The sequence below is a fragment of the Pseudomonas sp. PH1b genome (assembly GCF_000633395.1).
Taxonomy (GTDB): domain Bacteria; phylum Pseudomonadota; class Gammaproteobacteria; order Pseudomonadales; family Pseudomonadaceae; genus Aquipseudomonas.
Genome location: NZ_AYMU01000002.1, coordinates 114,547 through 169,393 on the forward strand (window position 1 = coordinate 114,547; position 54,847 = coordinate 169,393).

At 63.4% G+C, this 54,847-nt stretch carries 54 protein-coding genes and 2 pseudogenes; 39 read left to right on the top strand and 17 right to left on the bottom strand.

Features of this window, described 5'->3' with window-relative positions:
* Nucleotides 1–79 precede the first annotated feature (79 nt).
* The 7 genes from U873_RS0103110 (at nt 80) to U873_RS0103140 (ending at nt 8,256) form a co-directional block, all read left to right on the top strand.
* Nucleotides 80–1,339 carry an AGE family epimerase/isomerase gene (locus U873_RS0103110; RefSeq protein WP_025126845.1) on the top strand — a complete coding sequence of 420 codons (1,260 nt, stop codon included), beginning with the start codon at nt 80–82 and terminating at the stop codon, nt 1,337–1,339.
* Nucleotides 1,340–1,455: 116 nt separating this feature from the next.
* Nucleotides 1,456–2,748 (top strand): ABC transporter substrate-binding protein, encoded by a 1,293-nt coding sequence (locus U873_RS0103115; protein WP_025126846.1) that lies wholly within the window; start codon nt 1,456–1,458, stop codon nt 2,746–2,748.
* Between the two features lie 161 nt (nt 2,749–2,909).
* A complete protein-coding gene (locus U873_RS0103120; protein ID WP_025126847.1) occupies nt 2,910–3,818 on the top strand; it encodes a carbohydrate ABC transporter permease in 909 nt (302 codons plus the stop codon).
* Entirely contained in the window at nt 3,811–4,656 is an 846-nt protein-coding gene (locus tag U873_RS0103125; RefSeq protein WP_025126848.1) for a carbohydrate ABC transporter permease, read from the top strand. The genes U873_RS0103120 and U873_RS0103125 overlap by 8 nt, the downstream gene beginning before the upstream one ends.
* 3 nt (nt 4,657–4,659) lie before the next feature.
* Nucleotides 4,660–5,820, top strand: coding sequence for an ABC transporter ATP-binding protein (locus tag U873_RS0103130; protein WP_025126849.1), 1,161 nt, complete (start codon nt 4,660–4,662; stop codon nt 5,818–5,820).
* A gap of 88 nt (nt 5,821–5,908) precedes the next feature.
* Nucleotides 5,909–7,258 carry a carbohydrate porin gene (locus U873_RS0103135; RefSeq protein WP_025126850.1) on the top strand — a complete coding sequence of 450 codons (1,350 nt, stop codon included), beginning with the start codon at nt 5,909–5,911 and terminating at the stop codon, nt 7,256–7,258.
* Nucleotides 7,259–7,401: 143 nt separating this feature from the next.
* Complete coding sequence (locus tag U873_RS0103140; RefSeq protein WP_025126851.1) at nt 7,402–8,256, top strand: D-hexose-6-phosphate mutarotase; 855 nt, start codon at nt 7,402–7,404, stop codon at nt 8,254–8,256.
* 42 nt (nt 8,257–8,298) lie between these two features.
* On the opposite strand, the gene U873_RS0103145 is transcribed toward U873_RS0103140, so the two are convergent.
* Nucleotides 8,299–9,159, bottom strand: coding sequence for a MurR/RpiR family transcriptional regulator (locus U873_RS0103145; RefSeq protein ID WP_170001736.1), 861 nt, complete (start codon nt 9,157–9,159; stop codon nt 8,299–8,301).
* Between the two features lie 323 nt (nt 9,160–9,482).
* Here U873_RS0103145 and zwf point away from each other — a divergent pair, with 323 nt between their 5' ends.
* The 3 genes from zwf to U873_RS0103160 are packed head-to-tail and all read left to right on the top strand — an operon-like array spanning nt 9,483 to nt 12,335.
* Nucleotides 9,483–10,952: a glucose-6-phosphate dehydrogenase gene (gene zwf / locus U873_RS0103150; RefSeq protein WP_025126852.1), complete on the top strand. Its 1,470-nt coding sequence runs from the start codon at nt 9,483–9,485 to the stop codon at nt 10,950–10,952.
* The gene (gene pgl, locus U873_RS0103155; protein ID WP_025126853.1) at nt 10,939–11,652 is read left to right on the top strand and encodes a 6-phosphogluconolactonase; all 714 of its coding nucleotides are present in this window, start codon (nt 10,939–10,941) and stop codon (nt 11,650–11,652) included. The genes zwf and pgl overlap by 14 nt, the downstream gene beginning before the upstream one ends.
* Nucleotides 11,653–11,669: 17 nt before the next feature.
* Nucleotides 11,670–12,335, top strand: a complete 666-nt coding sequence (locus U873_RS0103160; RefSeq protein WP_025126854.1) for a bifunctional 4-hydroxy-2-oxoglutarate aldolase/2-dehydro-3-deoxy-phosphogluconate aldolase — start codon at nt 11,670–11,672, stop codon at nt 12,333–12,335.
* A gap of 156 nt (nt 12,336–12,491) precedes the next feature.
* Here the strand turns inward: U873_RS0103160 and U873_RS0103165 are convergent, their stop codons facing one another.
* Both U873_RS0103165 and U873_RS0103170 read right to left on the bottom strand, forming a co-directional pair.
* A complete protein-coding gene (locus U873_RS0103165; protein ID WP_025126855.1) occupies nt 12,492–13,682 on the bottom strand; it encodes an aminotransferase class V-fold PLP-dependent enzyme in 1,191 nt (396 codons plus the stop codon).
* Between the two features lie 14 nt (nt 13,683–13,696).
* Entirely contained in the window at nt 13,697–13,933 is a 237-nt protein-coding gene (locus tag U873_RS0103170; protein WP_025126856.1) for a DUF3820 family protein, read from the bottom strand.
* 206 nt (nt 13,934–14,139) lie between these two features.
* Here U873_RS0103170 and U873_RS0103175 point away from each other — a divergent pair, with 206 nt between their 5' ends.
* The 4 genes from U873_RS0103175 (at nt 14,140) to U873_RS0103190 (ending at nt 17,818) form a co-directional block, all read left to right on the top strand.
* A complete protein-coding gene (locus U873_RS0103175) occupies nt 14,140–14,607 on the top strand; it encodes a PA2169 family four-helix-bundle protein (RefSeq protein ID WP_011062859.1) in 468 nt (155 codons plus the stop codon).
* Between the two features lie 152 nt (nt 14,608–14,759).
* Nucleotides 14,760–16,748 carry an FUSC family protein gene (locus tag U873_RS0103180; RefSeq protein ID WP_025126857.1) on the top strand — a complete coding sequence of 663 codons (1,989 nt, stop codon included), beginning with the start codon at nt 14,760–14,762 and terminating at the stop codon, nt 16,746–16,748.
* Entirely contained in the window at nt 16,735–16,941 is a 207-nt protein-coding gene (locus tag U873_RS0103185; protein ID WP_025126858.1) for a DUF1656 domain-containing protein, read from the top strand. The genes U873_RS0103180 and U873_RS0103185 overlap by 14 nt, the downstream gene beginning before the upstream one ends.
* A gap of 10 nt (nt 16,942–16,951) precedes the next feature.
* Nucleotides 16,952–17,818, top strand: a complete 867-nt coding sequence (locus U873_RS0103190; RefSeq protein WP_025126859.1) for an HlyD family secretion protein — start codon at nt 16,952–16,954, stop codon at nt 17,816–17,818.
* A gap of 70 nt (nt 17,819–17,888) precedes the next feature.
* Here the strand turns inward: U873_RS0103190 and U873_RS0103195 are convergent, their stop codons facing one another.
* The gene (locus U873_RS0103195; protein ID WP_025126860.1) at nt 17,889–18,359 is read right to left on the bottom strand and encodes a MaoC family dehydratase; all 471 of its coding nucleotides are present in this window, start codon (nt 18,357–18,359) and stop codon (nt 17,889–17,891) included.
* A gap of 50 nt (nt 18,360–18,409) precedes the next feature.
* On the bottom strand, nt 18,410–19,354 hold the full coding sequence (locus U873_RS0103200) for an alpha/beta hydrolase (RefSeq protein ID WP_025126861.1): 945 nt from the start codon (nt 19,352–19,354) through the stop codon (nt 18,410–18,412).
* A 215-nt stretch (nt 19,355–19,569) separates the two neighbouring features.
* Between U873_RS0103200 and fadD2 the strand changes: the two genes are divergently transcribed.
* Both fadD2 and fadD1 read left to right on the top strand, forming a co-directional pair.
* On the top strand, nt 19,570–21,258 hold the full coding sequence (fadD2, locus tag U873_RS0103205) for a long-chain-fatty-acid--CoA ligase FadD2 (RefSeq protein ID WP_025126862.1): 1,689 nt from the start codon (nt 19,570–19,572) through the stop codon (nt 21,256–21,258).
* A 342-nt stretch (nt 21,259–21,600) separates the two neighbouring features.
* Nucleotides 21,601–23,292 carry a long-chain-fatty-acid--CoA ligase FadD1 gene (gene fadD1 / locus U873_RS0103210; protein ID WP_025126863.1) on the top strand — a complete coding sequence of 564 codons (1,692 nt, stop codon included), beginning with the start codon at nt 21,601–21,603 and terminating at the stop codon, nt 23,290–23,292.
* A gap of 90 nt (nt 23,293–23,382) precedes the next feature.
* Here fadD1 and U873_RS0103215 read toward each other — a convergent pair whose 3' ends face one another.
* Nucleotides 23,383–23,760, bottom strand: coding sequence for a hypothetical protein (locus U873_RS0103215; protein ID WP_025126864.1), 378 nt, complete (start codon nt 23,758–23,760; stop codon nt 23,383–23,385).
* A gap of 207 nt (nt 23,761–23,967) precedes the next feature.
* Here U873_RS0103215 and U873_RS0103220 point away from each other — a divergent pair, with 207 nt between their 5' ends.
* The 3 genes from U873_RS0103220 to def all read left to right on the top strand — a co-directional run bounded on the left by U873_RS0103220 (nt 23,968) and on the right by def (nt 25,835).
* A complete protein-coding gene (locus U873_RS0103220) occupies nt 23,968–24,159 on the top strand; it encodes a CsbD family protein (protein ID WP_011062850.1) in 192 nt (63 codons plus the stop codon).
* A 189-nt stretch (nt 24,160–24,348) separates the two neighbouring features.
* Nucleotides 24,349–25,293, top strand: coding sequence for a YihY/virulence factor BrkB family protein (locus tag U873_RS0103225; RefSeq protein WP_025126865.1), 945 nt, complete (start codon nt 24,349–24,351; stop codon nt 25,291–25,293).
* Nucleotides 25,294–25,295: 2 nt separating this feature from the next.
* The gene (gene def, locus U873_RS0103230) at nt 25,296–25,835 is read left to right on the top strand and encodes a peptide deformylase (RefSeq protein ID WP_025126866.1); all 540 of its coding nucleotides are present in this window, start codon (nt 25,296–25,298) and stop codon (nt 25,833–25,835) included.
* Nucleotides 25,836–25,859: 24 nt separating this feature from the next.
* Here def and U873_RS0103235 read toward each other — a convergent pair whose 3' ends face one another.
* Both U873_RS0103235 and gstA read right to left on the bottom strand, forming a co-directional pair.
* The gene (locus U873_RS0103235; RefSeq protein WP_025126867.1) at nt 25,860–26,285 is read right to left on the bottom strand and encodes a GNAT family N-acetyltransferase; all 426 of its coding nucleotides are present in this window, start codon (nt 26,283–26,285) and stop codon (nt 25,860–25,862) included.
* Nucleotides 26,286–26,615: 330 nt separating this feature from the next.
* On the bottom strand, nt 26,616–27,218 hold the full coding sequence (gene gstA, locus U873_RS0103245) for a glutathione transferase GstA (RefSeq protein WP_025126868.1): 603 nt from the start codon (nt 27,216–27,218) through the stop codon (nt 26,616–26,618).
* Nucleotides 27,219–27,316: 98 nt separating this feature from the next.
* Between gstA and U873_RS0103250 the strand changes: the two genes are divergently transcribed.
* The 3 genes and pseudogenes from U873_RS0103250 to U873_RS37480 all read left to right on the top strand — a co-directional run.
* The gene (locus U873_RS0103250) at nt 27,317–28,177 is read left to right on the top strand and encodes a LysR family transcriptional regulator (protein ID WP_025126869.1); all 861 of its coding nucleotides are present in this window, start codon (nt 27,317–27,319) and stop codon (nt 28,175–28,177) included.
* Nucleotides 28,178–28,811: 634 nt separating this feature from the next.
* A pseudogene (locus U873_RS37475) lies at nt 28,812–29,477 on the top strand (PAS domain-containing protein); the annotation flags it as partial.
* 132 nt (nt 29,478–29,609) lie between these two features.
* Nucleotides 29,610–30,026 (top strand): annotated as a pseudogene (locus U873_RS37480) (methyl-accepting chemotaxis protein); the annotation flags it as partial.
* 60 nt (nt 30,027–30,086) lie between these two features.
* Here U873_RS37480 and U873_RS0103260 read toward each other — a convergent pair.
* The 4 genes from U873_RS0103260 to U873_RS0103275 form a co-directional block, all read right to left on the bottom strand.
* A complete protein-coding gene (locus tag U873_RS0103260) occupies nt 30,087–30,581 on the bottom strand; it encodes a hypothetical protein (protein ID WP_025126871.1) in 495 nt (164 codons plus the stop codon).
* Between the two features lie 172 nt (nt 30,582–30,753).
* Nucleotides 30,754–31,497: an NAD(P)-dependent oxidoreductase gene (locus U873_RS0103265; RefSeq protein ID WP_025126872.1), complete on the bottom strand. Its 744-nt coding sequence runs from the start codon at nt 31,495–31,497 to the stop codon at nt 30,754–30,756.
* Nucleotides 31,498–31,524: 27 nt separating this feature from the next.
* Nucleotides 31,525–32,157, bottom strand: coding sequence for a glutathione S-transferase family protein (locus tag U873_RS0103270; RefSeq protein ID WP_025126873.1), 633 nt, complete (start codon nt 32,155–32,157; stop codon nt 31,525–31,527).
* Between the two features lie 99 nt (nt 32,158–32,256).
* Complete coding sequence (locus U873_RS0103275) at nt 32,257–32,688, bottom strand: PACE efflux transporter (RefSeq protein WP_025126874.1); 432 nt, start codon at nt 32,686–32,688, stop codon at nt 32,257–32,259.
* A 124-nt stretch (nt 32,689–32,812) separates the two neighbouring features.
* Here U873_RS0103275 and U873_RS0103280 point away from each other — a divergent pair, with 124 nt between their 5' ends.
* Nucleotides 32,813–33,727, top strand: a complete 915-nt coding sequence (locus U873_RS0103280) for a LysR family transcriptional regulator (RefSeq protein ID WP_025126875.1) — start codon at nt 32,813–32,815, stop codon at nt 33,725–33,727.
* 4 nt (nt 33,728–33,731) lie between these two features.
* Here U873_RS0103280 and U873_RS0103285 read toward each other — a convergent pair whose 3' ends face one another.
* Nucleotides 33,732–34,661, bottom strand: a complete 930-nt coding sequence (locus U873_RS0103285) for a LysR family transcriptional regulator (RefSeq protein WP_025126876.1) — start codon at nt 34,659–34,661, stop codon at nt 33,732–33,734.
* 66 nt (nt 34,662–34,727) lie between these two features.
* Between U873_RS0103285 and U873_RS0103290 the strand changes: the two genes are divergently transcribed.
* The gene (locus tag U873_RS0103290; RefSeq protein WP_025126877.1) at nt 34,728–35,348 is read left to right on the top strand and encodes a LysE family transporter; all 621 of its coding nucleotides are present in this window, start codon (nt 34,728–34,730) and stop codon (nt 35,346–35,348) included.
* A gap of 6 nt (nt 35,349–35,354) precedes the next feature.
* On the opposite strand, the gene U873_RS0103295 is transcribed toward U873_RS0103290, so the two are convergent.
* Complete coding sequence (locus U873_RS0103295; protein ID WP_025126878.1) at nt 35,355–36,386, bottom strand: LacI family DNA-binding transcriptional regulator; 1,032 nt, start codon at nt 36,384–36,386, stop codon at nt 35,355–35,357.
* A 215-nt stretch (nt 36,387–36,601) separates the two neighbouring features.
* On the opposite strand from U873_RS0103295, the gene U873_RS0103300 reads away from it, so the two are divergent.
* On the top strand, nt 36,602–37,135 hold the full coding sequence (locus U873_RS0103300; protein ID WP_025126879.1) for a gluconokinase: 534 nt from the start codon (nt 36,602–36,604) through the stop codon (nt 37,133–37,135).
* A gap of 85 nt (nt 37,136–37,220) precedes the next feature.
* Nucleotides 37,221–38,573 (top strand): GntP family permease, encoded by a 1,353-nt coding sequence (locus tag U873_RS0103305; protein ID WP_025126880.1) that lies wholly within the window; start codon nt 37,221–37,223, stop codon nt 38,571–38,573.
* A gap of 70 nt (nt 38,574–38,643) precedes the next feature.
* Here U873_RS0103305 and alaC read toward each other — a convergent pair whose 3' ends face one another.
* Nucleotides 38,644–39,858, bottom strand: a complete 1,215-nt coding sequence (gene alaC, locus U873_RS0103310) for an alanine transaminase (RefSeq protein WP_025126881.1) — start codon at nt 39,856–39,858, stop codon at nt 38,644–38,646.
* Between the two features lie 290 nt (nt 39,859–40,148).
* On the opposite strand from alaC, the gene U873_RS0103315 reads away from it, so the two are divergent.
* The 9 genes from U873_RS0103315 (at nt 40,149) to U873_RS0103365 (ending at nt 50,706) form a co-directional block, all read left to right on the top strand.
* Entirely contained in the window at nt 40,149–40,811 is a 663-nt protein-coding gene (locus U873_RS0103315; protein ID WP_025126882.1) for a LysE family translocator, read from the top strand.
* A gap of 68 nt (nt 40,812–40,879) precedes the next feature.
* Nucleotides 40,880–41,368 carry a GyrI-like domain-containing protein gene (locus tag U873_RS0103320; protein WP_025126883.1) on the top strand — a complete coding sequence of 163 codons (489 nt, stop codon included), beginning with the start codon at nt 40,880–40,882 and terminating at the stop codon, nt 41,366–41,368.
* A 282-nt stretch (nt 41,369–41,650) separates the two neighbouring features.
* Nucleotides 41,651–41,749: a potassium-transporting ATPase subunit F gene (locus tag U873_RS0103325; protein WP_025126884.1), complete on the top strand. Its 99-nt coding sequence runs from the start codon at nt 41,651–41,653 to the stop codon at nt 41,747–41,749.
* Between the two features lie 167 nt (nt 41,750–41,916).
* A complete protein-coding gene (gene kdpA / locus U873_RS0103335) occupies nt 41,917–43,623 on the top strand; it encodes a potassium-transporting ATPase subunit KdpA (protein ID WP_025126885.1) in 1,707 nt (568 codons plus the stop codon).
* A gap of 9 nt (nt 43,624–43,632) precedes the next feature.
* Entirely contained in the window at nt 43,633–44,316 is a 684-nt protein-coding gene (gene kdpC / locus U873_RS0103340; RefSeq protein WP_025126886.1) for a potassium-transporting ATPase subunit KdpC, read from the top strand.
* Nucleotides 44,317–44,328: 12 nt separating this feature from the next.
* Nucleotides 44,329–46,401, top strand: a complete 2,073-nt coding sequence (gene kdpB, locus U873_RS0103345; RefSeq protein ID WP_025126887.1) for a potassium-transporting ATPase subunit KdpB — start codon at nt 44,329–44,331, stop codon at nt 46,399–46,401.
* Between the two features lie 57 nt (nt 46,402–46,458).
* The gene (locus U873_RS0103350) at nt 46,459–49,152 is read left to right on the top strand and encodes a sensor histidine kinase KdpD (protein WP_025126888.1); all 2,694 of its coding nucleotides are present in this window, start codon (nt 46,459–46,461) and stop codon (nt 49,150–49,152) included.
* Complete coding sequence (locus U873_RS0103355; RefSeq protein ID WP_025126889.1) at nt 49,149–49,841, top strand: response regulator; 693 nt, start codon at nt 49,149–49,151, stop codon at nt 49,839–49,841. Before U873_RS0103350 ends, U873_RS0103355 begins: the two co-directional genes overlap by 4 nt.
* Nucleotides 49,842–50,199: 358 nt before the next feature.
* Nucleotides 50,200–50,706 carry a GNAT family N-acetyltransferase gene (locus tag U873_RS0103365; protein ID WP_025126890.1) on the top strand — a complete coding sequence of 169 codons (507 nt, stop codon included), beginning with the start codon at nt 50,200–50,202 and terminating at the stop codon, nt 50,704–50,706.
* A gap of 79 nt (nt 50,707–50,785) precedes the next feature.
* Here the strand turns inward: U873_RS0103365 and U873_RS0103370 are convergent, their stop codons facing one another.
* Nucleotides 50,786–51,271, bottom strand: a complete 486-nt coding sequence (locus tag U873_RS0103370) for an N-acetyltransferase (protein WP_025126891.1) — start codon at nt 51,269–51,271, stop codon at nt 50,786–50,788.
* A gap of 184 nt (nt 51,272–51,455) precedes the next feature.
* Between U873_RS0103370 and U873_RS0103375 the strand changes: the two genes are divergently transcribed.
* From U873_RS0103375 to U873_RS0103390, 4 genes are all read left to right on the top strand, one after another.
* Nucleotides 51,456–51,890, top strand: a complete 435-nt coding sequence (locus U873_RS0103375) for an SgcJ/EcaC family oxidoreductase (protein WP_025126892.1) — start codon at nt 51,456–51,458, stop codon at nt 51,888–51,890.
* A 68-nt stretch (nt 51,891–51,958) separates the two neighbouring features.
* A complete protein-coding gene (locus U873_RS0103380) occupies nt 51,959–52,303 on the top strand; it encodes a YciI family protein (protein ID WP_025126893.1) in 345 nt (114 codons plus the stop codon).
* 26 nt (nt 52,304–52,329) lie between these two features.
* Nucleotides 52,330–52,821, top strand: coding sequence for an SRPBCC family protein (locus tag U873_RS0103385; protein WP_025126894.1), 492 nt, complete (start codon nt 52,330–52,332; stop codon nt 52,819–52,821).
* Complete coding sequence (locus U873_RS0103390; protein WP_025126895.1) at nt 52,821–54,071, top strand: RNA polymerase sigma factor; 1,251 nt, start codon at nt 52,821–52,823, stop codon at nt 54,069–54,071. Before U873_RS0103385 ends, U873_RS0103390 begins: the two co-directional genes overlap by 1 nt.
* A 5-nt stretch (nt 54,072–54,076) precedes the next feature.
* On the opposite strand, the gene U873_RS0103395 is transcribed toward U873_RS0103390, so the two are convergent.
* On the bottom strand, nt 54,077–54,802 hold the full coding sequence (locus tag U873_RS0103395; protein ID WP_025126896.1) for an SDR family oxidoreductase: 726 nt from the start codon (nt 54,800–54,802) through the stop codon (nt 54,077–54,079).
* Nucleotides 54,803–54,847: the final 45 nt, after the last annotated feature.

Genomic DNA, 54,847 nt, shown 5'->3' on the forward strand with positions numbered 1-54,847 from the left:
GTGCTGGTCCTTCGTTACCTGCGGTTGCCGGCCGCTTGATTAGACTCAAACCTTCGATAAAAAAAACAACGGGTCGCCCATGAGCTCTTTTCCCCAGCCCTTCAGCAGTTGGCTGAACACTCCCGCCCATCATGCCTGGCTGGCCGCCGAAGGCCTGCGACTGCTGGATTTCGCCAAGGCTTCGCGGCTCGCCGAGGGTTTCGGCAACCTGGACGCTCAAGGGCGGCTGGCGGCCGATGCGCACGCTGAAACCATGAACACCGCCCGCATGACCCACAGCTTCGCCATGGCCCATATCCAGGGCCTGCCGGGTTATGCCGGGCTGGTGGATCATGGCATCGCGGCCCTGGCCGGCCCCCTGCGCGACGCCGAACACGGTGGCTGGTTCGCGGTGGCCGGGCAGGGCGATGGCAACGACGGCAAGGCCGCCTACCTGCATGCCTTTGTCGCCCTGGCCGCGAGCTCTGCCGTGGTCGCTCGACGTCCTGGCGCCGATGCCTTGCTGGCGGAGGCCATCCGTATCATCGATGCACATTTCTGGCGCGAAGAGGAGGGCGCCATGGCCGAGTCCTTCAACCGCGACTGGAGCGAGCAGGAGGCCTATCGCGGGGCCAACAGCAACATGCACGCCACCGAGGCCTTCCTGGCCCTGGCCGATGTCACCCAGGACCCGCGCTGGCTCAATCGCGCCCTGCGCATCGTCGAGCGGGTGATCCACATCCACGCCGCCGACAACGACTTCATGGTGGTCGAGCATTTCGACTTGGCCTGGCAACCCCTTCGCGAGTACAACCGGGCCTTTCCCGCCGACGGCTTTCGCCCCTTCGGCACCACCCCGGGACACGGTTTCGAGTGGGCGCGGCTGCTGTTGCACCTGGAAGCGTCCCGGGGCCAGGCCGGCATGCTGACTCCCGGCTGGCTGGCGCTGGATGCCCAGCGACTGTTCCAGAGCAACTGCCGCAACGGCTGGAATGTGGACGGCGCTCCGGGCATTGTCTACACCCTGGACTGGGACAACCGGCCAGTGGTCCGCCAGCGCCTGCACTGGACCCATGCCGAAGCCAGCGCCGCGGCCAGCGCCTTGCTCAAGCGTACTGGCGAAGCGCACTACGAAACCTGGTACCGGCGCTTCTGGGAGTTTTGCGAGGCGCATTTCATCGATCGCCAGCACGGCAGCTGGCACCACGAACTGGGACAGGACAATGCTCCCAGTGCCGAGATCTGGGGGGGCAAGCCGGACCTCTATCACGCCTGGCAAGCCGTGCTGATTCCGCGCCTGCCGCTGGCCCCGAGCATGGCTTCGGCCCTGGCCCAGGTGTCTGTTCCGGGGCTTGTGTAACCATGTGGTGACATTTCACCGTCGCTTCGTTACCTGAAGGTTCGACTAGGCTGTTTAGACTCGTTTGCAGCGCAAGCACCAGACTTGCATGCATAACAACAAGAAAGGTACTTCAAATGAATGCGATTTCTCGCCTCGCCACGGTCATTTCCCTTGCCTCTCTGTTTCCCCTGAGTGCCCTCGCCGCCGACTCCAAAGGTTCGGTGGAGGTTGTTCACTGGTGGACGTCGGGTGGCGAAAAGGCCGCGGTCGATGTGCTCAAGGCCCAGGTGGAAAAAGACGGTTTCACCTGGAAAGACGGCGCCGTGGCCGGCGGTGGCGGCTCCACCGCGATGACCGTGCTGAAAAGCCGCGCGGTGGCCGGCAACCCGCCTGGTGTCGCGCAGATCAAGGGACCGGACATCCAGGAATGGGGCAGCACCGGCCTGCTCAGCACCGACACCCTCAAGGACGTGGCCAAGGCCGAGAACTGGGACAGCCTGCTCTCGCCCAAGGTGGCCAACACAGTCAAATATGAAGGTGACTACGTGGCTGTGCCGGTGAACATCCACCGGGTCAACTGGCTGTGGATCAACCCCGCGGTGTTCAAGAAGGCCGGGATCGACAAGGCCCCGACCACCCTCGAAGAATTCTATGCCGCTGGCGACAAGCTCAAGGCCGCGGGCTTCATCGCCCTGGCCCACGGCGGCCAGCCGTGGCAGGACAGCACTGTGTTCGAAGACGTGGTGCTGTCGGTAATGGGCGCCGAAGGCTACAAGAAAGCCCTGGTGGACCTGGACCAGAAAACCCTTTCCGGCGCGCAAATGACCAAGGCCTTCACCGAGCTGAAGAAACTCACCGGCTACATGGACCCCAACCGTGCCGGGCGCGACTGGAACATTGCCGCTGCTGATGTGATCAATGGCAAGGCCGGCATGCAGATGATGGGCGACTGGGCCAAGAGCGAGTGGACCGCGGCGAAGAAAGTCGCCGGCAAGGACTACCAGTGCGTGCCGTTCCCGGGCACCGACAAGGCCTTCACCTACAACATCGACTCCCTGGCGGTGTTCAAGCTCAAGGCCGACCGCAAGGGTGACATCGCCGCGCAGCAGGACCTGGCCAAGGTCGCCCTGGGCAAGGACTTCCAGAAGGTCTTCAGCATCAACAAGGGTTCGATCCCGGTGCGTACCGACATGCTCAACGACATGAGCGCCGAAGGTTTCGACTCCTGTGCCCAGGCCGCCGCCAAGGACTTCCTGGCCGACGAGAAGACCGGTGGCCTGCAGCCGAGCATGGCGCACAACATGGCCACTTCCCTGGCGGTGCAGGGCGCGATCTTCGACGTGGTGACCAACTTCATGAACGACAAGGATGCGGACCCGGCCAAGGCCAGTGCGCAACTGGCTTCGGCGGTCAAGGCCGCGCAGTAAGGTCCGGCGCCGCAGGTTCGCCTGCGGCCCCTTGTCCACCTCTCCCTGTGTAGGAGCCGGCTCGCCGGCGCAGCGCTGTGCCCGGCACAACGTGTCGTGCCGTTCGCCGGCAAGCCGGCTCCTACAGGCAGAGGCTCCATTTCTTCAACTGGGTTATTCCGATGAGCTCTGTGGCGGTTTTCAGCAAAGCCTCGCCGTTAGATGCACTGCAGCGCTGGCTGCCCAAGCTGGTGCTGGCGCCAAGCATGGTGATCGTGCTGGTGGGGTTCTATGGCTACATCATCTGGACGTTCATTCTGTCCTTCACCAATTCCAGCTTCATGCCGAGCTACAAGTGGGTCGGCCTGCAGCAATACCTGCGCCTGATGGACAACGACCGCTGGTGGGTGGCGAGCAAGAACCTTGCGCTCTTCGGCGGCATGTTCATCGGCATCAGCCTGGTACTGGGGGTGTTCCTGGCGGTGCTGCTGGACCAGCGCATCCGCAAGGAAGGCTTCATCCGCACCGTGTACCTGTACCCCATGGCGCTGTCGATGATCGTCACCGGCACCGCCTGGAAATGGCTGCTCAACCCAGGGCTGGGCCTGGACAAGATGCTCCGTGACTGGGGCTGGGAAGGCTTTCGCCTGGACTGGCTGGTGGATCAGGACCGGGTGGTCTACTGCCTGGTGATTGCCGCCGTGTGGCAGGCCTCGGGTTTTGTCATGGCGATGTTCCTCGCCGGGTTGCGCGGTGTCGATCAGTCGATCATCCGCGCCGCCCAGGTGGACGGCGCGAGCCTGCCGACCATCTACCTGAAGATCGTCTTGCCGAGCCTGCGCCCGGTGTTCTTCAGCGCCTTCATGATCCTGGCGCACATCGCCATCAAGAGTTTCGACCTGGTGGCGGCGATGACCGCCGGGGGCCCCGGCTACTCCTCCGACCTGCCGGCGATGTTCATGTATTCCTTCACCTTCAGCCGTGGCCAGATGGGCATAGGTTCGGCCAGCGCCATGCTGATGCTGGGCGCCGTGCTGACCATCCTGGTGCCGTACCTGTATTCCGAGCTGCGAGGCAAACGTCATGACTGATTCGCTGCTCAAGCCGCGGCTGAATATCAGCCGGGTCGCGATCTACGCCACGCTGCTGCTGGCCGCGGCGGTGTACCTGATCCCTCTGGTGGTGATGCTGCTCACCAGCTTCAAGACCCCGGAGGACATCCGCACCGGCAACCTGCTGAGCTGGCCCCAGGTGGTGGACGGCATCGGCTGGATCAAGGCCTGGGACACCGTGGGCGGCTACTTCTGGAACTCGGTGAAGATCACCGTGCCGGCGGTGCTGATCTCCACCTTCATTGGCGCGATGAACGGCTACGTGCTGTCGATGTGGCGCTTTCGCGGCTCCCAGCTGTTCTTCGGCCTGCTGCTGTTCGGCTGCTTCCTGCCGTTCCAGACCGTGCTGCTGCCGGCGTCCTTCACCCTCGGCAAGTTCGGCCTGGCCAATACCACCACCGGCCTGGTGCTGGTGCACGTGGTCTACGGCCTGGCCTTCACCACGCTGTTTTTCCGCAACTACTACGTGAGTGTGCCGGATGCCCTGGTCAAGGCCGCGCGGCTGGACGGCGCCGGGTTTTTCACCATCTTCGGCAAGATCCTGCTGCCGATGTCGGTGCCGATCATCATGGTCTGCCTGATCTGGCAGTTCACCCAGATCTGGAACGATTTCCTCTTCGGCGTGGTGTTCGCCAGTGGCGACGCGCAACCGATTACCGTGGCCCTGAACAACCTGGTCAACACCAGCACCGGGGCCAAGGAATACAACGTTGATATGGCAGCGGCGATGATCGCCGGGCTGCCGACACTGCTGGTCTACATCTTCGCCGGCAAGTATTTCCTGCGCGGGCTGACGTCCGGCGCGGTCAAGGGGTAAAGCATGGCAACTCTCGAATTACGCAACGTCAACAAGACCTACGGTGCCGGCCTGCCGGACACCCTGAAGAACATCGAGCTGAAGATCGACGACGGTGAGTTCCTGATCCTCGTCGGCCCGTCCGGCTGCGGTAAGTCGACCCTGATGAACTGCATCGCCGGCCTTGAGAACATCAGTGGCGGGGCGATCCTGGTGGACGACGCCGACATCAGCGGCATGAGCCCCAAGGACCGCGACATCGCCATGGTGTTCCAGTCCTACGCGCTGTACCCGACCATGAGCGTGCGCGACAACATCGCCTTCGGCCTGAAGATCCGCAAGATGCCCACTGCCGACATCGATGCGGAAGTGGCGCGGGTGGCCAAGCTGCTGCAGATCGAGCACCTGCTGGGGCGCAAGCCGGGCCAGCTGTCCGGCGGCCAGCAGCAGCGGGTGGCCATGGGCCGGGCCCTGGCGCGGCGGCCGAAGATCTACCTGTTCGACGAGCCGCTGTCCAACCTCGACGCCAAGCTGCGGGTGGAGATGCGCACGGAAATGAAGCTGATGCACCAGCGCCTGAAAACCACCACGGTCTACGTCACCCACGACCAGATCGAAGCCATGACCCTGGGGGACAAGGTGGCGGTGATGAAGGACGGGATCATCCAGCAGTTCGGCACCCCGAAGCAGATCTACAACGACCCGGCCAACCTGTTCGTGGCGAGCTTCATCGGTTCGCCGCCGATGAACTTCATCCCTCTGCGCCTGCAACGCAAGGACGGCCGCCTGCTGGCCCTGCTGGACAGCGGCCAGGCCCGTTGCGAGCTGCCCATGGGCATGCAGGACGCCGGCCTCGAGGATCGCGAGGTGATCCTCGGTATTCGTCCGGAACAAATCTCCCTGGCTTCGGCCGAAGCCAATGGCCTGCCGAGCATTCGTGCCGAGGTCCAGGTGATCGAGCCCACCGGTCCCGACACCCTGGTGTTCGTCACCCTCAATGGCACCAAGGTCTGCTGTCGCCTGGCGCCGGACCAGGCCCCGGAGGCGGGGGAAACCCTGACACTGCAGTTCGATCCGGCCCGGGTCCTGCTGTTCGACGCCCAGAGCGGCGAGCGCCTGGGGAAGGCCGGCCTGCCGGCGTCTGAGGCACGCAGCGGCAACGTGGCGCAGTTCAAGGGGCGCTGAATCCGTGGCGGATGGCCTGTCATCCGTCGCAACGGCTGTAAACCGCGTTAGGCAAATCGTTAATAACAATAAAGACGAGGATGTAGGGATGAAAAACAAGAGCACCAACGCACGCTTGATCTGCCAGTTATCAGCGATTGCGGCGATGACCCTGGCCGGTGGCGCCCACGCTGACGATGCCTTCAGTTCCGAGTCGAAGTGGATGACCGGCGACTGGGGCGGCGAGCGCACCAAGCTGATCGAGCAGGGCATCGACATCAAGGCCGACTACGTCGGTGAAATGGGCGCCAACCTCCACGGCGGCTACAACGACGACAAGACCGGGCGCTACAGCGACCAGTTCGGTCTCGGCGTGGCGTTCGACCTGCAGAAACTGCTGGGCTGGGACAACACCCAGGCCAAGGTCCAACTGACCAACCGTAACGGCCAGAACATCTCCAATGACCGTATCGGCGACCCGCGTGCCGGCACCTTGAGTTCCTCCCAGGAAGTCTATGGCCGTGGCCATATGGTCCGCCTGACCCAATTGTGGATCCAGCATCAGTTCCTCGACGGCAAGCTGGACGTCAAGGCCGGCTACTTCGGCGAAGGCGAAGACTTCAACACCTTCCCTTGCGACTTCCAGAACCTGGCGTTCTGCGGCTCTCAGGTGGGCAACTGGGCCACCGGCATCTGGTACAACTGGCCGGTCAGCCAGGCGGCGCTGCGCATCAAGTACCACATCACCCCTGAGCTGTATGCGCAGATCGGCGCCTACAACCAGAACCCGTCGCAACTGGAGCACGGCAACGGCTTCAAGCTCAGCGGCAGTGGTACCAAGGGCACCGTATTGCCGGTGGAACTGGTCTGGTCGCCCAAGCTCAATAGCCTGCCGGGCGAGTACCGCGTCGGTTACTACAAGAGCACGGCCGATGCCAATGATGTGCGCAAGGACGTCAATGGTCAGGATGCCGCGGACACCGGCGACGCCTATCGCGTGCACAACAGCAAGCACGGTTACTGGTTCGTCGGGCAGCAGCAACTCACCACCCACAACGGCGACGCTTCCCGGGGTCTGAACATCGCCGCCAACGCCACCTTCCACGACAAGGACACCAACGTCGTCGACAACTACCAGTCGCTGATGTTCGTGTACAAGGGGCCGTTCGATGCGCGTCCGAAAGATGACGTCGGCATCGGCTTTGCTCGGATCCACGTCAACGACGATGTGCGCAAGAACGCCCAGCTGATCAACGAGGACAACGGCATCAGCAACTACGACAACCCGCTGTACATGCCTTTGCGCGACACCGAATACAACTATGAGATCAACTACGGCTTCCACGTCACCAACTGGCTGACGGTACGGCCCAACCTGCAATACATCACCCATCCCGGTGGCGTGGACCAGGTCGACAACGCCCTGGTGGCCGGCTTGAAAATTCAGTCGGTGTTCTAACGTTGTTGCGATAAGCTCCTTTCTCTGTGCGCATATTGCGGATGGCCCTGGCTGTCCGCTTTTTTTTGGGACGCGCCGGACCAGGCCAGTGTCAGCCGACACTAACGTGCATGGGTACCCCATGATTTTCAGGACCGCGGCACATGCATGAGCATCCGCTACAACGCTTTTTCAAATCCCTGCGCGAGCGCCCGGTGTTTGCATGGGAGCGCTACCAGATGCGCGACGTGCTGGTGATCGACCATCCGCTGTGCCAGGCGGTATTCAGTCGCCAGGGCGCGCAGTTGCTGCACTTTCAGCCGACCGGGCAGAAGCCGTGGTTGTGGTGTGCCTCGAAGTGGCCGCAGGTGGGGGCGATCCGTGGTGGGGTGCCGGTGTGCTGGCCCTGGTATGGCCGACACCCGAGCGAAAACGCCTGGCCCTCCCATGGCTGGGCACGCCTGCTGGACTGGAAACTGCTGGACAGCAGCAATGATCCGGACGGTGTGCGCTTGCACTGGCAATTAGAGTTGTGCGACTGGCAGGTCGAGCTGCATGCGCACCTGGGCCAGGGCATGGATCTGCGCCTGAGCACCGAGCATCAGGACAGCGAACCCTGCCAGTTGAGCCAGGCTTTGCACGCCTATTGGCGTATTGGCGACGTGGGCGAGGTAGCGCTGTCTGGGCTCGACGGCGCTCAAGGTTACGACCAGTTGAACCGCCAGGCCTGCGAGCAGAAGGGCGAGTTGCGGGTGCAGGGTGGCTGCCAGCGGGTGTTTCAGCACGAAGGGGAATTGCAGCTCAAGGACCACGCCTGGCAGCGCGAGCTGTGCATCGATACCGGGGAGGATGCGGATACCGTGGTCTGGCACCCGGGCACCCGGCCTTTGCTGGGGGTGAGCTGGAACGAGGTGTCGCGCTTCGTCTGTGTCGAAGCGGCTGCCGGGGGCACCGACAGCCTGTGCTTGGCACCGGGTCAACAGGCCCACCTGAGCTTGCAGGCGCGGGCGGCAGGCTAGGTTGCTGTGCCGCCCGGTCGGCTGCCGATGGCGCTGGCTGGTTCAGTTGAACTCGTCGCCCACCGGATAACGGCTGGCATTGAGGCTTTCCTTGATCTTGCGCAGGTGTGGCTGGAAATCCACGCCGCGGCGCAGGGTCATGCCGGTGGCCAGCACGTCGAGCACCGTGAGCTGAATGATCCGCGAGGTCATCGGCATGTAGATGTCGGTGTCTTCCGGCAGCGGGATGTTCAGGCTCAAGGTGCTGGCCTTGGCCAGGGGCGAGTTTTCTGCGGTCAGCCCCAGCACTGAAGCGCCGTTTTCCCGGGCAATGCGCGCCACCTCCACCAGTTCGCGGGTACGGCCGGTGTAGGAAATGATCACGAACAATTCGCCGGTGTGGGCCACCGAGGCAATCATGCGCTGCATCAGCACGTCGGCATGGGCGGTCACGGCCAGGTTGAAGCGGAAAAACTTGTGCAACGCATCCATGGCCACCGGGGCTGAGGCGCCGAGGCCGAAGAAGTGGATCTGCCGCGCCTGGATCAACAGGTCAACGGCCTTGCTGATCAGGTTCGGGTCCAGGGCCTGGCAGGCGCTGTCGAGGGAGGCGATGGCGCTGCCGAAGATCTTTTGCGTGTAGGCTTCGGGGTTGTCGTCGGCTTCCACCGCGCGGCTGACATAGGCCGCGCCACTGGCCAGGCTCTGGGCCAGTTGCAGCTTGAGTTCCGGGTAGCCGCTGACGCCAAAGGAGCGGCAGAAGCGATTCACCGTCGGCTCGCTGACCGAAGCGGCCTGGGCCAGAGCAGCGATGCTGAAGCGAGTCGCCTGCTGCGGGTTGAGCAGGATGACTTCGGCGACTTTACGTTCCGCCTTGTTCAGTTCTTCAAGGCGGTTCTGGATCTGCTCCAGAAGATTTCGCACTCGGTCCATTCAGGTTTCCTAGATCGGCTAGACAGGCGTTGAGGGCAGAAGCGGGAGGCGGGCAATTCAGCCGGGCGGGAAGGGCAGAGGACGCTGGAGCGTCGGTTGCTGCCTTCCAAGCTTGCGGTGATTGCGCTGCGTGCCGGGTCGGTACCGTGCCTGCAATGCGAAGTTGAGAGGTGGCCTATCCTACTGATGGCCCGGATCGACCACCACCTGGAATCTGTATTTTGTAAAAATGTTGTGTTTATTACTACATTTTTCCTTGAGTGATGCCTTGAAAAAAGGTATTTGTAGCTTAACTTGATAAAAGAACAAACATCATGCCTTCGATTACGGTTGAACCCTGCACCTTTGCCTTGTTCGGCGCGCTGGGCGATCTGGCGCTGCGTAAGCTGTTTCCTGCCTTGTACCAACTCGATGCCGCCGGCTTGCTGCATGACGACACGCGGATCCTCGCCCTGGCCCGTGAGCCGGGCAGCGAGCAGGAGCACCTGGCCAATATCGAAGCCGAGCTGCGCAAGTACGTCGGCGACAAGGACATCGATGCCGAGGTCCTGCGGACCTTCCTTGCTCGCCTGAGCTACCTGCACGTGGATTTTCTCAAGGCCGAGGACTACATCGCCCTGGCCGAGCGCGCCGGCAGCGAGCAACGGCTGATTGCCTACTTCGCTACCCCGGCGGCAGTCTACGGCGCGATCTGCGAGAACCTGTCCAGGGTCGGGCTCAACCAGCACAGTCGCGTGGTCCTGGAAAAACCCATCGGTTCGGACCTGGACTCCTCGCGCAAGGTCAACGACGCGGTGGCGCAGTTCTTCCCGGAAAACCGCATCTACCGGATCGACCACTACCTGGGCAAGGAAACGGTGCAGAACCTGATTGCCCTGCGCTTCGCCAACAGCCTGTTCGAAACCCAGTGGAACCAGAACTACATCTCCCACGTGGAAATCACCGTGGCCGAGAAGGTGGGCATCGAAGGTCGCTGGGGCTATTTCGACAAGGCCGGCCAACTGCGAGACATGATCCAGAATCACCTGCTGCAACTGCTTTGCCTGATTGCCATGGACCCGCCTGCCGACCTTTCGGCCGACAGCATCCGTGACGAGAAGGTCAAGGTGCTCAAGGCCCTGGCGCCCATCAGCCCGGAAGGCCTGACCACCCAGGTGGTGCGCGGCCAGTACATCGCCGGGCACAGCGAAGGCCAGACGGTGCCGGGCTACCTGGAGGAGGAAAACTCCAACACCCAGAGCGACACCGAAACCTTCGTCGCCCTGCGTGCCGACATTCGCAACTGGCGTTGGGCCGGGGTGCCGTTCTACCTGCGCACCGGCAAGCGCATGCCGCAGAAACTGTCGCAGATCGTCATCCACTTCAAGGAGCCGTCGCACTATATCTTCGCCCCCGAGCAGCGCCTGCAGATCAGCAACAAGCTGATCATCCGCCTGCAGCCGGACGAAGGCATTTCCCTGCGGGTGATGACCAAGGAGCAAGGCCTGGACAAGGGCATGCAGCTGCGCAGTGGTCCGCTGCAGCTGAATTTTTCCGATACCTATCGCAGTGCGCGGATCCCCGACGCCTACGAGCGCTTGTTGTTGGAAGTGATGCGCGGCAACCAGAACCTGTTTGTCCGCAAAGATGAAATCGAAGCCGCGTGGAAGTGGTGTGACCAGTTGATCGCTGGGTGGAAGAAATCCGGTGACGCGCCCAAGCCGTATGCGGCCGGGTCATGGGGGCCGATGAGCTCCATCGCACTGATCGCGCGGGATGGGAGGTCTTGGTATGGCGATATCTGATTTGCAACTGCCGGCGGGCGTGCGCGCCCATGAATTTCGCAACCCGGCGCTGTTGGCCGAGGGGCAGGCCGTGAAGGTCGCCGAGTTGCTGCGCGAGGCCATTGCCGCGCGGGGTACTGCGACCCTGGTGGTTTCCGGCGGGCGCAGCCCGGTGGCGTTCTTCCAGGCGCTGGTGCAACAGCCTGTGGATTGGTCCAAGGTGCTGATCACCCTGGCGGACGAGCGTTGGGTGCCGGTGGAACACGCCGACAGCAATGCCGGCCTGCTCAAGCGCTACCTGCTTCAGGGGCCCGTGGCCAAGGCGCGCTTTCTCAGCCTCTACAGTGCTGCGGCGAGCCTTGAAGAGGCTGCGCTGCAGGCCGACCGGTTGCTCGGCGAGTTGCCGGGCATCGATGTGCTGGTGCTGGGCATGGGCGATGACGGGCACACCGCCTCGCTGTTTCCCAACAGCCCGAACCTGGCCGAGGCGCTCAAGCTCGACGGCAGTCGCCGTTGCTGGCCAATGCTGGCGCCGAGCGTGCCGCACCAGCGCCTGAGCATGAGCCGGGCCTTGCTGGCATCGGCCCGCCATAGCCTGTTGTCGATTTCCGGTCAGTCCAAGCTGACCACCCTGAGTGCGGCACTGGCGGGTGACATTGTCGCCGAAATGCCGATTCGCGCCTTCCTGCAACCCCCGTTAGAGATTTACTGGTGCCCATGAGCCAAGGATCAGCCGCTATGACAAACCTCGCCCCGACCGTTTCCATGGCGGACAAAGTTGCCCTGATCGACAGCCTCTGCGCCAAGGCGCGGATCCTGCCGGTGATCACCATTGCCCGTGAACAGGACGTGCTGCCCCTGGCGGACGCCCTGGCGGCCGGCGGCCTGACGGCCCTGGAAGTGACCTTGCGTTCGCAGTTTGGCCTCAAGGCCATCCAGATCCTGCGCGAGCAGCGTCCGGAACTGCTGACCGGTGCCGGCACCGTGCTCGACCCGCAGATGCTGCTGGCGGCAGAAGCGGCAGGTTCGCAGTTCATCGTCACCCCGGGGATCACCCGTGACCTGCTGCAAGCCAGCGTGGCCAGCCCGATTCCGCTGTTGCCGGGGATCAGCAACGCCTCGGGAATCATGGAGGGCTATGCCCTGGGGTATCGTCGCTTCAAGCTGTTCCCGGCGGAAGTCAGTGGCGGTGTAGCGGCGATCAAGGCCTTGGGCGGTCCGTTCGGCGAGGTGAAGTTCTGCCCGACTGGCGGTGTTGGCCCGGCCAATATCAAGAGCTACATGGCCTTGAAGAATGTGATGTGCGTGGGCGGTAGCTGGATGCTGGATCCGGAATGGGTCAGGAACGGCGACTGGGCACGGATTCAAGAGTGCACGGCAGAGGCCCTGGCCCTGCTGGACTGAAGGTTTTACCCGATTCGTTGGTGTGTTCTACGGCTTTACGGTGCGCTTGGTCGGTGCACCGTTTTTTTTTGCCTGGAGAAAGTGCCGAGGGATCCTGCTGGCCCGGGCAGGCGTCCTGTCGCCGCCGTTTTGGGGCGCGGCGACAGGGCGCGGTCTCTACTGGCTCGCCAGTTCGGTCAGGGCCTCGACCAGTTGTTGCATGTGCCCAAGGGGCGTTGCCAGCCCAGGCGTAATGCGGATGCAGGGGCCGAAGCCGGCGCCGTTGCGGGCCACGGTGAACAGGTTGTAGTCCCGCAGCAGACGATCCACCAGGGCTTGTTGATCCGGGTGCCGAGTGAAGCGCAAGGCACTGATGGCGCAGCACAGGCGTGGGTCCTGCGGGGTCATGACCTCGATCCCGGGGACCTCGCGCACGGCCTCGGTCCAGGTTTCCCGCAGGTAGTTCAGGCGCGCGCCCTTGGCCGCCGAGCCGCCCATGGCGCGGTGCTCTTCAAACACCTGGGGCAAGGTCATCAGCGCGGGAATGTTGGGCGTGCTGTAGGGCGTGCGGGCGCGGATATCGTCGGCCGGGAAGTGGAATTCGCCCATGTCCGGGTCAATGTCGTGCAGGCGGTCCGGGTGGATATAGAGAAAGCCCAGGCTCAGGGGCGCGCCTATCCACTTGTGCAGGTTGAACCCGGCAAAGGCGATGCCCAGTTGCGGCAGGTCGAAGTCGATCTGCCCCAGGGCGTGGGCACCGTCGAGAATGATATCGACCCCGAACTCCCTGGCCACTGCGGCGATCGCCTGGACCGGCATCACCAGGCCGCTGCGGTGGGTGACATGGGTCAGGGGCATCAGCCTGATTCGCGGGTGACGCTGCAAAGCCGTTTTATAGGTGTCGACAAGGCTGTCAAAACTGGCGGGGTGCAGGTGCTGGATTTCTATCACCTCGACCCCACGCTGACGCGCCAGCCAGCGCATGGCGCTTTTTACCGTGTCGTATTCCAGGTCGCTGAGCAGCACCTGGTCCCCCGGTTGCAACCGGTTGTAGTTGCGGATCAGGGATTGCAGGGCGTCGGAGGCGCAGCGGGTGAGGGCTACGGCATTCTCCGGTGCCTCCAGCAGCTCGGCCAGTTGTCGGCGGATCTGCAGCGCCTCGGTCTGTTCGAAGCGCTGGCGCACATGTACCGAGTTGCTGCGGTTGACCCACTGGAGGTTGTGTTGATAGGCCTCCAGCACCTTGCGGGTCATGCGCCCGAAGTAGCCATTTTCCAGGTTGATCGGCCCGGGCTCGATCTCGAATTGCCGGGCGATGCCGTGCCAGTGCTCTTCATCACGGGCGAGTGTTGCGGCTGTCCTTGGCATGGCGGAGCTCTTTATTAGTGGCGGGGTTTGGGTTTGCCGTGCTTGGCGCGCAGCGGGTCGAGCAGGTCGGACAGGCCGTTGTGGTCGATCTCCTGCATCAGGGCCAGCAGGCCGCCGAGCTCGCCCTTGGGGAAGCCCTCGCGAGCGAACCAGTTCAGGTAGGGCCCGGGCAGGTCGGCGAGGATGCGGCCCTTGTACTTGCCGAAGGGCATTTCCCGGGTGATCAGCAGTTCAAGTGTTTCAGGAGTCATGGCGATCGCCGTGGTGTGATTCGAACGTCCTGGAAAATACAGGCATTCTGCATGCAGGCCAAATGACAGATCATGCAAATAACGCGGATACAGATGGTTCATTAATTTTTAACTTATTGAAAAATAAGTAATATTTAAAAATTTCAGGTCTGGCATGGCGGGTGCAACAGTTAACTCAACTCTCGCAACCCGCAAGGAACCAGAAAATGACTGACTTGAATAAAGAAGCGATTTCGGTACTCAACAGCCTGATCGAGACCAGCAAGGACGGCCAGGAAGGGTTCAAGACCTGTGCCGAAGACATCAAGCATCCTGAGCTCAAGGCGCTGTTCATCAAGCGCTCCACCGATTGCGCCACTGCCGCGGCCGAACTGCAGTCGGTGGTACGTTCCATGGGCGGTGATCCAGAGACCTCCACCAGCGTCAGCGGCGATCTGCACCGTCGCTGGGTCGACCTCAAGTCGCTGGTGACCGGCAAGGACGAGGAGGCGGTGCTCAACGAAGCCGAGCGTGGCGAGGACCATGCACTCAAGGCTTATAAAGAGGCCCTGGAGAAAATCAACAAGCACAACCTGGTGGGCATCCGTGATGTGGTAGAGCGCCAGTACCATGGTGTGCAACGCAATCATGACCAGGTGAAAGCCCTGCGTAACCAGGCTCGTGCTCGTTCGTAACGACTAGAGCCTGTCAAAAACGCCAGCCAGTCTGGCGTTTTTTTATGGCCGCGATTTAGTGCTGGACGACATTTAGTTAGCTAATAATTAGCCTGTGCCCGCCCGTGGCCATCGCGACTATCGTTAATTCGTCCCTCCAAGAGTCTCAGTCCGTGCCTATAACCCTGCAGGCTTTGCTTGCTCCCAATCGCTCCGCGCTGCAATTCGCGATCAAGACCCTGCTCGGCGGTGGTCTGGCATTGTGGCTGGCATTGCGCTGGGGGCTGGAGCAGCCTGCCTGGGCACTGATGACGGCGTTCATCGTCGCCCAGCCGCTTTCCGGGATGGTGCTGCAAAAAGGCCTGGCGCGGCTGCTGGGGACGCTGATCGGGACCATCATGTCGGTGCTGTTCATGGGGCTGTTCGCCCAGACGCCCTGGTTGTTCCTGCTGGCCCTGGCGTTGTGGCTGGGGGTGTGCACCGCCAGTTCCACCTTGCTGCGCAGCGCCTGGTCCTATTCCTTCGTGCTGGCCGGCTACACCGTGGCGATCATTGCCTTGCCCGCCATCAGCCATCCCCTGGGGGTATTCGACCAGGCGGTGGCGCGTTGCACGGAAATCTCCCTGGGGATCATCTGCGCCACCGCCAGCAGCGCGCTAATCTGGCCGATGCGGGTCGAGCGCCAGCTGGCCGATCAGGCCCGTGCTGCCTGGCAAAGCGGGATGCAGGCAGCCCGCGCGACCCTGGCCGGCGATGCCCTGGCACGCAAGGGGCTGCTGGAGATACTCGGACGCATCGTCGCCGTGGATTCCCAGCGTGAACATGCCTGGTTTGAGGGGCCGTCGGGCCGGCAGCGGGCCCGGGCCATCAGTGGCCTGAGCCAGAAACTGCTGATGCTGTTGCGGATCTCCCGTTCGGTACGGCGCCAGTGGAAGCAACTGGACGCCGATGAGGCCCGGCAGCTGCAGGGCTGGATGGCGGAGGTACAGGAAACCCTGGCCGCCGCCGAGGGCTCTGGCCTGCAGGCGCTGCGCTCGCGTCTGCTGCAGGCGTCCCGCGATCCGTCGATCAGCCCGGCGCAAGGTTTTTGCCTGGCGCGATTTGCCTTGTTGCTGGACACCGCTCTGGCGGCGACCCAGGCCCTGGATGCGGTGCAACAGGGGCGGGCACCGCTGGAGCAGCCGGCGACCCTGACCCCCCACCGTGACCTGTCGTTGGCCCTGGTGTTCGGGGCCCGCAGCGCCCTGGCATTCCTGACGGTGGCCAGTTTCTGGATGGCCACCGCCTGGCCTGCGGCCTCGGGAGCGATGCTCCTGACCTGCGTGGTCTGCAGCCTGTTTGCCAGCCGTGAGAATGGCGCGCAGATCGGCATGAGCTTCATGCGCGGGATCTTCCTGGCGATCCCGGCAGCATTCCTCGTGGGAGAGATCCTGCTGCCCCAGTGGAGCGGCTTTGGGATGCTCGCGATGGCCATGGGCGTACCGCTGTTTCTCGGTGCCCTGGGCATGGCCAACCCGAAGATAGGCGCTACGGCGACCTCGTTCTGCCTGCACTTCATCGTGCTGATCTCACCGATGAACCGCATGAGTTTCGATGTTGCCAGTTTCTTCAACAATGCCCAGGCCATGGTCCTGGGAGTGGGCGCCGCGGTGCTGGCCTTCCACCTGCTGATCCTGCGTAACCCGGCCTGGCATGGCCGGCGCCTGCTGGCGGCGACCTTGAGCGACCTGGTGCGCCTGACCCGGCGCAACCTGCGGGGGGCGGAAAGCTGGTTTGGCGGACGCATGGCCGATCGCCTGCTGCAATTGGCCCGGCATTACCCGGAACTGCCGGAGCCGGCCCGCAGCCGTTGGGACGATGGTTTGCTGGGCCTGGATATCGGTGACGAACTGATGCACCTGCGCCTGAGCCTGGCGGTGGCTCAAGTTCCGGTCAGTGCGGCTCAGCGGGCGTATTTCGAACACTTGCAGCGCACCCTGGAACAAGGCCCGGCGGGCAGTCGCCAGGATGCCCTGGTCGCGCCCAGTGCCGCCTTGCTCGAATCCCTCGGGCAGCAGCCTGCCAGTGATGCCCTGAAGCTGGCCCAGGGTGCGGTGCTGCAATTGCAAAACAGCTGGCGCAGTTGGTGCCGGCAGCAGGAGGAAAGTCATGGGGCTGCGTGAGTGGTCGTTGGGCGGGGTGCTGCTCAGCCCGTTCCTGATTTATGTGGTGCTGGCGCTGGTTGTCACCGGTGTCTTGCGCGTGTTGGTGCGTTTTGCCGGGCTAGGTCGCTGGATCTGGCACGAGGCACTGTTCGATTGTGCCCTGTACGTCTGCGTGTTGACGCTGATCACGGTCGTTCTCGGACCTTTATGAGGAGTTGATTATGCGTACACCCGTACGTGTCGCTTTTACCCTGTGCCTGGTGGCGGTGGCGATCTTTGCCGGCTATCACCTGTGGCAGTACTACATGCTGACTCCCTGGACCCGGGACGCGCGGATTCGCGCCGACGTGGTGATCGTGGCCCCGGATGTGTCCGGCTGGGTGCGCGAGCTCAAGGTGGCGGACAACCAGCAGGTCAAGGCCGGTGACTTGTTGCTGAGTATCGACCGCGAGCGCTTCGAGGCTGCCGTGGAAAAAGCCCAGGCGGTGGTGCAGACCCGCCAGCAGCAATTGAGCCTGCGTGAGCACGAGGCCAGCCGCCGTGCGGCCCTCGGGCCCCAGGCCATCAGCGCCGAGCTGCGGGAGAATGCCCAGATCAATGCTGGTATCGCCCGGGGTGAACTGCGCCAGGCCCAGGCCGAGGCCAAGGTCGCCGAATTGAACCTGGCCCGCAGCCAGGTGCATGCCCCCCGTGACGGGCATATCACCAACCTGCGACTGGCTGAGGGCAACTACGTCAATGCCGGGCAGCCGGTGATGGCGCTGATCGATGATTCGACCTTCTACGTACAGGCGTATTTCGAGGAAACCAAGCTGCCGCGGATCCAGGTCGGTGATCCGGTGAAGGTCTGGCTGATGAGCGCTGGCGATGCCTTGCAGGGGCATGTGGAAAGCATCAGCCGCGGGATCACCGACCGTAACGCCACGCCGGATGGGCAACTGTTGGCGGAAGTCGAGCCGACCTTCAACTGGGTGCGCCTGGCCCAGCGGATTCCGGTACGGATCAAGCTCGACAAGGTGCCCGAAGGCATCAACCTGAGCGCCGGCATGACCGCCAGCGTTCAGGTGGAGGAGGGCGGTCGGCTGTAGGAGCTGGCTGGCCAGCAAGGGTGCTGCAAGGTTCAAGGCCCGAGCGCCGGCAAGCCTACTCCCGGGGGATTCAACCGATGGTGATGGCCGGCAGGGTCGGCAGGGTCACGGTCTGTTGCTTGCGCGGGGCGAGGATCTCGGCTTCGCCGTCCACCACCAGCTCGTCGCGCTGGTTGAACACGCGGGTGGCGATGCGCACGCGGAATTTCGGCAGTTTTTCGAGGATTTCCAGGCGCACGGTCAGGGTGTCGCCAATCTTTACCGGCTTCTGGAAGCTCATCTGCTGGCCGATGTAGATGGTGCCCGGGCCGGGCAGTTCGCAGGCCACTGCGGCACTGATCAGGGCGCCACTGAACATACCGTGGGCAATGCGCTCCTTGAACATGGTGGTGGCGGCGAACTCCGGATCCAGGTGCACCGGGTTGTGGTCGCCGGACATGGCGGCGAACAGCTGGATATCACGCTCCTCGACGGTCCTGCTGTACTGGGCGGTCTGACCGACTTCCAGGGCGTCGTAAGGGGTGTTGGTAACCTGGGTCATTGTGCTGAAATCCTCTGGCAGGTAAAGGAGCGTACTGACCCTTTGGTGCTTCACTCCGCCCGCGGCGGCCGGCGGTGTTGCAGCGCCTGTTCGAGCCAGGCCAGTACGTCGTGGGTCACTTGGTCACGGTTGCTTTCGTTGAACAGCTCATGCCGTGCCTGCGGGTAGATATTGAGCTGCAGGCACTGGCTGCCGGCCTCGCGCAAGGCGCTGGCCAGATCCTTGAGACGCTTGCCATCGCTCACCGGATCACATTCGCCGCCCATGACCAGCAATGGCAGCCCCGGATCGATCTGCTTCAGGTTGGAAATCTTGCTGATCTGTTGCAGGCCGCCCAGCAGGTCGATCCACAGTTGATTGGTGCAGCGATAGCCGCATAGCGGGTCATTGACGTATTTGTCGACCTCCTGCGGATCCCGGCTGAGCCAGTCGAAGGCCGTGCGGTTGGGCTTGAAGGCTTTGTTGAATGAGCCAAAGGACAGCCACTCGATCAGCGCGCTGCGCCCCTGGCCGCCCTGGCGCCAGCGCTCGAAACGGGCAATCAGGCTGGCGGCGCGGTACAGGGCCAGTGGCTGGAAATTCGAGCCGCTGAGAATCGCCCCGTGGAGGCTGGCGCTGTGGTGCAGCAGGTAGGCCTGGGCAATGTAGCTGCCCATGCTGTGGCCCAGCAGCACGATGGGCGTGCCGGGGTGCTGCTGGCCGATGTGCTGGTTGAGGCTGGCCAGGTCGCCGACCACCTTGCTCCAGCCGTTCTGGTCTGCGTAGTGCCCCAGCACTCCCTGTTCCGCCGTCTTGCCGTGGCCGCGCTGATCGGGGGCGTAGACGGCATAGCCTGCGGCGCACAGGGCCTGGGCCAGGCGCCCATAGCGCCCACTGTGCTCGGCCATGCCATGGGACAGCAAGACCACCGCCTGCAGCGGCGGCTCGGGCATCCACCGGTTGACGAAGAGGCGCTGCTGATCGCTCGTGGTCAACCAGAATGTGTCGTGGGTCATGGCGATTCCTTTGCGCGAAGACGCTGCACTTTATAGCGCATCGACGCTTGTGCGTCTGATTCGCGCGCCTGTTGGAAGCAAGATTCATAAAATTAATGACACACTTGCGCATATTTGCCTGGATCGCCAGAGCTGCTAACGTCCCAGGAGCTCCGCCCCTGATAGCGTTACAGTGGCGGCCCGGACAGCTCAGGTACAAAAAGAGGACAAGAATAATGCAGCCTGATTTCTGGAATGATAAGCGCCCCGCCGGCGTCCCCAATGAAATCGACCTGGGGGCCTTCAAGTCGGTGATCGAGGTGTTTGAGCGTTCCTGCAAGAAATTTGCCGATCGCCCGGCCTTCAGCAACATGGGAGTCACCCTTACTTACGCCGAGCTGGAACGCTACAGCGCGGCCTTTGCCGGTTATCTGCAAAGTCATACCGACCTGGCGCCGGGGGATCGGATCGCGGTGCAGATGCCCAACGTCCTGCAGTACCCGATCGCGGTATTCGGTGCCTTGCGGGCCGGGCTGGTGGTGGTCAACACCAACCCGCTGTACACCGCCCGTGAGATGCGTCATCAGTTCAAGGACTCCGGTGCCCGGGCCCTGGTCTACCTGAATGTCTTCGGGCAGAAGGTCCAGGAGGTGCTGGCGGACACCGATATCCAGTTCCTGATCGAGGCCCGGATGGGCGACATGATGCCCACGGCCAAGGGCTGGCTGGTCAATACGGTGGTGGACAAGGTCAAGAAGATGGTCCCGGCCTACCACCTGCCCCAGGCCATCTCCTTCAAGAGCGCCCTGCGCCTGGGCCGTGGCCAGGGGATCAAGCCGCTGCAAGTGGCCCTGGACGATGTCGCGGTGCTGCAGTACACCGGTGGCACCACCGGTCTGGCCAAGGGCGCGATGCTGACCCATGGCAACCTGGTGGCCAACATGCAGCAGGCCCGCGCCTGCCTGGGGCAGCATGGGCCCGACGGTCACACCCAATGGCGTGAAGGCCAGGAAGTGATGATCGCGCCGCTGCCGCTGTACCACATCTATGCCTTCACCGCGAACTGCATGTGCATGATGGTCACCGGCAACCACAACGTGCTGATCACCAACCCGCGGGACATCGGCGGGTTCATCAAGGAATTGAAGAACTGGCGCTTCTCGGCGCTCTTGGGCCTGAACACGCTGTTCGTCGCGCTGATGGATCACCCGGAGTTCAAGCACCTGGACTTCTCCAACCTCAAGCTGACCAACTCCGGCGGCACGGCCCTGGTCAAGGCCACAGCGGAGCGCTGGCAGACGCTCACCGGTTGCCGGATCACCGAAGGCTACGGCTTGACCGAAACCTCGCCGGTGGCCTGTACCAACCCTTACGGCGATCGTTCACGCCTGGGCACTGTCGGCCTGCCGGTGCCGGGCACTACCTTGAAAGTCATCGATGACCAGGGTGTCGAGCAGCCTCTGGGCGAGCGGGGCGAGCTGTGCATCAAGGGGCCGCAGATCATGAAGGGCTACTGGCAGAATCCCGAGGCGACTGCCGAGGTGCTGGATGCCGAAGGCTGGTTCAAGTCCGGAGACATTGCGGTGATCGATCCGGACGGCTTCGTGCGTATCGTCGATCGCAAGAAGGACATGATCATCGTCTCGGGCTTCAACGTGTACCCCAACGAGATCGAAGACGTGGTCATGGCCCATCCCAAGGTCGCCAACTGCGCCGTGATCGGCGTGCCGGACGAACGTTCCGGGGAGGCGGTGAAGCTGTTTGTGGTTCCCCGTGAAGCGGGCGTCAGCCTCGAAGAGCTCAAGGCCTACTGCAAGGAAAACTTCACCGGTTACAAAGTGCCCAAGCACATCGTGCTGCGTGATTCCCTGCCGATGACCCCGGTGGGCAAGATCCTGCGTCGCGAATTGCGCGACATCGCCTGATCCCTGGCTGTTTGAGCGCGCGGGCAAGCCGGTTGGTACAACGAGCTTGCCCGCGCTTCGTTTGCAGGGCGCAAAGCCCCGGGCTAGAGCCTGATTCGTAGTTATAGAATCTTTGCTCTAAAAATGACCATTAAGATGTCTTGAGTCACTTAAGTGACTATTCAGGCTTTCTTTGGCCCTAGGCGGCCTTTTCCAAAGCTGCTACTCTCGGCGCGCTTTGTGACTTCTCGGCCTACGTAAACAGCCAGACTCACCAACAAAAAGACACCAATAAAAAACACACACCAATAAAAATCGCATCAAATGCGGTGATGAATTCGCGTTGCTGAGGAGTGGGCTTCCATGATCGAAGACTTTTGGAAGGATAAGTACCCAGCTGGGATTGCTGCCGATATCAATCCTGACGAGTATCCGAATATTCAGGCGGTGTTGAAGCAGTCCTGCCAACGTTTTGCTAACAAACCGGCCTTTAGCAACCTCGGCAAGACAATCACCTACGGTGAGCTGTACGAATTGTCGGGCGCCTTTGCCGCGTACCTGCAACAGCATACCGATTTGCAGCCCGGCGATCGAATCGCTCTGCAACTGCCCAACCTGCTGCAATACCCGGTCGCGGTATTCGGTGCGATCCGCGCCGGCCTGATTGTGGTCAACACCAACCCGCTGTACACCGCGCGGGAAATGGAACACCAGTTCAACGATTCCGGGGCCAAGGCCCTGGTTTGCCTGGCCAACATGGCCCACCTGGCAGAGACCGTGGTGCCCAAGACCGGCGTCAAGCACGTGATCGTCACTGAAGTGGCGGACCTGCTGCCGCCGCTCAAGCGCCTGCTGATCAACAGCGTGGTCAAGTACGTGAAGAAGATGGTGCCGGCCTATCACCTGCCCCAGGCCGTCAAGTTCAACGACGTGCTGAGCAAGGGCCATGGCCAGCCGGTGCAGGAAGCCAACCCTGCCAGCGGCGACGTGGCGGTGCTGCAATACACCGGCGGCACCACCGGGGTGGCCAAGGGCGCGATGCTGACCCACCGCAACCTGGTGGCCAACATGCTGCAGTGCAAGGCGCTGATGGGGTCCAACCTCAACGAAGGCTGCGAGATCCTCATCACCCCGCTGCCGCTGTACCACATCTATGCCTTCACCTTCCATTGCATGGCCATCATGCTCATGGGCAACCACAACATCCTGATCAGCAACCCGCGAGACCTGCCGGCGATGGTCAAGGAACTGTCGAAGTGGAAGTTCAGCGGTTTTGTCGGCCTCAACACTCTGTTCGTTGCCCTGTGCAACAACGAAGCCTTCCGCAAGCTGGATTTCTCCGCGTTGAAAGTCACCCTTTCCGGGGGCATGGCCTTGCAACTGGCAGCGGCCGAGCGCTGGAAGTCGGTGACCAATTGCCCGATCTGCGAAGGTTACGGCATGACCGAGACCAGCCCTGTGGCCACGGTCAACCCGATCCAGAACATCCAGATCGGCACCATCGGCATTCCGGTGCCTTCGACCCTGTGCCGGGTGATCAACGACGCCGGTGAAGAACTGCCCCTGGGCGATGTCGGCGAGCTGTGTGTGAAGGGGCCGCAAGTGATGAAGGGCTACTGGCAGCGCCAGGACGCCACCGACGAAGTCCTCAGCAGCGAAGGCTGGTTGAAGACCGGTGACATTGCGCTGATCCAGCCCGATGGCTACATCCGCATCGTCGACCGTAAGAAGGACATGATCCTGGTCTCGGGTTTCAACGTGTACCCCAACGAGCTGGAAGATGTGCTGGCTTCGTTGCCGGGCGTCCTGCAGTGCGCGGCGATCGGCGTGCCGGACGAGAAGTCCGGCGAGACCATCAAGATCTTCATCGTCGCCAAGCCCGGCGTGACCCTGACCAAGGAGCAGGTGATGGAGCACATGCGAGCCAACGTCACCGGCTACAAGGTGCCCAAGGCCGTGGAGTTCCGCGACGCCCTGCCGACCACCAACGTTGGCAAGATCCTGCGCCGCGAGCTGCGGGACGAAGAGCTGAAGAAGCTTGGCGTGAAGAAGTAAGCGCTGGCTCCAATAAAAAGCCCCGCCAGTGCGGGGCTTTTTATTGGTCTTCAGGCCGTTACGGCCAGCCTGTCGAGTGCTGCGGGAAGGCTATTGCTGGAACTGGGTGAAGCTTACGCCGGTACCGGCCGGGCGCACGTCCTTGAGGAACGAGTCCTTGTCGGCGCTGAGCTCCAGGCTCAGGGCGGCCTTGCGCTTGCCTTCGTTGCGAATCACCAGGCCCTCGAGTTTTTCCCGCAGGAACACGGTGGGCACTTTGAGGTGCAGCAACTGATCGGTGTCCGGGGTGTGCAGCAACAGGTGCACCCATTCGTACTGACCAATGGCCAGGCGGGTGACCAGGATATCGAACCACCAGATGTTGCGGTTGCGGTTCAGCTCCGCGAAATGGCAGTTGTTGACGCCCAGCACCGCACCGCCCAGTTCCTGGTTTCTACGGGCGATGGCCTGCTTTTTATCGAGTTTCATAACATTCCTACGGGGATTGGATCTTCAGTGCTTGGCCTGAACAGGCCGAGCATTCTCCCGGGTTGCCCGGCAAACATAAAGCGCAACCTCGGATCGGCGATGAAATGCCGGAAAAATAATTGAAACTCTGCGCGAAGACCGCGGGTCAACCTTGGGTAACGCTAAAACCCCTTTGTTCGATCAATGAATGTTCTACGGAGAAATACCATGGGCAGCACAGCGGATAAGGCAAAAGGTCTGGCTAACGAAGCCATCGGCAACGTCAAGCAGGGCGTCGGCAAAGCTACCGACAACACCAAGCTGCAGGCTGAAGGCAAGCTGCAGGAGAAGAAAGGCGAAGCCCAGCAAGCAGTGGGCAAGGCCAAGGATGCGGTGAAAAAGACCATCGACAAGGCCTGAAAACAGCGCGCTCGATGATGCACTGCAGCGGCCATCCTCGGATGGCCGTTTTCATGTGCGCCGGCAGGTCTGGATCGGGCAATCAATCAATGGAAATGGTTGCGAGTCGCCAACTAGGCTAATTTGTTGTAGAAAACGCCCCCTGAGTCGCCATCGACTTCTGACCTTTTTGCGGCGAAAGGAGACGCTATGATTTTTCCGGACCTCAAAGGTTTGCCCCTGCACCGTGTACTGATCCGCACGGTCAATGAGTTTATCGCGGACGAGATGTCCACCTACGCTTCGGCTCTGGCCTACCAGATGCTGTTCTCGCTGTTCCCCTTCATTCTGTTTCTGATCGCCCTGATCGGTTTCCTGCACCTGCCGGACTTCTTCACCTGGCTGCGCCTGCAATCGGAAATGGTGCTGCCCCCGGAGGCCCTGGAGCAAGTGAATCCGGTGATCGACCAGTTGCAGCAATCCAAGGGCGGCCTGCTCTCCATCGGTATCGTCATCGCCCTGTGGACGGCCTCGGCGGGCGTGCGGCTGATGATGAGCGCGATGAACGCCGCCTACGACGTGGTCGAGGGCCGACCGATCTGGAAGCGCTTCCCGCTGTCGGTGTTCTATACCGTGGGCATTGCCGGCATGCTCCTGGCTGCCGCGGCGCTGATGGTGCTGGGGCCGCAGGTGATGACCTGGCTGGCGGGGCAGGTGGGCCTGGAAGAGTTCATCGTCACCCTGTGGACCGTCCTGCGCTGGCCGGTGATCGTGCTGCTGATGATGGTGGCCGTGGCGCTGATGTACTACGTGATGCCGGACGTGAAGCAGAAGTTCCGTTTCATCACCCCGGGGTCGGTGCTGGCGGTGGTGGTGTGGATCGTTGCCTCCCTGGGGTTTGCCTACTACGTGAAAACCTTCGCTAACTACAACGCCATGTATGGCAGTATCGGCGCGATCATTGTATTGCTGCTGTACTTCTACATCTCCGCAGCGGTGCTGTTGCTGGGGGCGGAGATGAATGCGGTGATCGAGCACATGTCGGTCGAAGGCAAGGATCCTGGCGAAAAGGACTTTGACGGGCCCGGCGACAAACAACACGTTTCGGGACTGGGCCGGGATCACTCGCCCCAGCCGAGCACAGACGAAGCCTGAACATGATCCGTGAAATCCTCAAGATGGGCGATGAACGCCTGCTGCGCATCGCTCCCCCGGTCCCGCCGGAGATGTTCGACAGCGCCGAGTTGTGGCAGTTGATCGACGATATGTTCCAGACCATGGAAAGCGTCGGCGGGGTCGGCCTGGCGGCGCCGCAGATCGGCGTCGACCTGCAGTTGGTGATCTTCGGGTTCGAGCACAGTGAACGTTACCCGGACGCTGAAGCGGTGCCCCAGACCATCCTCATCAACCCGCTGATCACTCCCTTGAGCCCGGTGCTGGAAGAGGGCTGGGAAGGTTGTCTGTCGGTGCCCGGGCTAAGGGGCGTGGTCGAGCGTCATCAGCACATACGCTATGAGGGCTTCGATCCCAAGGGCGAACCCATCGTGCGTGTGGCCTCGGGTTTTCATGCCCGGGTGGTGCAGCACGAGTGCGATCACCTGATCGGCCGGTTGTACCCGTCGCGGATTACTGACTTCAGCCGGTTCGGTTTCAGCGAAGTGCTGTTCCCCGGCCTCGACCCCAACGCCGACGAGTAAGCCCGCCAGCGTGCCACGCCTGGATCAAGGTTGCGCCGGGGCGCAGGCGGTGCCCATGGCCAGTAGCGGCTTGCTGCGTCGGTAGCGGGCCAGGCGCTCGACCAGAGCCGGTGGCAGAACGGGATCGCAGAAAAACCCCATGGCCTGATACAGGTCCTTCAGGTCCGGATGGCAAAACAGCCAGACCGGGCCTTCGACCTGGTTCCGGGCTTGGGCCACCAACTGGGTGGCCAGCCCCTGGCCGCGGCAGGTCGGGGCGACGAACAGACCGGTCAGCCAATGCCCCTGGGCGACCGGGGTCAGGCTCATCCCGGCAATGATTTGAGGATTGCGGGCGACCCAGAGTTGCCCTTCGGCTCCTGCGCGCATGGGGGACCGGTGCTGGCGATAGAACTTGTTCAGCAAGGGACGAGAGGCCTCGGCAAGCAGGCTGAACTGGGGGCTGGGCATGGGCATTCCGGGGCGGTGGCACAAAGCGGCAGATTATAAAGGAACCCCCGAGTGCCTATCGGTGCTATACCTCAAATCTGTTCCCGTCGCAGTGGAGTGAGCATCATGTCCAAAGGTATGAATGCGAAGAAAAACGCCAAGAAAAAACCGGCAAAGAGCGCTGATGAGAAGCGTGCCGAGAAGAAGGCCCGGAAAACCGAAGTCAACGTCTTCGGCCATTGATCCTCCGGCCCGGACAAAGCCCGCCTTGCGGGCTTTGTTTTTATCCCTCCGAAAGGTTTGACGGCATGAGGTCGGCCGCGGGGTGGCTTGCCGCAGCTTGCGCCTGGGCTAGGCCAGCTCGATGGCCAGTGCCTGCTGCACCGTCGGGCGTTGCTCGATCCGTGCCTGGAAGCGCAGCAGTGCCGGCCAGGAGGCCAGGTCGATGGCAAATGTCGCGGTCCAGCGCAGCACGGTGAACAGATAGGCATCGGCAATCCCGAAGCGCTCGCCTTGCAGGTAGTCCTGTCGCTCGAGTCTCTGCTCGAGCAAGGCAAGGCGCTTGAACAGCTTTTGCCGGAACAGCGCTTTCACGGATTCATCGAGTTGTGGATTGAACAGCCAGCCCATGGTGCCGTGAACTTCGCTGCCGATGAAGTTCAGGGTTTCCTGCAGCCGCACCCGCTGCCAGCTGCCGTTGACTGCAGCAAGACCGGCCGCGGGCTTGAGGTCGGCGAGGAATTGCAGGATCGCCGGGCCTTCCGTCAGCACTTCGCCATTGTCCAGCTGCAGGGCGGCGACGTAACCCTTGGGATTGATCTCGAGGAAGTCCCGGCCGTCGGCCGTACGCTTGCTGCGGTTGTCGACCCGGATCGCCTCGAAGGGCAACTGCAACTCCCGCAGCACGATATGGGCGGCCAGGGAACAGGCTTGAGGGGCATAGTAGAGTTTCATCGGCAGCTCTCTGGTGAAGGTGCTGGCCAGTGTCGGCGGCAAGCGCGGTATGGGTAAAATTAATCTTTCAGATCCATGCCATAAGGACAGCTACTGCCATGATGAACCTGATGCATTGGCGCCTGCTGGTGGCGATTGCCGAGTGCGGGACCATTACCCGTGCCGCTGAGCAGGTGGGCATGACCCAGTCCGGGGCCAGCCAGGCGCTGGCGCAACTGGAAGACATGCTCGGCGTGCAGTTGTTCGTTCGGGAAAACCGCCAGGCGCTGCCCACGGCAATCGGCCTGCGGGTGCTGGAGCAGGCGCGGCTGATGCTCGGGGCCCTGGCGCAGATCCGCCGTCAGGTGGACACGGCGCGTGGCATTCCCCAGGGCAGCGTGCGCCTGGCGGGTTTTCCCATGGTCCTGGCGAACTTCCTGCCACCCTTGCTGCGCCGTTTCAATCAGCTGTACCCAGGGATCGAGGTGATACTGCTGGAGGTCAGCGACGATGAAGTCGAGGCCTTGCTCGATGCGCAACTGGTGGACCTGGGGGTGGTGCTCAACCCGCCCGCCGAGCGCCGCTCCTGGTTGCTGGGGCGTGACTCCTGGGTGGCGGTACTGCCTCAAGAGCATCCTTGGCAGACTCCGACCATCGATCTGCAAACCTTGCTCGCCCAGCCCTTTGTCCTGGCCACCGGAGGCTGCTCAGTGAACGCGCGCAGCCTGGCGGCCGATGCCGGCCTGCAGTTGGCGGATGTGCGGGTGCAAGTGCGTGAGTGGAACAGCGCCTTCAGCCTGGTGCGTGAGCAATTGGGGGTGACCCTGGTGCCGCAGAGCACCTTGCCCAAACAGCGCCAGGGGCTGCGGGTACTGCCCCTGAGTACGGCAATCGAACGCGAGTTTGCCCTGGTGACAGCCCCAGGGCGTGAACCGGACGCGTTGGTCCTGGCGTTTCTGGAGGTGCTTGCCCAGCGGTAGCCTGACGCTCGGCGCAGACCCGGGATGCGCAATGTTTATGTCTTATTTGATACTTATCGCGATTGCGTCCAATGCTCTTTAAGTTGTGAAAACGGACTGACTGGTGGTCTTGCATAGAGTCGATGGCTGGCTATGCTCAATTGTGAAAAAGCGTATCGACTGCTTTATGAGTGGTGTCCGCAAAAAGCTTTTCGCCCTTGTAACCAGTAGCGTGCAACCCGCAACAGGGGCAACAACGAAGTCATCAATAAAGGTGAGAGTGCGCAACTAGAGGCACCAGTTGTTCAGGAGCATTTAATTAGATGGAGTTTCTTTGTTAGGTCGGGCCCGCAAGCGGGTCATCAAGAAAAGGATGGCTTGATAAGAGCGTTGCAACATGGACTCTCCGATTAAACATCATTTATCACCTGACACTTCCTCTCTCATCTGGAGGGAGGCGCTTGCCATGTTTCATGGAACGTTGTGGTGGATCAGTTGAAAGACTAGAAACTTCCGTCAATCAAAAGACAGCGTTGAAGGTGATACAACCATGTTTAACCTACATCACAAGGCTGACCTGCTTGAGATCGAGCGATTTAATTGTGCGCTGAGCGAGGCCAACGCCAAGTTGGCGGCGATCAGCTGTTCCATGGCCATGATCGAGTTTTCGCCTGATGGCATCGTCCTTGAAGCCAATGATAATTTTTGCCAGGTCATGGGGTATTCCGCCGAGGAGATCCGCGGCAAGCACCATCGGATTTTCTGCGAAGAAGAATTCTATCGCAGCGAGGAGTACACCAAGCTGTGGCGCGACCTGGCCCGGGGCGAGCCCATCAGCGGGACGTTCCTGCGGCTGGACAAGCGCGGCCGGGAGATTTGGCTCGAAGCCAGCTACATGCCGGTGTTCGATGCCGAACGTCGGGTCAGGAGTGTGATCAAGGTGGCCTCGGACATCTCCGAGCGCATCCATACCGAGCATGAGAACCAGAGCCTGTTGAATGCCATCGGCCGTTCCATGGCGGTCATCGAGTTCAGTCCGGACGGCAAGATCCTGGGTGCCAACGACAATTTCCTCAAGACCATGCAGTACTCCCTGAACGAGATTGTCGGCCAGCACCACAGCATGTTCTGTCACCGGGCCGAGGCCGAGTCCAGTGAATACAAGCAGTTCTGGGCCTCATTGAACCGTGGCGAGTACCATTCCCACCGTTTCGAGCGGGAAAACAAGTACGGCCAGACGGTATTCCTCGAGGCCTCCTACAACCCGTTGTTCGATGCCAAGGGCCGTCTGTACAAGGTGGTCAAGTTCGCCAGCGATATCACCAACCAGATGACCACCCTGCAGTCCGCCGCCGAGTCGGCCCACAGCACCTCGGTGCAGAACGACGCCTGTGCGCAGAAAGGTTCGGAAGTGGTGCAGCAGACCGTGGAGATCATCCAGCAGATCTCCCATGACCTGAACGAAGCCGCGCGCAGCATCGATGCGGTGAGCAAGCAGTCGGAGATCATCGGCAGCATTGTCCAGACCATCCGCGGGATTGCCGATCAGACCAACCTGCTGGCGCTCAATGCGGCCATCGAGGCGGCGCGGGCCGGCGAGCATGGGCGGGGGTTCGCGGTGGTGGCGGATGAAGTGCGCAGCCTGGCGGCGCGGACCAGCCAGGCGACGGTGGAGATCGTCGAGGTGGTGCGCAAGAACCACGACCTGTCCATGAGCGCGGTGACCAGCATGCAGTCGAGCCTGAGCCGTACCGGAATCGGGGTCGAGCTGGCGAACGAAGCCGGTGAGGTGATCCTGGAGATCCAGCAAGGCTCACGGCATGTGGTGGATGCCATCAGCCAGTTCAATTCGACCTTGCAGTTGCAGTAAGCGGATTCTGCCAGGCACAAAAAAGGGTTCCTCGCGGGAACCCTTTTTCGTTGGGCGTCATTACAGCGAGGCGAGGAATTTCTCGTCCACCGGTGTGGTGCCTTTCTCTTGCTGGGCCAACTGCATCTTGTCCTGCAGGCGCTTGGCGATTTCCTGGTTGATTGCCAGTTGCCGCTCGGGCGGCAGGCTCTTCAGGTCTTCCTCGGTCAGGCCCAGGTCTTTCAGGATGCTGTCCCGCAGGCGCTGTTCCGGGGTCTTGCTCATGTAGTCCTTGAATTCGCTCAAGGCGCCGGTCTCCGTGGCGCTGGTGGCCTGGGGAGCGCTGGTGACAGGCGGTGTGGCCTGGAGCAGGACGCGGGTCTTGGCGAAGGCCGCATTGACGTTGTCGTTCACGGTACTGGCCTGCTGGCTGGCCTGGGACGCCGGAACGGTCACGGAGTTCTGGGCCTGCTGCAGCATGCCACTGTACAGCGCGCTGGCGGCTGCGGTGGTCGGGTCCATATCGGTGCGCGAGGTGGGCTGCACCGAAACGGATTTCTGGGCGTTGACCAACATGATCGGGAACCTGTGTAAGGGAACTAGGCTGATGATTTAGCAAGTTCCGTGCCGATAATTAATTCTTTATATATCAACGGGTTGTCTTGCCGACCCATTTCGGAGCGGCAGAAAGCGGACAAGTCTTGCCGCTTTCTGGCAATCGAGAGGTCATCGGCATCCGGCAGCCGGATCAGTAGGTGATGGGAATGCCGAAGTCCTCCTGGAAGGCATCGTCCACCGGTTCATAACCCAGGACCCGGGTGGTTTCGCTCAGGTCCAGGCGCTTGAAGCGATTGTTGGAGATGCCATGGCCGATCAGGTATTGCACCCCGGGGGTTTCCACTGCTCGTTGCAACAGTTGCACGGCATCCCGCGGGCTGAGCCAGGCGCTCAGGTCGCGGGTGGTGGTCAACTCGTGGCGGCGCGGGTCCTCGAATGCGCCGATGCGCAGGGCAATGCAGGACAGCCCGCGCTTGCCGGCATAGAAGGCGCACAGGGCTTCGCCGTAGCATTTGCTCACGCCGTACAGGTTGGCCGGCATCACCGGCATGCCTGGGGTGATCTGTCGGTCCACCGGGTAACCCTCGATGGTCTGGGCGCTGCTGGCGAAGACCAGGCGCCGGCAGCCGACGTTTGCCGCCGCCTCGAACAGGTAGGTGGTGGCGAGGATGTTGTTGGGCAGCAATTGGTCGAAGCTGGCGCTGGCGTGGGGGATGCCGGCCAGATGCACGATGACGTCGATACCCGTCAACAGGCGGCTGATGGCCTGCGGGTCGTCGAGATCCTGGCGCACGAAGCGGTGCGGCTCGGGAATCTCGAAGTCCGGTTCCACGCGGTCGGTCAGGGTGAAGCGATAGCGCTCCTTGGAGCCCTGGAAAAATACCTTGCCGATTCGGCCACAGGCGCCGGTCAACAGTATGTTGAGTCCATTCATGTCGAGTCTCTGTTGGGGAAGGGGGAGTCAGGGTGTGTTGTTGCGTCCATGCAGGAGGAAGCCCGGCCGTTGACTGAGACGCTCGTAGTAGGCGTTCACGGCCGGCAGGTCCGGGTGCTCCATGGGGGTCATCTTCCAGCGGTTGACCGAGAGCCCAAGGACGACATCTGCCAGGCTGAAGTCTGCTCCGAGAACGTAGGCGCCGGAGCGTTCAAGCTGCTGCTCGAGGATCTGCATCTTGGCGTTCCAGGCCAGGAGGCTGGCGCCGATGCGCCGGCTGTCCTGGCAATCTGCATGCTGGCGGACCAGCCCCATGAAGGCGTAGCTCCAGGAAGGGTTGAGCTCGGTGGCCTGCCAGTCCATCCATTGCTCCACCAGGGCCCGGGCGCGGGGCGCGATGGGTAGCAGGCCGCTGCCGGGGTGCTGGTTGGCCAGGTAGCGACAGATACTGTTGGATTCCCATAGCACGCCTGCATCATCGATCAACACCGGGACCTGGGCGTTGGGATTGAGGGCCAGGAATTGGGCGCTGTGGGTTGACTGAAAGCCGCTGCCCCAGTCTTCCTGTTGATAGGCGAGTCCAAGCTCTTCACAGGTCCACAAGACTTTCCTGACATTGATGGATGAGGCTTTACCGAGAATTCTGCAGAGGGTTCCCATGACGCTTCCTTGTTCGTCGTACAGGTTGGCCCGGTGAATCTAACAGTGTGGCGCGTGCGCGGCGACGATCAATTTGCCCCGCGGCAGCTTGCGCGATGTTCAGGCCGGATCGGGCAGGGCCGATGCCGGCAGGCCGAAGACGCGGTCGAACAGCCAGTTGAAGGCGAAGGTGTAGCAGGGAATGAACAGGATCAGCGCCAGGTCGAGGAGAAAGGCCTGGACCAGGCTGATGTGCATCCACCAGGCGATCAGCGGGATCAGGAACACGATCAGTGTCAGTTGAAAGCCCACGGCATGGGCGATGCGCCGCTTGACCGTGCGGGTGCGTGACGGCTGGCGGCTTTCCCAGCGCTCGAACAGGGTGGTGTAGATGAAGTTCCAGGTCACCGCGATGCTGGTGATGACCACGGCCAGCGGCCCGGTACTGCTGGGGGAGGTGCCGCTCAGCAGGGCCAGGCCCAGGGCCGAGAAGGTCATGCCGAACACCTCGAACAGGGAGACATAGACCAGTTTGCGTTTCACGCCTTGCATGGGAATTCCTCATTATTGAATGCACGCGGCCAGCGGCGGGGCTGGCGAAGGAGGGCGAAGATAGCTTCAATCTAGGTGACAGAAAAAGTCAGTAGCTTTCAGTTTTTCTGATAGGTTGGCGGCCATGAACTTTTCCAGCGACAGCATCCAGTTGTTTCTCGCCGTGCTTGAGCGCGGCTCCTTTTCCGCGGCGGCCCGCTCTTTGGGCAAGGTGCCCTCGGCCGTGAGCATGGGCATCGCCAACCTGGAGGCCGAGCTGGGGTATGCCCTGTTCGATCGTCGCCATCGCGAGCCGGTGCCGACGCCGTTGGCCCTGTCCCTGGCGCCCCATGCGCGGCTGATCGCCGACCAACTCAAGCAGTTGCAGGTGCATGCCATCGAGCTGTCCCTGGGGCTGGAGAGCAAGCTGTCGATCGCGGTGGTCGATGACATCGACAAACGGCGCGTGCTGGCCGCCATCAAGCTGATCGCCGAGCGCTATCCGTTGCTGGAGGTCGAGGTGCTCAGTGGTCCCCAGGATGACGTGCTGCAGTTGCTGCACAGTGGCCGGGTGAGTGTCGGCGTGGCCTTTGCCGGCCTCAGCGTCAATGTCCTGGAGTACTTCCAGTACCTGGGCAGCGAGCAGGTCGTGGCCTGTATTTCGCCCCGGCACCCGGTGTTCCAGGCCTGCGATGGCTCCTTGTACCTGGAGGAATTGATCAAGGTGCGCCAGGTGGTGGTTGCCAGCCGGGACCTGCCCATCAGCGATACGCGGCCGTTGGTGGGCGAGTCGCTGTGGCGCACCGACAGCCTGGCCATGGCCCTGGACATGGTGGAGGCGGGCATCGGCTGGGGCAATTTTCCGATGTCGGTGATCGGGCCGTTGCTGGCAAGGGGGCGGCTGCAGCGCCTGAAGTTCAAGAACATCGACAACGGCCTGTTATTGCCGGTGCATGCGGTGTGGTTGAAGAACCAGCCCCTGCAGAAGGGCGCCCTGGCCCTGGTGCAGTTGCTCAGCGGCGAGGACCCGGCGCTGGGGCCGCTGGCCCCGCCCGCCTGAACTCTTACGGCAGGGCTTGCCGGCGTAGCCAGTGCAGCAGTTTTGCGGTTGCCGAATCCGGGTCCACGGCCTGGGGGGAGAGCAGGTAATAGGCGCTGCCATCGGCGACAAAGCCGAAGGGGGCACCCAGCAACCCGCCGGCCAGGTCATCACGCACCAGTTGCCAGGGGGCGATGGCCAGCCCCAGCCCCGCCACGGCCGCTTGCAGGCTGAAATAGAAGTGTTCGAAGACCTGCTCCTGGGCGCTTGGCGCCCCCGGTAATTGCTTGAGTTGCAGCCACTGTTCCCAGGCCTGTGGCCGGGTGGCGCTGTGCAGGCGCGGGGCCTGTTCCGTCAGTGATGGCGTGCCCTTGGGGGCGGGTGTCCAGTCGGCCTGACGCTCGGGGCGGCACACCGGGCCTATGGCTTCGTCGAACAGCCAGTGGGCCTGGGTCTCGCGGCTCCAGGCAAAGTCGTTGCGGCGGATCGCCAGGTCGATCCCGGCATGGAACGAAAAGGGCCCGCCACCGGCGAGCAACTGGATCGCGACCTCGGGGTGCTCGGCATAGAAGCCCGGCATGCGCGGAATCAGCCAGCGCATCAACAGGGTCGGCTCGCAGGACAACACCAGCGGCGCCTCGGGAGCCGGGGCCCGCAGGCGGCTGGCGGTGTGCTCGATCAGGTCCAGGGCCTGGGTCACGCTGTGCAGCAGTTCGGCTCCGGCGGCGGTGAGAAAGACCCGCTGGCTACGGCGCTCGAAGAGTGGGGTGCCGAGGTCTTCTTCCAGGGCGCGCACGGCACGGCTGATGGCGCCGTGGGTCAGGTGCAGGGTTGCCCCGGCCTGGGTGAAGCTTTCCAGGCGTGCAGCGGCTTCGAAGCAGCGCAAGGCGCTCAGCGGGGGCAGGCGTCGTCGCGCGAGCTGTGAGTTTTTATCACCATGAGTGTCAGTTTTCATCGTTATCGGCCTGGGCAAGGGTCCCAATACAGTAGCGCCTGATTCTATAGCCTAGGCGTATTCAACGTGACTGAACTGTTACTCGTTATCACCATTACCATTCTCGCGGTACTCAGCCCCGGGGCCGACTTTGCCCTGGTCACCCGCAACAGCCTGTTGCTTTCCCGTCGCCACGGAGTGCTCACGGCCCTGGGGATCGGGCTCGGGGTCATGGTGCATATCGGCTACAGCCTGCTGGGGGTGGGGGTGCTGTTGCAGCAGTCGCTGCTGTGGTTCAACGGGCTGAAGATCGCCGGGGCGCTGTACCTGATCTACCTCGGTATCAAGCTGTTGCGCAGCCCTGTGCGGCGCCCGGGGGAGGAAGGGGCGGCAGAGCTCGGGATGTCGGCCTGGGGTGCGTTGCGCAGTGGCTTTCTGACCAATGCCCTGAACCCCAAGACGATGATTTTCGTCCTCAGCCTGTTCATGCAGGTGATCCAGCCGGGCACGGCCCTGCCGGTGCAGATCGGCTACGGCGCGATCATCGTCCTGGCCCACGTGCTGTGGTTCGTGCTGGTGGCGCTGTTTTTCTCGGCGCCGGCGATTGCCGGCCGGCTGCTGGCCTACAAGCGCCGGATCGATCAGGTGTTCGGTGTCGTGCTGGTGGGCTTCGGCCTGTTGCTCAGTGTCCTGAGCATCAGGCCCTGAACGGGGTCAGGTGCTTTCCCGGACTCGCAGTTCGAAGCCCATGTCCACCACCGGTTCGGCCACGCTGTTGCCCGCCAGCAGGGTCAGCATCTGTTCGGCGGCGCGGCGGCCGATGGCTTCCCGTGGGGTACTGATGCTGCTCAGGCGCGGCACCATGTGCTCAGAGGCGGGCAGGTCGTTGAAGCCCAGTACCGCCACTTGCTCGGGAACCTTGATCCCGCAGCGCATGGCTTCGAGCAGTGCGCCATGGGCCAGGTCGTCATTGCCAAAGAAGATCGCATCCACCTGGGGCTGGCTCTGCATCAGTTGCAGGAACAGCTCCGCGCCCAGGCCGACCGACGATGGGCGCGGGGTCAGCAGCTCCAGGTCGGGGTTGTACAGCCCGGCTTGCTGCAGGGCGCGGCGGAACCCCTCGCCGCGCAGCAGGGTGCGCTGGTCCAGCTGGGCGCCGACGTAGGCCAGGTGCTTGCGCCCGCGGGAAATCAGGTGCTGGGCGGCCGTCTCGCCGGCGTTCAGTTGCGAGAAGCCGACACAGTTGAGCCCGGCGCCGGAGTCCAGGTCCATCATGTAGACGCAGGGAATATTGTTCGCCTCGATCATCCGCCGGGCGCTTTCGGTGCGGTCGAAACCGGTCAGCAGCAGGCCCCGCGGCTGATAGGTCATATAGTTGCGCAGCAGGTTCTCTTCTTCGTCCCGGGAATAGTGGCAATTGCCGATCAGCACTTCGAAGCCCTTGGGCCGCAGGACCTGATGGATGGCTTCCAGGGTCTCGATGAACAGCAGGTTCGACAGCGACGGCACCAGCACCACCACCGACTGGCTCTGGGCCGAGGCCAGGGCGCGGGCGGCGGAGTTGACCACGTAGTTCAACTCCAGCGCGGCCTTCTGCACCTTTTCCACCAGGTCGGTGGCCACGCTGCTGATGCCGCGCAGGGCCCGGGAGGCAGTAATCGGGCTGACGCCAGCCAGGCGTGCCACTTCATTGAGGGTGGGGCGCCCCGTGGTGCGGGTGTTTTTGTCGTTTTTATGAGTGGTCATCAGACGGCTTGCCAAACAAAATTCAAGTCACTAAGGTAGCGCTGTCCTGAGACAGCTGCAATGCGTGAGCGAGGTGTGCCTGACCCTCGCTCTTTGGTTTGGCGGACTATATACGCGGCAACCCACAAAAATGACAAGAAGGCGTCGGCAGACACTGTTTTTGTACTAGAACTAGAACTAGCGAAGGTAGCGCTGTCTGCGCGCTGAGGTGTTACATGAGTCAATCGATTACCGCCCTGGTCATCATGGGTGTCGCCGGCTGCGGCAAGTCCAGCGTCAGCCAGGCCCTGTGCCAGCGCAATGGCGCCACGGCCATTGAAGGCGATACGTTCCACCCTGCCGCGAACATCGCCAAGATGAGTGCCGGTATTCCCCTCGACGACGACGACCGCGCCGGCTGGCTCGACAGCCTGTGCGATGAACTGCGTCGTGCCCTGGCTGCCGGCCAGCGTCCGATGCTGACCTGCTCGGCATTGAAGCGCAAGTACCGCGAGCGCCTGCGCACTGCGACGCCGGGCCTGGGCTTCGTGTTTCTCGAACTGACGCCCGCCGTCGCCGCCGACCGCGTGGCGCATCGGCCAGGGCATTTCATGCCGTCGACCCTGATCGACAGTCAGTTCGCCACCCTCGAATCCCCGGTGGGGGAGCCGCTCACCCTGGCCCTGGATGCCAGCACCCTGAGTGTCCAGCGCCTGGCCGAACTGGCCGATCAATGGTGGCTGGAGCATGACTCTGAATCTTCACATTAAGTGCTGGCTGGAAAAAGGTAGCGCTATCCCACTCGGCCCTTGTTTTTAACGCTTTAATAAAAACAACAAACCGGAGGCACCCCCCATGTTTGGCATGTCCCAAGAGACCTATCTGCTGGTTGATGCAGTGGTCACCATCATCGGGCTGATCGTACTGATCACCCGTTTCAAGCTGCATCCCTTCATTGCCCTGACCATTGCTGCAGGCTTTCTCGGCCTGACTTCGGGCATGCCGGTGGACAAGATCATCAAGGCGTTCCAGGACGGCTTCGGCGGGGTGCTGGGTTTTGTCGGCATCATCCTCGCGCTGGGCACCATGCTCGGCAAGATGATGGCCGAGTCCGGTGGCGCCGATCAGATCGCCCAGACCCTGATCCGCTCGTTCGGCAAGGAGCGGGTGCAATGGGCGATGATGTTCGCCGCGTTCCTGGTGGGCATCCCGCTGTTCTTCGAGATCGGTTTCGTCCTGCTGATCCCCCTGGTGTTCATCGTGGCCCGGCGCACCGGTGTCTCGATCATCAAGATCGGCATCCCGCTGCTGGCCGGCCTGTCGGCGGTGCACGGCCTGGTTCCGCCGCACCCGGGGCCATTGCTGGCCATCGGCGTGTTCGGCGCCGACATCGGCAAGACCATTCTCTATGGCCTGATCGTCGCCCTGCCGACCGCGATCATTGCCGGTCCGATCTACGGCACCTTCATTGCCAAGTACATCCCGGGCCACCCATCCCAGGAACTGGTGGACCAGCTGGCGCGGGAAAACGAGAACACCAACCTGCCAAGCTTCAGCGTGACCCTGGCCACCGTGCTGCTGCCGGTGTTCCTGATGCTGCTCAAGACCTTCGCTGACGTGGTGCTGCCCGACGGGCATTTCTTCCGCATCTGGATGGACATGATCGGTCACCCGATCAGCGCACTGCTGCTGGCCTTGCTGTTGTCGCTCTACACCTTCGGCCACAAGCAGGGCATCGGTTCCAAGCAGATCCTCAAGCTGCTGGACGCAAGCCTCGCGCCGACTGCGGCGATCATCCTGATCATCGGCGCCGGCGGCGGCTTCAAGCAGATGCTGGTGACCAGCGGCGTGGGCGACGTGATCGGCCACATGGCGGTCAACGCGCAGATCTCGCCGATCCTCCTGGCCTGGCTGGTAGCCGCGGTGATCCGTATCGCCACCGGTTCGGCCACCGTGGCCACCATCACCGGTGCCGGCATCGTGGTGCCGGTGGTGGGGATGATCCCCGGGGTCAACCGCGAGCTGCTGGTGCTGGCCACCGGCGCCGGCTCGCTGATCCTGTCCCACGTCAACGACGCCGGTTTCTGGCTGGTCAAGCAGTACTTCAACATGACCGTGGCCGAGACCTTCAAGACCTGGACCGCGATGGAAACCATCCTCTCGGTGGTGGGCCTGATCTTTATCCTGCTGCTGTCGCTGGTGGTGTAAGGCTCACCGCTGCAACACGGGCACAAAAAAACCGCATGGCTGCGGTTTTTTTGTGCCTGGTCATCGGCGCTCAGGACGTCTTGCTGACCAGCCCATCGGCGCGGAACATGCCACGGATACCGCGCACGGCCTGACGAATGCGGTCCTGGTTCTCGATCAGGGCGAAGCGCACGTGATCGTCGCCGTATTCGCCGAAACCGACGCCCGGCGAGACACAGACCTTGGCCTCGGCCAGCAGCTTCTTGGCGAACTCCAGGGAGCCCATCGCGGCATAGGCCTCGGGGATCTTGGCCCAGACATACATCGAGGCCTTGGGGTTCTCGACCATCCAGCCCAGCTCGTGCAGGCCCTTGACCAGCACATTGCGTCGTTGCCGGTACTGCTCGGCGATGTCCCGCACGCACTGCTGATCACCTTCCAGGGCAGCAATCGCCGCCACCTGCAACGGGGTGAAGGTGCCGTAGTCGTGGTAGCTCTTGATCCGCGCCAGGGCGTTGACCAGCTCCGGGTTGCCGACCATGAAGCCGATGCGCCAGCCGGCCATGTTGTAGCTCTTGGACAGGGTGAAGAACTCCACGGCGATGTCCTTGGCCCCCGGCACCTGCATGATCGACGGGGCTTTCCAGCCGTCGTAGACGATGTCGGCGTAGGCCAGGTCGTGGATCACCAGCACGTCGTACTGCTTGGCCAGGGCGATCACCCGTTCGAAGAAGTCCAGCTCCACGCACTGTGCGGTGGGGTTGGACGGGAAGCCGAGGATCATCATCTTCGGCTTGGGGATCGAGCCGCGGATCGCCCGCTCCAGCTCGGCGAAGAAGTCCACGCCGGGGATCAGCGGCACCGAGCGCACCTGGGCTCCGGCGATCACCGCGCCGTAGATGTGGATCGGGTAGCTGGGGTTGGGCACCAGCACCGTGTCGCCCTGGTCCAGGGTGGCGAGCATCAGGTGCGCCAGGCCTTCCTTGGAACCGATGGTGACGATGGCTTCGCTTTCCGGGTCGATGTCGACCTCGTAGCGGTCCTTGTACCAGCGGGAAATCGCCCGGCGCAGCCGCGGAATGCCCTTGGAAGTGGAGTAGCCGTGGGTGTCTTCGCGTTGGGCGACGGTGACCAGTTTCTCGACGATATGCGGCGGCGTGGGGCCGTCGGGGTTACCCATGCTCAAGTCGATGATGTCTTCGCCGCGCCGACGCGCAGCCATCTTCAGCTCGGCAGTGATATTGAAAACGTAGGGGGGGAGTCGATCAATGCGCGCAAAGCGGCGCGGCGAACCTTGTTCGGCCATTGTTGCCTCGAAAAGACGTAAGCGCCCGGAACCGTCCGAGCGACGTTGGCCACTGCGGTGGCCTGCGGGGCAGACGATAAGGGCGCCGGCAAGGGCTTGTCCAGAGGCCCTGGAAAATATTCTGCCGGGCACCGGTGGTGGCGCCGGGGGATTTGCGAGCCCGGGGGCTTTGCCGATATAACGTGCACGCTTCTTGCCTGCACCGGCAGCGACGATCCTCTGCCCGTGGCCTTTTCGGGGGGGCAACGGGTCGCCACCTCTTCGAACAACAACCTCAAACGGGATGAATGATGGAGTTTTCCAGCGGCTTTCTGCTGAGCCTTTCACTGTGCCTGGACATCGGCGTGGCCAATATCGCGATGATCACCCTGGCCATGCAGCGGGGCTATTTCCAGGGTTTCTGCCTGGGCCTGGGGACCTGCGTCGGCGACCTGGTCTATGCCGTATTGGCCCTGGCCGGAATGAGCGTGCTGCTGCAGTACGACAGCGTGCGCTGGGTATTGTGGATCGGTGGATCGGCGCTGCTGGCGTACTTTGCGGCGAAGATGATCTACGCCGCGATCCACCACAGTGCGGTGCTGGCCGAGGCCGGCGAGGTGGACCACGGCTCGCCACGCAAGGAGTTCTTGCGCGGGATCTTCCTGGCCATGTCCTCCCCCAGTGCGATCCTCTGGTTCGCTGCGGTGGGCGGCACCCTGATTGCCCGATCCGGGGGCGGCTCGATCGCCGATTCCGGGCTGTTCCTGGCCGGTTTCTTCAGTGCCGGGCTGGTCTGGACCATGGGCCTGTGCCTGGTCGCGACCCAGGGCGGCAAGCTGCTGGGAGATAGGCTCTTGCGCTATTCCTACCTGGCATCGGCGGCGATCTTCTGCTATTTCGCGGTCTACGTGATCCTATCCGGTTATCAGGAGTTCATCGTTGGCGCCGGGGTAGCGGACCTTCCGGCGCTCTGATCCTGGGATTGGCGATTGGCTTCTATACTCTGTGCCGAACCTATCTTTCAGCGGCAGGAGTGGCTTTCATGGATGAGCAAAAACAGGGCGCCGGTCCGCAGCCGCGCTTCGAAAGGGAGCGTTTTCTGCTGATTGCCGGCCTTGGCCAGCGGTTTACTCCAGAGACCCGCCAGGACATCGGCCTGCTGTGGCAACGTTTCATTCCCCACATCGGCAAGGTGCCGGGACAGGTCGATGAAATGACCTACGGCATCTGCTGCAACCCCGACGACCAGGGTGGTTTCGAATACATCGCCGGGGTCGAGATCAGCAAGCTCGACGACCTGCCCGAGAGCTATCGCTGGATCGAAATACAGCCGCAGCACTACGCCGTGTTCGAGCACAGCGGTGCCCTGCAGGACCTGCCCCGGACCTTCGACTACATCTGGAACACCTGGCTGCCTCGATCCGGTCGCCAGGCCGTTGATGCGCCGGGGTTCGAGCGCTACAGCGCCGACTTCAACCCGGACACCGGCAGCGGAGTGCTGGAGATCTGGCTCCCGCTCAAAAGCGACTGACGGCGCCGGGGGCGTTGGCCCGCCCCCGGCACTTTGCCTGGCGCGCCATACCCTGCAACAGGCCCGCGCAGTTCCCCCTTCTATACGCCGTCTTAATACCGCCCCCCGCAATCAGTGCCCGACCTTGATGCGCCGTCACCTAACCTGCGTGGCGCAGAGAAGCGTGGCGCCATGCCGGCCACGCTTCCCTGGCGGCGCCCCTTTGCGGGCGCCCTGAACGGCTGTGCCCGTGACCGCTGTCGATGGTCCAGGCGCGGCCCTAATGGATAAAGGGGAACTGCCTTGCTGACACTGCAATTCATCTATGGCGCCTGTGGTTTCTGCGCCGTGCTGCTGTTCGCCTACCTGGGTTACGCGCTGGTCCGTGCCGAGCACATCTGATGAGCGCACGCCGTGTTTTCCCTGCCGCTGCATTCGCCCACCCGGGCTTTTTCGAGAAAGGAAACCCGCCATGTACGACTTGATCTTCGTGGGCCTGTCCCTGGGGTTCTTTGGATTGACGGCCCTGGTCATTGTCGCCATGGGCAAGATTTGAACGGAGCATCGACATGTTGAGTACTGTGCTGGAATACGCGGTGATTCTCGGGGTGATGACCGGGCTTACCGTGCTCATGGGCAAGTGGCTGGCCCGGGTCTTCAGCGCCCGCACCCACGCCCTGCCGGAGCGGGCCACCTACCGCCTGCTGGGCATCGACCCCGGCGAAGGCATGGGCTGGGCCCGTTATGGCTCGGCGCTGTTGCTGTCCAATGCGGCGATGATGCTGCTGGGCTACCTGCTGCTGCGCCTGCAAGGGCTGACGCCCCTCAACCCCCTGGGGTTGGCGGCGCAGACCCCGGACCTGGCGTTCAACACCGCCGCGTCCTTTATTACCAACACCAACTGGCAGGCCTACTCGGGGGAGAGCAGCCTGTCGAACTTCAGCCAGATGGCGGTGATCACCTTCCTGATGTTCGTCGGCGCTACCGCAGGCGTTGTCGCCGCGGCCGGCTTCATTCGCGGCCTGAGCCGTTCCAGCTCGGCCGATATTGGTAACTACTGGGTGGACTTCACCCGCGTCCTGTACCGGGTAATGCTGCCGCTGTGCCTGGTCATGGCCCTGGTCTATGTCTGGCAGGGCATGCCCCAGACCCTGAACTCCGAGGCCCTGGCCACCACCCTGGAAGGCTCCCGGCAGCAGTTGATCGTCGGCGCGGTGGCCAGCTTCGAGTCGATCAAGCACATCGGCACCAACGGTGGCGGCTTCTTCAGCATGAACGCGGCCCATCCGTTCGAGAACCCGACGCCGCTGACCAACGTCCTGCACATCCTCAGCATGCTGCTGATCCCTGCGGCGCTGACCTACACCTTCGGTAGCATGCTGTTGCGCCGGCGCCAGGGCTGGGTGTTCTTCGGCACCTTCCTGGTGATGTTCATCGGCTTCCTGGCCATCGTGTTCAGCGCGGAGCAGGGCGGCAACCCGCTGCTGACCCAGGCCGGTGCCGACCAGCAACTCTCGGCGACCCAGAGCGGCGGCAACATGGAAGGCAAGGAGCTGCGCTTCGGCATCGCCGACACCGCACTGTTCGTCACCACCACCACCGGCGCCACCACCGGCTCGGTGAACGCCATGCACGACTCGCTGACCCCCATGGGCGGCTTCGTGCCCCTGGCGCAGATGATGCTCAACTGCGTGTTCGGCGGTGACGGTGTGGGCTTTATCAACCTGATCCAGTACGCCCTGCTGACGGTGTTCCTGGTGGGCATGATGATCGGCCGCAGCCCGGAGTTCCTCGGCAAGAAGATCGAGGCACGGGAGATCAAGCTGGTGATGCTCTCGGTCCTGGCACACCCCATCTGCATCCTCGGCTTCACTGCCCTGGCGGCGCTCTGGCCGGGCACCCTCAACAGCCTCAACAACCTTGGCCCCCATGGCTTCAGCGAGGTGCTCTACGCCTACGCTTCGGGCACCGCCAACAACGGTTCGGCGTTTGCCGGCCTGAACGCCAACACGCCGTTCTTCAACACCACCATCGGTCTGGCGATGCTCATGGGGCGCTTCTTCACCATGCTGCCGATGCTCGCCGTGGCCGGCTCCCTGGCGGCGAAAAAGAACATCCCGGCCGGGGCCGGCACCATTCCCACCGCGACGCCGCTGTTCATGTTGCTGGTGGTGTTCGTGGTGCTGGTGGTCGGTGGCCTGACCTTTCTGCCGGCCCTCGCGCTCGGCCCGCTGGTGGAGCAACTGCAGTTGCTGGCCGGCCAGACCTACAAGTAAGGGGTTGTGATGACGACGCAAATGCAAAGCCAAGGCACCCGCACGGTGCTGTTCAAGGGCCTGTTGCGCCCGGTGCTGGTGGCGGCGGTGTTCTTCATGCTGCTGACCGGCGTGGCCTACCCGCTGGCCACCACCGTGCTGGCCAACCTGCTGTTTCCGTTCCAGGCCCAGGGCAGCCTGGTGCAGCGTGATGGCCGGGTCGTGGGCTCGGCGCTGATCGGCCAGGCGTTCGACCGCCCGGAGTATTTCCAGGGCCGTCCGAGCATGACCCTGGGCAGCGATCCGCTGGACCCGAGCAAGAGCGTGCCCCAGCCCTACAACGCCGGGGCCAGTGGTGCCAGCAACCTGGGGCCCACCAGCCAGAAGCTGCTGGACAGCGTGGCGGCGCGGGTCAGCGCCTACCGCCAGCTCAACGGCCTGGCGGCGGACATGCCGGTGCCAGTGGACGCGGTGACCGCCTCGGCTTCCGGCCTGGACCCGCACATCTCCCTGGCCAACGCCCAACTGCAACTGAACCGGGTGGCCCGCCTGCGGCACCTGCCCCGGGTAGACCTGGAAGCACTGCTGCAGGACCACAGCCAAAGCCGCACCTTCGGCCTGTTGGGCGAGCCCCGGGTCAATGTGCTGCAACTGAACCTCGCGCTGGATGCCTTGGCACCCGTGCATGCCTCGCCGCTTGCGGCCAGTGAGTAAGAGACAGCGATCATGAGTAATAACGCTCGTACACCTTTGTTCGACCGTGGGCTGCTGCTCACGGCCTGCCTGGACTCAGTGAAGAAACTGCTGCCCCAGGCGCAGTGGAAGAACCCGGTGATGTTCGTGGTCTACCTGGGCAGCCTGCTCACCACGCTGTTGTGGCTGCAGTCCCTGGGTGGCGAGGGCGAGGCCTCCAGTGGCTTCATCCTGAGCATTGCCCTGTGGCTGTGGTTCACCGTGCTGTTCGCCAACTTCGCCGAGGCCCTGGCCGAGGGCCGCAGCCGGGCCCAGGCCGCGAGCCTCAAGGGGATGAAGCGCCAGACCCTGGCCAAGCTGCTGCAACAGCCCCGCCATGGCGCGGCCTGGCTGCCCATGGCCGCCAGTGAACTGCGCAAGGACATGGTGGTGCTGATCGAGGCCGGTGACCTAGTGCCCCTGGATGGCGAGGTCATCGAAGGCGTGGCCACGGTCGACGAGAGCGCCATCACCGGCGAGTCGGCACCGGTGATCCGCGAGGCCGGGGGCGATTTTTCCTCGGTCACCGGCGGCACCCGGGTGCTGTCGGACTGGCTGGTGGTGCGCATCAGCGTCAACCCCGGCGAGTCGTTCCTGGACCGCATGATCTCCATGGTGGAGTCGGCCAAGCGCCAGAAAACCCCCAACGAGGTGGCCCTGACCATCCTGCTGGTGGGCCTGACCCTGCTGTTTCTGCTGGTGATCGTGACCCTGAGCCCGTATTCGATCTTCGCCGTGGCCATGAGCGGCACCGGCAGCGTGATCAGCGCCACGGTGCTGGTGGCCTTGCTGGTGTGCCTGATCCCCACCACCATCGGTGGGCTGCTCTCGGCCATCGGCGTGGCGGGCATGAGCCGGATGATGTCGGCCAATGTCATCGCCACCTCCGGGCGCGCGGTGGAGGCGGCGGGGGACGTGGACGTGCTGCTGCTGGACAAGACCGGCACCATCACCCTGGGCAACCGCCAGGCCAGCGCCTTCCTGCCGGCTCCGGGGATCAAGGACAGCGAACTGGCGGACGCCGCGCAACTGGCTTCCCTGGCGGACGAAACCCCGGAGGGCCGCAGCATCGTGGTGCTGGCCAAGCAGAAGTTCGACATCCGTGGGCGCGACGTAGAGGCCCTGGGCGCCAGTTTCGTGCAGTTCACCGCCCAGACCCGCATGAGCGGCGTCGACCTGCCGCACGGCCGCAGCATCCGCAAGGGTGCAGCCGATGCCATCCGCCGGCACATCGAGGCCCTGGGTGGCAGCTTCCCGCCGGCGCTGCAGGCCAAGGTCGATGAAGTCTCGCGCCGCGGCAGCACGCCGCTGGTGGTCAGCGACGGCGCCCAGGCCCTGGGGGTGGTGGAGCTCAAGGACGTGGTCAAGGGCGGGATCAAGGAGCGCTTCGCCGAGTTGCGACGGATGGGCATCAAGACCGTGATGATCACCGGCGACAACCGCTTGACCGCCGCGGCGATTGCGGTGGAGGCCGGGGTCGACGATTTTCTCGCCGAGGCCCGGCCCGAGGACAAGCTGCAACTGATCCGCGACTACCAGGCCCAGGGCAAGCTGGTGGCCATGACCGGCGACGGTACCAACGATGCTCCGGCCCTGGCCCAGGCCGACGTGGCGGTGGCCATGAACAGCGGCACCCAGGCGGCGAAGGAAGCCGGCAACATGGTCGACCTCGACAGCAACCCGACCAAGCTGATCGAGGTGGTGGAAGTGGGCAAGCAGATGCTCATGACCCGCGGCGCCCTGACCACCTTCAGCGTGGCCAACGACGTGGCCAAGTATTTTGCTATCGTACCGGCCGCGTTCGTCGCCACTTACCCGCAGTTGGGGGCGCTGAACGTGATGCAGTTGCACAGCCCGAACTCGGCGATTCTCAGCGCGGTGATCTTCAACGCCCTGATCATCGTGTTCCTCATCCCCCTGGCGTTGAAAGGGGTCAAGTACCGGGCCATCGGCGCTGCGGCGCTGCTCAACCGCAACCTGCTGATCTATGGCCTGGGCGGGGTGCTGGTGCCCTTTGCCGGGATCAAGCTGATCGATATGCTGCTGGCCGGCCTCGGCCTGGTTTGACAGGACTGAAGCAACGCGGCGCTTTTCAAGCGCCGCGTTGTGCATTTAAGGACGCTCATGGCTGTGCACGATGCTCAACACCCGCCCCGCGACGGTCGTCCCGACCCTGACGCGTTGCTGGAAAAACTGCACCAGGATGAACAGGCGGCCCGGCGCGGCAAGCTGCGCATCTACTTCGGCTCCAACGCTGGGGTGGGCAAGACCTGCGCCATGCTCACCGCTGCCCGCAGCGAGGTGGACCTGGGCCGCGACGTGGTGGCGGGGGTGGTGGAAACCCACGGACGCCGGGAAACCGCCGAGCTGCTGCAGGGGCTGGAGGTGCTGGAGCGCCATAGCCTGATGCACCGCGACTGTGCCTTGCCGGAGTTCGACCTGGACGCCGCCCTGGCGCGCCACCCGGCGGTGCTGCTGGTGGACGAACTGGCCCACAGCAACGTCCCTGGTTCACGCCATCCCAAGCGCTGGCAGGATGTGGAAGAGTTGCTGCGGGCCGGCATCGATGTCTGGACCACCCTCAACGTCCAGCACCTGGAAAGCCTTAACGACATCGTCAGCGGGATCATCGGCATCCGCGTGCGCGAGACGGTGCCCGACCACCTGTTCGATGAAGCCCACGAAGTGCTGGTGATCGACCTGCCGCCCGATGACCTGCTGCGCCGCCTCAAGGACGGCAAGGTCTACATGGGGCCCCAGGCCGAGCGTGCTTCACGCAATTTTTTTCGCAAGGGCAACCTGCTGGCCCTGCGTGAGCTGACCCTGCGCCGTACCGCCGACCGGGTCGATGCGCAGATGCGCGATTACCGCCGCGAACGTTCGATCAATGCCCTGTGGCCGGCCCGGGAGCGGCTGCTGGTGGGCGTGGCCGGCGATCCGGCGGACGAGCGCCTGGTGCGTGAGGCTGCGCGCCTGGCACAGAAGCTTGAAGCCGACTGGATCGTGGTGCACGTGGCTTCGGCCCAGCGCCGTGGCGCCGGCGCCAGCCGTTATGCCGCGGCGATGAAGACCCTGGCCCTGGCTGCCGAGTTCGGCGCCGAGACCGCGACCCTGCCCGGTATGGACGTGGCCGAAGCCCTGGTGGCCTGCGCCCGCGAGCACAACGCCAATCGCCTGGTACTGGGGCATTACCCGCGCAAGGTGTGGCAGCTGTGGCATCAATCGGTGGGCGACCGGATCAGCCGCCAGCATCCGGAAATCGATCAGATCGTGATCGCCAACGGCCCAATGCGTCGTAGCCCGCGGCTGGCGGACAAACCTGAAGCCAGCCTGCCCGTGAGCCGTGCGCCGGCCTACCTGTGGGCCAGCCTGGCATGCTTTGCCTCCACGGCGGTGGCGGCGTTGCTGCTGAAGGTCTTCGACCCGGCCAACGTGGTCATGCTGTTCCTGCTCACCGTGGTCCTGGTGGCCCTGCGCTTCGGACGGGGCCCGGGTGTATGGGCGGCGATGCTGGCGGTGCTGTGCTTCGACTTCTTCTTCGTCCAGCCGGTGTGGTCGTTCACGGTCAACGACACCCAGTATTTCTTCACCTTCGCCCTGATGCTCGGCATTGCCCTGATCACCGGCCAGCTCACCGCGCGCCTGCGCCATGAAGCGCGCACCGCCGCCGAGGGCGAGCGCCGCGCCACGTCCCTGGCCGGTCTGGCGCGGGAGTTGTCGGCGGCGCTGACCGAGGAGCAGATCTGCGCCATGGCCCTGCGCACCTTCAGCGGGGTGTTCGAGGCCCGGGTCGGGCTGGCGTTGCCGGATGCCGACAATCGCGTCCGGGCCCTGAGTGCCAACGCCCTGGCCATCGACGAGAGCATTGCCCAGTGGGCCTATGACCACGCTCAGCCGGCGGGGCAGGGCACCGACACCCTGGCGGCCGCCAAGGGGTGCTACCTGCCGCTCAAGGCGCCGATGCGCGTGCGTGGAGTGCTGGTGCTGGAACTGACGGACGCCGAACGGCTCAAGGCCCCCGAGGAACAGCGCCTGCTGGAGGCCTGCATGAGCCAGCTGGCGATTGCCCTGGAGCGGGTGCACTACGTCGAAGTGGCCCAGAGCACCGTGGTGCAGATGGAGGGCGAACGCATGCGCAACACCTTGCTGGCGGCAATCTCCCACGACTTGCGCACACCGCTGACCACCATCATCGGTGCTGCCGAGGCCGCGCTGCGCCACGCTTCAGGAGACCCCCTGACCCAGTTGCTGGGGGGCATCCACGACCAGGCCTCGTCCATGCAACGCCTGATCGAGAACCTGCTGGACATGGCGCGGATGCAGGAGCGCGGAGTACGCCTGAATCGCCAATGGAACTCCCTGGAAGAGATTGTCGGCAGTGCCCTGCGCCAGTTGCGCGAGCCTCTGGCCGAACATCAACTGCGAATCAGCATGGCGCCGCAACTGCCCCTGGTGGAGGTGGACGCCTTGCTGTTGGAACGGGTGCTGGTGAACCTGCTGGACAACGCCGCCAAGTACACGCCTGCCGGGACCCTGGTGCAGATCACGGCGCGCCAGGTCGATCAGCAGATCGTCCTGCAGGTCAGCGACGCCGGCCCGGGCTGTCCCAAGGGCAGTTCGCCGCAGAGCCTGTTCGACGCCTTCAGCCGGGGGCAGCAAGAGTCCGCGGTGGCCGGTATCGGCCTGGGGCTGGCCCTGGCCAAGCGTATCGTCGAAGCCCATGGCGGGCGCATCGAGGCCCAGCCTCATGCCGATGCCGGGCTGAGTTTTGTCATCACCTTGCCGGCGGGCCAACCGCCTTCGATGGAAGTTCTATGAGCAGCGCACGCATCCTGATTGTCGAGGACGAAGCCAATATCCGCCGCTTTGTCGGCATCGCCCTGGAGGACGAAGGGTTCCAGGTGTTCGAGGCCGACAGCGTCAAGCGCGCCCTGATCCATGCCGCCAGCCGCCAGCCGGACCTGGTGATCGTCGACCTGGGACTGCCGGACGGCGACGGCAAGCAACTGATCAGTGAGCTGCGCGGCTGGCTGGCGGTGCCGATCCTGGTGCTATCGGCCCGGGACCGCGAGGAGGAGAAAGTCGCGGCCCTGGATGCAGGGGCCGACGATTACCTGGCCAAGCCATTCGGCGTGCCTGAATTGCTGGCGCGGATTCGCGCGCAACTGCGGCGCCATGGCCAGAGCGGTGCCGCGGCCGCCACCAGCAAGGTGGCCTTTGGCGCCATCGAGGTCGACCTGGCCACCCATGAAGTGCGCCGCGAGGGGCAAGCGGTGCACCTGACGCCCATCGAGTACCGCCTGCTCTGCGCGCTGATCCGTGGCCAGAGCCGGGTCCTGACCCATCGCCAGCTGCTGCTGGAGGTCTGGGGCCTGGACTATGTCGACCGTGCCCATTACCTGCGGGTGCACATGGCCCACCTGCGGCAGAAACTCGAAGCTGACCCGGCCCAACCCCAGCATTTGATCACCGAGCTGCAGGTGGGCTATCGCCTGGTGGGGCTGTGAGCCCACTCCGCCAAGGCTCAGGGGCAGGGGGCGTCAGCGGTTCTTGCGGTCACGGCGCTCATGCAGAAAATCGATGTACAGGGTGATGCAACCGAAGGCGCTGATGCCGAACAGCAACAGCAGGCCGATCTGGGTATTGCTCATGGTGCAGGTCCTTTAGGCAAGACGCGCAGGCCGGACGCGCGGGCGCCGGGGCGTCGGGACCTGATAGATAAGCCCTTGGCGTTGCCGGCGCCAGGGCTTATATGCAAGCTTTACGGACGCCTCGGCGATCCCTATGCAATGCATACGCAAGTCCGCCCCGGGACGCCGCTGCTGATAGAATCGCCCATCGTTCACCGACCTCAGGTTCGCGCTCATGACCGCTTCCACCCCACTGATTCGCACCGTCCTGCCGAGGGACCTGGACCGCTGCTTTGCCATCGAGACCCAGGCCTATGAGGGGGATGAAGCCGCGACCCGGGAGAAGATCGCCACCCGCATCGCCACCTGGCCCGAGGGGTTCATCGTTGCCGAAGTGGCAGGCGTGGTGGCCGGTTTCATCAACGCCGGCGCCACCTTCGAAGTGCAGATGGCCGATGAAGCGTTCAAGGAACTGATCGGCCACGATCCGGCGGGGTCCGAGGTGGTGATCATGTCGGTGGTGGTGCACCCGGACCATCAGGGCACGGGCCTGTCCCGGCAACTGCTGCTGGCCTTCATCGCGCGCATGGCCTCGCTGGGCAAGGCGCGGATCCACCTGATGTGCAAGGAACGCCATGTGCCGCTGTACCAGCGTTTTGGTTTCGTCTACCTCAAGGCCTCCGAGTCGGACCACGGCGGCATGGCCTGGCACGAAATGATGCTCAGCCTGGTTCGGCAATGATCCAGAGGCCACAGCTGCTGGGCTTTGTCCATGCCGGTGAATTGGCCAGGTGTGGGCTATCGCTCGCCAGGGCCCGGGCTCAGAACACCAGAGCCATCCTGCGCTCATAGCCGACCCGGCCCCTGTAGGCATCGCCGCTCTCGACCCAGCCCAGCTTGAGATAAAGCCCCAGCGCTACCTGGTTGTCGCGATCCACCGCCAGCATCAGCCCCTTGAGCTCCGGCCAGAACTGCCGTGCGGCGGCGGGCAGGGCTTGCAGGCAGGCACGGCCGAACCCCTGCCCCTGGACCTTTCGATCCACTTGCAGGGCGTGCAGGGTGGCGCTGTCGGCATCGGCCCAGGCCGGCAGGCAGGGCGGACGCTTGAGCAGGAGGAAGGCCACCGGCAGTTCGTCAGCGAGCAGGGCCAGGCCTTTGACAGCCCCTTCGGGCGCATTCATCAGGGTATGCAGGGCGCCGTGAATATCCCCGGAAAAGGCCTGTTGTCCAGGCTGCACTTGCAGCTGCAGCAGGCGTGCGTGCTGCAGGCTGTCGAGTTGTTCGTAAGGCACGAGACGAGTGGCCACGGGGGAGCGCTGTCGGGTGAGGGGAGAGGGCGAATTCTAACGATTTTGCCGGACTGGAAAATATTTTTGTGCAGGCTGTCGAAGGGGCCTGGGCCCAGACGACTAAGGGTGAACTGAGTACTTTCAGCGCCCCATGGCGGGGACGGCTCAGTCCGGGTCCATTCCACTCTCGAGGAGTTTCGCCATGCTTAGCCGATCCAATGAAACCCAGGTGCGTGCGCTGATCGACCAATGGAAACAGGCGGTGATCGCCAGGGATATCGAGCGTATCGTCAGTCACTACGCGGATGACATCATTTCCTTCGACGCTGTCGGCGCCCTGCAATTCAAGGGCAAGGCGGCCTACCGGGCGCACTGGGAAGCCTGCATGCAGGTCTGTCCCGGGGCGGGGATTTTCGAGTTCGAGCAATTGCGGGTGGTGGCCGGCGAGGAGCTGGCGTTTGCCCACTGGCTGGCCCATTGCGGGGGCACCGATGCCCAGGGCGTGACCAAGGCCTGCTGGATGCGGGTGACCGTCGCCTATCAATGCCGCGATGGCCAGTGGCAGGTGGTGCACGAGCATTGGTCGGCGCCCTTCGACATGCTCACCGGAACCACCCGCTTCGACCTGCAGCCCTGAGCGTCGGACGGTTCGCCAAAGTGGCAAACAGCAACCATAGTTGATCAGCTCGTTTTTCGGAGAAGCCCATGAAATACCTCTGCCTGGTCTACAGCGACGAACAGCTGTTGCACAGCCTGCCCGACAGCCCCAGGGATGCCGAGTGCCAGGCCTACGCCGAAGCGGTCCAGGGCAGTGGGCGGATGCTCGCCGCCGAGGCCCTGCAATCGGTGCAGACCGCCACCACGGTGCGCATGCGGGGCGGCAAGCTGGCGATCACCGATGGCCCGTTCGCCGAAACCAAGGAGCAACTGGCCGGCTTCTACCTGATCGAGGCCCGCGACTTGAACGAAGCGATCCAGCTGGCCGCCGGCATCCCGGCGGCCCGGGTGGGCAGTGTTGAAGTACGTCCGGTACGTGAATTGAATCCCTGATAACAACCACAAGCAGGAGTTTCGCGATGACCTTCCAGACTGCGGGCCGGGTGCCCGCCGAGCATGAACTGTCCATCAGCCAACTGATCGACGCGCCCCGCAGCAAAGTCTTCCGCGCCTGGACCGAACCGGCCCTGCTGGTGCAATGGTGGGGGCCCCATGGCATGACCACCCCGGAATGTGTAATGGACCTGTGGGTCGGTGGCCAGTTTCGCACCCTGATGCGGGCCCCGGACGGTGCCGAGTACCCGACCATGGGGGTGTTTCTGGAGATTGATGCGCCGTCGCGACTGGTGTTCACCGACGCTTATGTACCCGGCTGGATTCCTTCGGGCAAACCTTTCATGACCGCCGAGGTGACCTTCGAGGAGCAGGGCGGCAAGACCCTCTACACCGCGCGGGCGATGCATTGGACCGAAGCCGACCGGCAAGCCCACGAAGCCATGGGCTTCCATGAGGGCTGGGGGCAGAGCCTGGAGCGCCTGGTGGCCCTGGTGACCCGGGGCATGCCCGACTGATGCCGGGGCCATCCGGGGCGGGGCTGACGGCGTTGGTGGAGCAGGTCTACCGCGAGCAATCGCGGCGGATCCTCGCCACCCTGATTCGCCTGCTGGGGGATTTCGACCTGGCCGAAGAAGCCTTGCACGAGGCCTTCTTCGTTGCGGTGGAGCGATGGCAGGTGGATGGCGTGCCGGACAATCCCCGGGCCTGGCTGGTGTCCGTCGGGCGCTTCAAGGCCATTGATGCCCTGCGCCGGCGGGCCCGTTTCGCTGCTTCCCAGGCGGCCCTGGCCAGCCAGTTGGAACAACTCGAACAGGACGACTGGAGCCTTGAGGATGTGCAAGACGATCGCCTGCGGCTGATCTTCACCTGCTGTCACCCGGCGTTGGCGGCGGATGCCCAGGTGCCCCTGACCCTACGGGAGATCTGTGACCTGAGTACCGAGGAAATCGCCCGGGCCTTCCTCGCCAGCCCCACCACCATTGCCCAGCGCATCGTGCGCGCCAAGGCGAAGATCCGTGATGCCGGGATTCCCTACCAGGTGCCGGCGCTGAACGAGTTGCCCGAGCGCCTGGACAGCGTCCTGCGGGTGATCTACCTGGTGTTCAACGAGGGTTATTCGGCGTCCATGGGCCCGGAGTTGACCCGTGAGGACCTGACCCGCGAGGCAATACGCCTGGGGCGCCTGCTTCTGGAGCTGCTGCCGGAGCCCGAAGTGATGGGCCTGCTGGCGCTGATGCTGCTGCATGAGTCGCGGCGCGAGGCGCGGATTGCCGACGACGGCGAGCTGATCCTGCTGGATGAGCAGGACCGCTCGTTGTGGCAATCGGCATTGATCGACGAAGGCTGTGGGCTGGTGGAGCGGGGCTTGCGCGGCGGGCGCGCAGGGCCTTATTGCCTGCAGGCGGCGATTGCCGCGGTGCATGCCGAGGCGCCCAGTGCCGAGCTTACCGACTGGGCGCAGATCGTCGGCCTGTACGATGTCCTGCTGAGTCGCCAGCCTTCCCCGGTGATCGAACTCAACCGCGCAGTGGCCCTGGCCAAGCGGGACGGCGCGGCCGCCGGCCTGGCGCAGGTGGAGCTGATCCTGCAGCGCGGTGATTTGCAGGATTACCACCTGGCCCATGCCGCCCGTGCCGATTTCTGTCGGCAATTGGGGCAGGTCGAGGCCGCCAGGGAATCCTATCAACGCGCCTTGGCGCTGGCCCGGCAAACCACCGAGCGGCGCTTTCTCGAACGCCGCCTGGCCCAGCTCGACGCTCGTTAGACGCCTCAGGCCTGCTGGCGCGTGGCCGCCAGGACGATCTCGCGGATGCACACCTGCTGCGGTTGCTGGTAGGCGAAGGCAATGGCCGCGGCCACCTCCTCGGCGCTCAGCACGGTGCCGCCCATGTCCTGTTTCCAGGCCTGGTAGCCGGCCTTGATGCTGTCGTCGGTGGTGTGGCTCAACAGTTCGGTTTCCACCGCGCCGGGGGCAATGGTGATCACCCGCACATTGTGCGGCGCCAGTTCTTCACGCAGGTTTTCCGACAGGCCATGCACTGCGAACTTGGTGCCGACATAGGCCACGTGGTTGGGGAAGGTCTTGCGTCCGGCCACCGAGCTGATGTTGATCAGCGTGCCGTGGCGGCGCTCGATCATGCCGGCCACCACGGCGTGCACGCCGTTGAGCAGACCCTTGAGGTTGACGTCGAGCATCTGTTCCCACTGCTCGGGGGCCTGCTGGCTGATCTGCCCCAGGAGCATGACCCCGGCGTTGTTGATCAGGGCATCGGCCGGACCGAACTGCTGCTCGGCTTCCTGCACCGCGGCCACCAGGGCGGCGCGGTCGGTGATGTCGACTGCGCGGCTCAGGCTGTTGGGCAGGTTCAGTGCATGCAGGCGATCGATGCGTCGGGCCAGCAGCAGGAGCGGGTGGCCGGCCGCCGACAGCAGGCGAGCGGTGGCTTCGCCGATGCCTGAACTGGCGCCGGTGACGATGACAAGAGGCTTGCTCATGAAGGGACTCCAGGAATAAGAAAAACGGATGGCTGTGCTTGGGGG

Excerpts from the sequence above, each read along its gene's own strand:
- U873_RS0103190 (WP_025126859.1), top strand. The coding sequence starts at position 16,952 with ATGCGTACACCCGTACGTGTCGCTTTTACCCTGTGCCTGGTGGCGGTG.
- U873_RS0103395 (WP_025126896.1), bottom strand. The coding sequence starts at position 54,802 with ATGAGCAAGCCTCTTGTCATCGTCACCGGCGCCAGTTCAGGCATCGGC.
- U873_RS0103200 (WP_025126861.1), bottom strand. The coding sequence starts at position 19,354 with ATGACCCACGACACATTCTGGTTGACCACGAGCGATCAGCAGCGCCTC.
- U873_RS0103320 (WP_025126883.1), top strand. The coding sequence starts at position 40,880 with ATGGATGAGCAAAAACAGGGCGCCGGTCCGCAGCCGCGCTTCGAAAGG.
- U873_RS0103380 (WP_025126893.1), top strand. The coding sequence starts at position 51,959 with ATGAAATACCTCTGCCTGGTCTACAGCGACGAACAGCTGTTGCACAGC.
- U873_RS0103225 (WP_025126865.1), top strand. The coding sequence starts at position 24,349 with ATGATTTTTCCGGACCTCAAAGGTTTGCCCCTGCACCGTGTACTGATC.
- U873_RS0103130 (WP_025126849.1), top strand. The coding sequence starts at position 4,660 with ATGGCAACTCTCGAATTACGCAACGTCAACAAGACCTACGGTGCCGGC.
- U873_RS0103390 (WP_025126895.1), top strand. The coding sequence starts at position 52,821 with ATGCCGGGGCCATCCGGGGCGGGGCTGACGGCGTTGGTGGAGCAGGTC.
- U873_RS0103275 (WP_025126874.1), bottom strand. The coding sequence starts at position 32,688 with ATGCAAGGCGTGAAACGCAAACTGGTCTATGTCTCCCTGTTCGAGGTG.
- pgl (WP_025126853.1), top strand. The coding sequence starts at position 10,939 with ATGGCGATATCTGATTTGCAACTGCCGGCGGGCGTGCGCGCCCATGAA.
- fadD1 (WP_025126863.1), top strand. The coding sequence starts at position 21,601 with ATGATCGAAGACTTTTGGAAGGATAAGTACCCAGCTGGGATTGCTGCC.
- alaC (WP_025126881.1), bottom strand. The coding sequence starts at position 39,858 with ATGGCCGAACAAGGTTCGCCGCGCCGCTTTGCGCGCATTGATCGACTC.
- U873_RS0103285 (WP_025126876.1), bottom strand. The coding sequence starts at position 34,661 with ATGAAAACTGACACTCATGGTGATAAAAACTCACAGCTCGCGCGACGA.
- U873_RS0103250 (WP_025126869.1), top strand. The coding sequence starts at position 27,317 with ATGATGAACCTGATGCATTGGCGCCTGCTGGTGGCGATTGCCGAGTGC.
- U873_RS0103115 (WP_025126846.1), top strand. The coding sequence starts at position 1,456 with ATGAATGCGATTTCTCGCCTCGCCACGGTCATTTCCCTTGCCTCTCTG.
- U873_RS0103215 (WP_025126864.1), bottom strand. The coding sequence starts at position 23,760 with ATGAAACTCGATAAAAAGCAGGCCATCGCCCGTAGAAACCAGGAACTG.
- U873_RS0103265 (WP_025126872.1), bottom strand. The coding sequence starts at position 31,497 with ATGAATGGACTCAACATACTGTTGACCGGCGCCTGTGGCCGAATCGGC.
- U873_RS0103175 (WP_011062859.1), top strand. The coding sequence starts at position 14,140 with ATGACTGACTTGAATAAAGAAGCGATTTCGGTACTCAACAGCCTGATC.
- U873_RS0103185 (WP_025126858.1), top strand. The coding sequence starts at position 16,735 with ATGGGGCTGCGTGAGTGGTCGTTGGGCGGGGTGCTGCTCAGCCCGTTC.
- zwf (WP_025126852.1), top strand. The coding sequence starts at position 9,483 with ATGCCTTCGATTACGGTTGAACCCTGCACCTTTGCCTTGTTCGGCGCG.
- fadD2 (WP_025126862.1), top strand. The coding sequence starts at position 19,570 with ATGCAGCCTGATTTCTGGAATGATAAGCGCCCCGCCGGCGTCCCCAAT.
- U873_RS0103170 (WP_025126856.1), bottom strand. The coding sequence starts at position 13,933 with ATGACTCCTGAAACACTTGAACTGCTGATCACCCGGGAAATGCCCTTC.
- U873_RS0103135 (WP_025126850.1), top strand. The coding sequence starts at position 5,909 with ATGAAAAACAAGAGCACCAACGCACGCTTGATCTGCCAGTTATCAGCG.
- U873_RS0103280 (WP_025126875.1), top strand. The coding sequence starts at position 32,813 with ATGAACTTTTCCAGCGACAGCATCCAGTTGTTTCTCGCCGTGCTTGAG.
- U873_RS0103235 (WP_025126867.1), bottom strand. The coding sequence starts at position 26,285 with ATGCCCAGCCCCCAGTTCAGCCTGCTTGCCGAGGCCTCTCGTCCCTTG.
- U873_RS0103270 (WP_025126873.1), bottom strand. The coding sequence starts at position 32,157 with ATGGGAACCCTCTGCAGAATTCTCGGTAAAGCCTCATCCATCAATGTC.
- U873_RS0103125 (WP_025126848.1), top strand. The coding sequence starts at position 3,811 with ATGACTGATTCGCTGCTCAAGCCGCGGCTGAATATCAGCCGGGTCGCG.
- U873_RS0103385 (WP_025126894.1), top strand. The coding sequence starts at position 52,330 with ATGACCTTCCAGACTGCGGGCCGGGTGCCCGCCGAGCATGAACTGTCC.
- U873_RS0103295 (WP_025126878.1), bottom strand. The coding sequence starts at position 36,386 with ATGACCACTCATAAAAACGACAAAAACACCCGCACCACGGGGCGCCCC.
- U873_RS0103140 (WP_025126851.1), top strand. The coding sequence starts at position 7,402 with ATGCATGAGCATCCGCTACAACGCTTTTTCAAATCCCTGCGCGAGCGC.
- kdpC (WP_025126886.1), top strand. The coding sequence starts at position 43,633 with ATGACGACGCAAATGCAAAGCCAAGGCACCCGCACGGTGCTGTTCAAG.
- U873_RS0103165 (WP_025126855.1), bottom strand. The coding sequence starts at position 13,682 with ATGCCAAGGACAGCCGCAACACTCGCCCGTGATGAAGAGCACTGGCAC.
- def (WP_025126866.1), top strand. The coding sequence starts at position 25,296 with ATGATCCGTGAAATCCTCAAGATGGGCGATGAACGCCTGCTGCGCATC.
- U873_RS0103110 (WP_025126845.1), top strand. The coding sequence starts at position 80 with ATGAGCTCTTTTCCCCAGCCCTTCAGCAGTTGGCTGAACACTCCCGCC.
- U873_RS0103355 (WP_025126889.1), top strand. The coding sequence starts at position 49,149 with ATGAGCAGCGCACGCATCCTGATTGTCGAGGACGAAGCCAATATCCGC.
- kdpA (WP_025126885.1), top strand. The coding sequence starts at position 41,917 with ATGTTGAGTACTGTGCTGGAATACGCGGTGATTCTCGGGGTGATGACC.
- U873_RS0103375 (WP_025126892.1), top strand. The coding sequence starts at position 51,456 with ATGCTTAGCCGATCCAATGAAACCCAGGTGCGTGCGCTGATCGACCAA.
- U873_RS0103315 (WP_025126882.1), top strand. The coding sequence starts at position 40,149 with ATGGAGTTTTCCAGCGGCTTTCTGCTGAGCCTTTCACTGTGCCTGGAC.
- U873_RS0103120 (WP_025126847.1), top strand. The coding sequence starts at position 2,910 with ATGAGCTCTGTGGCGGTTTTCAGCAAAGCCTCGCCGTTAGATGCACTG.
- kdpB (WP_025126887.1), top strand. The coding sequence starts at position 44,329 with ATGAGTAATAACGCTCGTACACCTTTGTTCGACCGTGGGCTGCTGCTC.
- U873_RS0103365 (WP_025126890.1), top strand. The coding sequence starts at position 50,200 with ATGACCGCTTCCACCCCACTGATTCGCACCGTCCTGCCGAGGGACCTG.
- U873_RS0103220 (WP_011062850.1), top strand. The coding sequence starts at position 23,968 with ATGGGCAGCACAGCGGATAAGGCAAAAGGTCTGGCTAACGAAGCCATC.
- U873_RS0103160 (WP_025126854.1), top strand. The coding sequence starts at position 11,670 with ATGACAAACCTCGCCCCGACCGTTTCCATGGCGGACAAAGTTGCCCTG.
- gstA (WP_025126868.1), bottom strand. The coding sequence starts at position 27,218 with ATGAAACTCTACTATGCCCCTCAAGCCTGTTCCCTGGCCGCCCATATC.
- U873_RS0103300 (WP_025126879.1), top strand. The coding sequence starts at position 36,602 with ATGAGTCAATCGATTACCGCCCTGGTCATCATGGGTGTCGCCGGCTGC.
- U873_RS0103260 (WP_025126871.1), bottom strand. The coding sequence starts at position 30,581 with ATGTTGGTCAACGCCCAGAAATCCGTTTCGGTGCAGCCCACCTCGCGC.
- U873_RS0103195 (WP_025126860.1), bottom strand. The coding sequence starts at position 18,359 with ATGACCCAGGTTACCAACACCCCTTACGACGCCCTGGAAGTCGGTCAG.
- U873_RS0103350 (WP_025126888.1), top strand. The coding sequence starts at position 46,459 with ATGGCTGTGCACGATGCTCAACACCCGCCCCGCGACGGTCGTCCCGAC.
- U873_RS0103305 (WP_025126880.1), top strand. The coding sequence starts at position 37,221 with ATGTTTGGCATGTCCCAAGAGACCTATCTGCTGGTTGATGCAGTGGTC.